Raw genomic sequence first — 57,494 nt, forward strand, 5'->3', positions numbered from 1 at the left:
CTCTTCCCGGGGCTGTTCACCAGCGTCTCGCCGACGGCCGCCGACCTGCCCCGCAGCAACGAGGGCCCGTCGGCCGGGCACCTGCTCGGTTTCACCTTCCAGGGAACCGACGTGTTCGCCCGCATCGTCTGGGGCACCCGTGCCTCGTTGACCGTCGGACTGCTGGCGACGATCATCGTCACGATCGTCGGCATCGTCATCGGGTCGCTCGCCGGGTTCTACGGCGGATGGCTCGACGCGATCGTCTCGCGCCTGGGCGACATCTTCTTCGCGATCCCCACCGTCCTCGGTGCCATCGTGTTGATGTCCATCCTGCCGACCAGGACGCCCCTCACCGTGGCCCTCGTGCTGTCGGTGTTCGCCTGGCCCCAGATCGCGCGCGTCATGCGTGGTTCGGTCCTCAGCGCCCGGGCCGCCGACTACGTCACGGCCTCCGCGGCGCTCGGCGTGTCCCGCTTCCGCATCCTGGTCCGACACGTCGTGCCGAACGCCATCACCCCGGTCATCGTCGTGGCGACCGTCTCACTCGGCACGTTCATCGTGGCCGAGGCGACGCTGTCGTTCCTCGGCATCGGGCTGCCGCCGAGCACCATGTCCTGGGGCAACGACATCAACGCCGCACGCAACTCGCTCCGCGTCGCGCCGATGCCCCTCTTCTGGCCCGCAGCGGCGTTGTCCGTGACGGTGCTGTCGTTCCTCCTCATGGGCGACGTCGTGCGCGACGCCCTCGACCCGAAGGCGAGGGCACGTCGATGACCGACACCTCAACCCGACCCGAGACGGCGGGCACCGCGTCGTCCTCGACGCCCCTGCTCGAGATCAAGGGCCTGAAGATCGGCTTCAAGACGCAGGCCGGGTACGTCGACGCCGTGCGCGGGGTCGACCTGACGATCCGCCAGGGCGAGAGCCTCGCGATCGTGGGCGAGTCCGGCTCGGGCAAGTCGACGACCGCCACGTCGATCATCGACCTGCTGCCCGGCACGGGAGAGGTCACCGGCGGCCAGATCCTCTTCGAGGGCAAGGACCTCACGAAGGTCAGCGCGTCCGAGATGCAGGCCATCCGTGGTCGCGACATCGGCTACGTGCCGCAGGACCCCATGTCGAACCTCAACCCCGTCTGGAGCATCGGCTTCCAGGTCGAGGAGGCCATCCGGGCGAACGGCGTCGCGACCGGCAAGCAGGCCGTGCGCCAGCGAGCCATCGACGTCCTGAAGGAGGCCGGGCTCAACGACGCGGGCGAGCGCCTCAAGCAGTTCCCCCACCAGTTCTCGGGCGGCATGCGCCAGCGTGTGCTGATCGGCATCGGCCTGTCGTCGCGGCCCAAGCTCCTGATCGCCGACGAGCCCACCTCGGCCCTCGACGTGACCGTCCAGCGCCGCATCCTCGACCACCTCGAGACCCTGACCCGCGACTACGGCACCTCGGTGCTCTTCATCACGCACGACCTCGGCCTCGCCGCCGAACGGGCCGAGAAGCTCGTCGTCATGTACAAGGGTCGCGTCGTCGAGTCGGGGCCGTCCAAAGAGATCCTCGCCAATCCTCAGCACCCCTACACGCAGCGACTCGTCGCCGCCGCTCCTTCGCTGGCCAGCCAGCGCATCCAGTCGAGCATCGCTCCCACGCACTCCCACGGGCTCGCGATCTCCGACGAAGGCGCCGACGACGCCGAGCTCATCGCTCGCGCCCGTCAGCGCGAGGAGGCCGGCAAGAAGGACTCCGAGTACATCTCGGTGACGAACCTGTCCAAGGTCTACAAGATCCGCCAGGGCGGCTTCAAGACGACCGAACTCCGGGCCGTCGACGACGTGTCCTTCTCGATCCCGCGGGGCACGACGATGGCACTCGTGGGCGAGTCCGGTTCGGGCAAGTCGACCGTGGCCAAGCTCGTGCTCCAGCTCGAGTCGATCACCTCGGGCACCGTCGCGGTCGGCGGCCAGAGCGTCGGGGCGCTGAAGGGCCGCGAGCTCTTCGACTTCCGTCGTCGCGTCCAGCCGGTCTTCCAGGACCCCTACGGTTCGCTCGACCCGATGTACAGCGTGGGCAACACCATCGCCGAACCGCTCGTCACGCACGGCATCGGCGACCGGGCCAGCCGTCAAGCCCGCGTCCGCGAGTTGCTCGACCAGGTGTCCCTGCCCGCGTCGACGGTCAACCGGTACCCGAACGAGCTCTCCGGTGGTCAGCGCCAGCGCATCGCCGTCGCTCGGGCGCTCGCCCTCAAGCCCGACGTCATCGTCCTCGACGAGGCGGTCTCGGCACTGGACGTCCTCGTCCAGGGGCAGATCCTCGACCTGCTCACCGACCTGCAGACCGAACTCGGGCTGACCTACCTCTTCATCACGCACGACCTCGCCGTCGTCCGCCTCATCGCGGACAACGTCAGCGTCATGCAGAAGGGTCGCGTCGTCGAGGCCGGCACCACGGACGACATCTTCGCGAACCCGGCGCAGCAGTACACCCGCGAACTGCTCGAGGCGATCCCCGGCGCGAACTTCGAGTTCGGCCGGTAGTCGACCCGCGCCTCCTGGTGTCGAAGGGGCCCCTCCGCCGTGCCGAGAGCACGGCGGAGGGGCCCCTTTACCACGTGCCGTAGACTGTTCCCGCCGGGCTCCGACCCGACCACTTCCCCCTCTCTCTTCTCGTAAGGAATACATCCATGGCGACTGCCATCCGCAGCGACCTGCGCAACGTGGCGATCGTGGCCCACGTCGACCACGGCAAGACGACCCTCGTCGACGCCATGCTCAAGCAGACCAACTCGTTCGACGCGCACTTCGACACCGAAGACCGCATGATGGACGGCAACGAGCTCGAGCGCGAGAAGGGCATCACGATCCTCGCGAAGAACACCTCGGTGCTCTACAACGGTGCCCACGCGACCGACGGCCCCATCACCATCAACGTCATCGACACCCCCGGCCACGCCGACTTCGGCGGCGAGGTCGAGCGCGGCCTGTCGATGGTCGACGGCGTCGTGCTGCTCGTCGACGCGTCCGAGGGCCCTCTGCCCCAGACGCGCTTCGTGCTGCGCAAGGCCCTCGCGGCCAAGCTGCCCGTCATCCTGCTGGTCAACAAGACCGACCGCCCCGACGCGCGCATCGACGAGGTCGTCGCCGAGAGCCAGGACCTCCTCCTCGGTCTCGCCAGCGACCTGAGCGAAGAGGTCGACGACCTCGACCTCGACGCCATCCTCAACGTCCCCGTGGTCTACGCCTCGGGTCGCAACGGCGCCGCGTCGACGAACAAGCCCGACGACGGCTCGCTGCCCGACAACCCCGACCTCGAGCCCCTCTTCGAGGCGATCCTCACGCACGTGCCGGCACCGCGCTACGACGACGAGCACCCCCTGCAGGCGCACGTCACCAACCTCGACGCCTCGCCGTTCCTCGGTCGTCTCGCGCTCCTCCGCGTCTTCCACGGCACCCTGCAGAAGGGCCAGACGGTCGCCTGGGTCAAGTCCGACGGCTCCGTCCAGAACGCACGGATCACCGAGCTGCTGATCACGAAGGCCCTCAGCCGCTACCCCGCCGAGAGCGCGGGCCCCGGCGACATCGTCGCCGTCGCCGGCTTCGACACCATCACCATCGGCGAGACGCTGTCCGACCCGGACGACGTGCGCCCGCTGCCGACCATCACGGTCGACGACCCGGCCATCTCGATGACCATCGGCACGAACACCTCGCCGATCATCGGCAAGGTCAAGGGCCACAAGCTGACCGCCCGCATGGTCAAGGACCGCCTCGACCGCGAACTGGTCGGCAACGTCTCGCTCAAGGTCCTCGACGTCGGACGTCCCGACGCGTGGGAGGTCCAAGGTCGCGGCGAGCTCGCGCTGGCCATCCTCGTCGAGCAGATGCGCCGTGAGGGCTTCGAGCTCACCGTCGGCAAGCCGCAGGTCGTCACGCGTCGTGACGAGAACGGCAAGCTCCAGGAGCCGTTCGAGCACATGACCATCGACGTGCCCGACGAGTACCTCGGCGCCGTCACGCAGCTCATGGCCGCCCGCAAGGGCCGCATGGAGAACATGGCGAACCACGGCTCGGGCTGGGTCCGCATGGAGTTCATCGTCCCCTCGCGCGGCCTGATCGGCTTCCGCACGCAGTTCCTCACCGACACGCGCGGCACCGGCATCGCCAACGGCATCAGCCACGGCTACGGCCCCTGGGCCGGCGAGATCTCGACCCGCACCAACGGCTCGATCATCGCCGACCGCTCCGGCGTGGTCACCCCCTTCGCGATCATCAACCTGCAAGAGCGCATGTCGTTCTTCGTGCAGCCGACCGAAGAGGTCTACGAGGGCATGGTCGTGGGCGAGAACTCGCGCGCCGACGACATGGACGTCAACATCACCAAAGAGAAGAAGCTGACCAACATGCGTCAGTCGACGGCCGACAACTTCGAGTCGATGACGCCCTCCAAGGTGCTCTCTCTCGAAGAGGCCCTCGAGTTCGCCGGTGACGACGAGTGCGTCGAGGTCACCCCCGACGCGATCCGCATCCGCAAGGTCGAGCTCGACGCCAGCGCCCGCCAGCGCAGCACCGCTCGCCTGAAGAAGCAGAACGCCTAAGCAGCACCGCTCCACCGCACCACCCATCGAGGAGGCGGTCCGCACCACTGCGGGCCGCCTCCTTCGTGCATCGTCGGCACGTTCCACGCCCGCCCTCAGCGACCGCGGTTAGCCTCGCGGGGTGCTGATGCAGAAGACGACCCTCGCCCGCTCCGCCGCCACGCTCGCGCTGGCGGCCGGCCTCGTGACCGGCCTCACCGCCTGCGGCGCGGGCTCGCCCGTCGACAACATCGTGGGTGGCGCGGTCGACAGCGGCATCGAGAGCCTCAAGGGCACGGCGCAGAAGGCCGTCGAGGACGCCGCCGGGGAGGCGCTGAACGGTGCCGGCATCACGACCGACGGCACCCTGCCCGCGAGTTTCCCGACCGAGGTCCCGCTCGTCCCCGGGACGACCCGCGGTGGGGGAGCCGGTCCCGACGGCACCGGCTGGGTGGCCCAGATCGCGGTCTCGGGTGCCGACCAGTTCACCGTCGCCCAACAGCAGCTCGAGGCCGCCGGGTTCACGGCCTCCGGGGTCGACACCGACGCCGAGAGCGGCTTCGGCACGTTCACGGGTTCCGCTTACCGCGTCGTGCTCACCGTCTCGACCGACAGCGAGGGCCAGGCGATCGCCACCTACGTCGTCACGTCCGTCTGAGCGACCGCGGCGCATCCCGACGGACTGTGCGAGTCCCGCGGGTCTCGGCGAGTCCCGGGGCCCGACGGTCGCGTCAGGCGAAGAGGGTCTCGCCCACCCAGCCGTCCTGGGACGCCCCCGGTGGAACGGCGAAGATGCCCGATCCGACGTGCTTCACGTACTCGTTCATCCGGTCGTTCCGCGACAGCGCCTGCTGGATGGGCACGTACTGCCGCCGCGGGTCCCGGTTGAAGGCGATGAAGAACAGCCCGGCGTTGAGGCGGCCGAGTTCGTCGTTGCCGTCGACAAAGTTGTAGCCGCGGCGCAGCAGCGTGGCCCCGTCGTTGTTCTGGGGGTGCGCCAGGGCGACGTGCGAGTCGGGTGCGATGGCCGGCCCGCCACCGGTCGGGGCGGACGCGGCGAAGTCGGGGGCCGTGAACTCGGTGCCGCCCGAGAGCGGAGCCCCCTCGCCCTTGTCCCGACCCACGACCGTCTGCTGCTCGGCCAGCGAGGCGTGGTCCCACGTCTCGATCGTCATGCGGATCTTGCGCGCGACGAGGTACGAGCCGCCGCTCATCCACCCGGCGCCGTCGGACGCGGTCGCCCAGACGCCGTCCTCCACCGCGGTGACGTCCTCGGCCTTGACGTTGGCCGTGCCGTCCTTGAAGCCGAAGAGGTTGCGGGGCGTCGTCTGGCCACGGGTCGTCGACGAGGTCCGACCGAATCCCAGCTGCGACCACCGCAAGGAGGCGCGGCCGAAGGCGATCCGCGAGAGGTTGCGGATCGCGTGCACCGCGACCTGCGGGTCGTCGCTGCAGGCCTGTACGCACAGGTCGCCGCCGCTCGCGGCCGCCACGAGCTGGTCGCCCGAGAAGTGGGGCAGGTCGACGAGGGCTGGAGGCCGCTTCGAGGCGAGCCCGAAACGGTCGGTGCCGTCGCTCGTGGTGAACAGCGTCGGACCGAACCCGATCGTCACGGTCAGCCCGGCCGCGGGCAGACCCGTGGCCTCGCCCGTGTCGTCCGGCGGCGCCAGGGGGCTGCCGCCCGTGGCGCCCGTCGGGCTGACGTCGAGACCGGCCGTCAGCCTCGACGCGGCGTAGCTCCAGTCCTTCAGCAGCTCGACGAGTTCGGCGCGGGAGACCCCGTCCGCGACGTCGAACGAGGCGAAGTGCAGGCGGTCCTGCGCGGCGGTGACGATGCCCGACTGGTGCCGACCAAAGAACGGGTACGACGGCGAGGCCCCGGAGGACCCGTCGGCGTGGGTCTGCACGGCTCGGTCCGTGCCGATTCCGACCCCGAGGCCGAGGACGCCGGCTCCGACGCCCGTCCCGACGAGCCCCAGCAGACCGCGGCGCGAGAGGCCGCCTCCCTCCGTCACCGTCAGGCGACCAGCGCGGAGGTCAGCTCGCTGAGCGGCTCGCTGAGGGCGTTGACGGCATCCGACAGCTTCTTCTTGTCGGCGTCGGTCAGGTCGGTGTACGACGGGTACCCCGTGTCGAGGCTGCCGTATCCCGCGAGCAGGGTCTCGACCTTCGTCAGCCGGGCGTCGATGGAGGTCGCCAGCTCGGGGTCCTTCTGGTCGACGATGTCGCGCACGCCGTCGAACGCCACCCGGGCGCCCTCGAGGTTGCCCTGGAAGTCGTAGAGGTCGGTGTGCGACCAGATCTCTTCCTCGCCGGTGATCTTGCCGGTGGCCACCTCGTCCATCAGGCCGACCGCGCCGTTGGCGATCGCGTCGATCCCGACCGTGAAGTCGTCCGCGGTGACCTCGTCGTAGAGGTCCTTCGTGTCGCTCGTCAGCAGGCCGGCGTAGCGGGCACGTTCGTCGGCCGTCAGGGGGACGTACGCCGCGCCTCCGTTCTCGGACGCCGCGGGCTGCCAGAGGTCCTTCTCGATGCGGTGCCATCCGGTCCACTCGGTGCCGGCTTCGACGTCGGCCTCGCGGAAGTCGATCTTCGGGTCGAGGTCGCCGAACGACTCGGCCACCGGCTCGATGCGCTCGTAGTGCGCCCGCGCCGACGGGTAGAGCGACCGGGCCTTCTCGTCGTCGCCGGCGGTGTACGCGGCGAGGAACTCGTCGGTCGCCGTGACGAGCTGCCCGGTCTGGTCCTTCACGTAGCCCACGTACGCCGTCGCCGCGGCGTCGATCTGCTGCTTCTCGCTGCCCGTCGCCTCGACGGCCGCGCCCGAGTCGGTCACCGTGAAGGAGGCGCGGACGCCTTCTCCGACGAGTCCCGGGACGCAGGCGGTGTAGTAGTCGCCGGCCGGCACCGAGACCGTCATCGAGCCCGTCGTGCCGGGGCCGATGTTCTCCTTCTCGCTGATGATGCGGAGACCGTCGTCGGCGAGCAGTTCGAACTCGCTGTTGTCGCTGCCGGTGTTCGTCATGGTGAACGTGACGGGGCCGCTCGGGACCGAGGTGGTCGAGAGCGAACACGTGTCGTCGGAGCCGTCGACGGTCACGGCGGTGGCCGCGGAGGAGCCGGCGGGAGCGTTCGCGACGCAGCCGGTCAGGGCCAGCGCGAGGGCGGCGACGCCCGAGGCGACGGCGAGGGGGCGGAGGGGGCTGGCGATCATCGTGATGCTCCTGCGGTGCGGGGTGACGGGGTGGTCGAGGGGACGGACGTGCCGAGGGTCGCGGACGAGCCGGACGGGGTCGTGGTACCGGGTCGACGTCGGCGGGTCGCCCGCACGAAGAGGGGGACGACGACGGCGAGGTAGGCGAGCCAGACGACGACCTGCAGCCAGCTCGGCGTCGGGGTGAAGTTCACGAGCCCCTGGAGCAGGGTGCCGTACCAGCTGGTCGGCGGAACGGCAGCGCTCACGTCGAAGGCCAGGGAGGCGCGGCCCGGCAGCACGGACGCCTCCTGCAGGTCGCCCACCCCGTAGGCGAGGACGCCCGCCGCGACGACGACGAGGAAGTAGCCGGTCACCCGGAAGAACCGGGCGACGTCGAGGCGGACCACGCCACGGTAGATCGCCACCTGGACGGCGACCGCCGTGACGATGCCGAGGAGCGCACCCACCAGCGGCGTCGCGCCGCCGCCGGTCGACTGCACGGTGGCCCAGACGAAGAGAGCGGTCTCGATGCCCTCGCGACCGACCGAGAGGAAGGCCAGCGCGACGACCGCCCAGGCGCCGCCGCCGAGGGCTCGCTCGAGGCCCGACTCGAGTTCGCCGCGCAGGCCGCGCGCGGTGCGGGCCATCCAGAAGACCATCCAGGTCACGAAGCCCACGGCCACGATCGAGAGACCGCCGCCGATGATCTCCTGGGCCTGGAAGGTCAGCCCGTAGGTGCCGAAGGTGAGCACGGCGCCGAGGCCGAGCGAGAGGACGACCGCGGCGCCCACGCCCAGCCAGAGGCGGGGGAGGACGTCGCGTCGGCCGACCTTGACCACGTAGGCGATGAGGATGCCGACCACGAGAGCGGCCTCGAGGCCCTCTCGGAGTCCGATGAGGTAGTTGGCGAGCACGGGGACGGCTTTCTCGGGGGAGTGGAGCTCGTCGTCGAGCAGGATGGGGATCAGGGACGCGGTCGACCGGTCGGACCGCAGAGGGACCGAACGGGCTGGTATGGTTAGGCTAACCTCACTAAGGGCACCCTGAGCCAGACCGACAGTAGTGCGGCGCGGCATATCCTGTCCAGTGATGAACTCCTCCGCCTCGCCGACGCCCGCGTCGCCCTCGACCGCCGGCGACCCTCGGCTCGAGCGCGTGCTCTTCGTCCACGCCCACCCCGACGACGAGACCATCACCACGGGTGGCACCATCGCCGCGATGGTCGAGGCCGGTGCCGCGGTCACCGTCGTGACCTGCACCCGGGGCGAACTGGGCGAGGTGATCCCCGACGACCTCGCCGCCCTCCGGGCCGACCAGGCCGCCCTCGCCGTCCACCGCGAGGGCGAGATCGCCGCCGCCATGCGAGACCTCGGCGTCGACGACCACCGGTTCCTCGGTTCGGCCGGTGCCCGCACGCCGGGGCTCCCCGAGCGGGTCTATCGCGACAGCGGCATGGTCTGGCGGTCGGACGGCGTGGCCGGGCCGACGCCCGACCTGCACCCCGCGGCGTTCTGCGCCGCCGAGTTCGGCGAGGTCGTGAGCGACCTGTCGGCCGTCGTCCAGTCCGTGCGCCCGACCGCGATCGTCAGCTACGACGAGGACGGGGGGTACCACCACCCCGACCACGTCCGGGCCAACCGGGTCGCCGTGCGTGCCGCCCGCCTCGTCGGCGTGCCGTTCTTCGCGATCGTGGCCGGTGCCGAGTCGGCCGTGGGGGCGGAGGCCGAGGCCCTCGCCACCGACGACACCGTGCTGACGACCGACACGCGTCACGTGGCTCCTCGCAAGCTCGCCGCACTCCGCGACCACCGCAGTCAGGTCGAGGTCGTCGACCTCCCGGGTGGCCAGGCCGGCATCCGGTTCCCGCACGGCGCCGTCGAGTCCGTGACGGTCCGCGAGTCGTTCCGCTTCGTGCCCGAGCCGACGGTGGACGAGGGCGATTCCGAGATGGCCCGGATGACGACGGGCGGACGCGTCGTCGCGCTCGTCCTGGCGCTCGCCGCCGGGGCCGTGTTCGGCACCATCGGCACCGTCATGCACCAGTCGACGATCACCGTCGCCGGCTCGCCGTTCTGGTCCGGGCTCGTGCTCGCGTTGCTCATGAGCCTCACGCTCCTCGCCGGTCTCCGCTCGGTCTTCGGCTCGCGGGCGATGGCCGGGGCCGCCGCCGTCGGTCTCATCGGGGCGCTCGTCGTCCTGTGGCAGGCGAGTCCCGGGGGGTCGATCCTCGTGCCCGACAACACGCCCGCCCTGGTCTGGCTCGGCGGAGTGTTCCTGATCTGCCTCGTGGTGCTCGGGTGGCCGCGGTTGCGGGGCCCGGCCGCCGGGGGAGCGACGGCGCCCCGCGACGCGGCCCGCACCTCCGCGGTCGAGGCACAGCCGGCAGACGATAAGCTGGACGCCCTGCCCGACGCGAAGGGAACCCCCCAGACGTGACGTACGTGATCGCACTTCCCTGTGTCGATGTCAAAGACCGTGCCTGCATCGACGAGTGCCCCGTCGACTGCATCTACGAGGGCGAACGCTCGCTCTACATCCACCCCGACGAATGCGTCGACTGCGGTGCGTGCGAGCCCGTCTGCCCGGTCGAGGCCATCTACTACGAAGACGACCTGCCCGACAAGTGGGCCGAGTACTACAAGGCCAACGTCGAGTTCTTCGACGAGATCGGCTCGCCCGGTGGCGCGGCCAAGGTCGGCGTCATCGCCAAGGACCACCCCGTGATCTCGGCGCTGCCCCCTCAGGGCGCCGGCGCCTAGGACGGCCCCCGTGGCGCTCGACCTGCCCGAGTTCCCCTGGGACGCCCTGGTGCCGTACGCGGCCACCGCCCGGCGCCACCCCGGAGGCATCGTCGACCTCAGCGTCGGTTCGCCCGTCGATCCGACGCCCGAGGTCGTCCGTGAGGCCCTCGCCGTCGCGACCGACGCGCACTCCTACCCGCAGGTCGCCGGCACCCCGGCCCTGCGGTCGGCCATCTCGGAGTGGTACGCGCGCCGCCGAGGGGCGACCGGACTCGGCGACGCGAACGTCCTGCCGACCATCGGCTCGAAAGAACTCATCGCCGGCATGGCGCTCTGGCTGGGCATCGGCCCCGGCGACACGGTGGTCTACCCGACGAACGCCTACCCGACCTACGCGCTCGGCGCCGCCCTCGTCGGAGCGACGGCCCTCGCCTCCGACGACCCCGCCGAGTGGCCCGTCTCGACGAAGCTGGTCTGGTTGAACAGCCCGGGCAACCCCGACGGGGCCGTGCTGGGCTTCGAGGCTCTCCGCGCCGCCGTCGCCCGTGCGCGTGAACTCGGTGCCGTGATCGCCGGCGACGAGTGCTACGCCGAACTCGGGTGGACGGGCGAGTGGGCCGACCGCCCCACGCCCTGCATCCTCGACCCACGCGTGGTCGGCGACGACCTCCGCGGCGTCGTCTCGGTCTACTCGCTCAGCAAGCAGTCGAACCTCGCCGGGTACCGCGCGGGCTTCGTCGCGGGCTGCGACCACGTGCTCGGGCAGCTCCTCGCCGTGCGCAAGCACGCGGGCCTCATGCCGCCGGCCCCGGTGCAGCAGGCCATGGTCGTCGCCTTGGCCGACGAGGCCCACGTGGTCGAGCAGAAGGCGCGGTACGCGGCCCGCCGAGCGCGCCTCCTGCCCGCTCTCGAGGCAGCGGGGTTCCGCATCGACCGCAGCGAGGCCGGCCTGTACCTCTGGGCCACGCGGGACGAGGACGCCTGGGCCTCGGTGTCCTGGCTCGCCGAGCGCGGCGTGCTCGTCGCGCCCGGGTCGTTCTACGGGCCTGCCGGTGATCGCCACGTCCGAGTGGCGCTCACGACGACCGACGAGCGCATCGACGCCGCCGTGGGGCGACTCGGCGGCTGACCGCTAGGCTGACCGGGTGACTGACACTGCCAACGACGCCCAGAAGGCCACGCTGCAGTTCCCGGGGGGAACAGCCGAGTTCCCGATCGTCGCGAGCACCGAGGGTGCCTCGGCGATCGACATCTCGACGTTCACCAAGCAGACCGGTTACACGACCCTCGACACGGGTTTCGTGAACACCTCCAACGCCCGAAGCACGATCACCTACATCGACGGTGATCAGGGCATCCTGCGCTACCGGGGCTATCCGATCGAACAAGTCGCCGAGAACTCGACCTACCTCGAGACGGCCTGGCTGTTGATCTACGGCGAACTGCCCACCCCCGACCAGCTCGCCGACTTCGACGCGCGCATCCGGCGGCACACGCTGCTGCACGAAGACCTGCGCCGCTTCTTCGACGCCCTGCCGCACAACGCCCACCCGATGTCGGTGCTGTCGAGCGCGGTCGGCGCACTGTCGACGTTCTACGAAGACAGCATGAGCGTGCACGATCCCGAGCAGGTCGAGCTCCAGACCGTCCGACTGCTGGCGAAGCTGCCGGTCATCGCGGCGTACGCACACAAGAAGAGCCTCGGCCAGGCGTTCCTCTACCCCGACAACTCGCTCAGCTTCGTCGACAACTTCCTCAAGCTGAACTTCGGCACGATGGCCGAGCCGTACGAGGTGAACCCCGTCCTGTCGAAGGCGCTCGAACGCCTGCTCATCCTCCACGAGGACCACGAACAGAACGCGTCGACCTCGACCGTGCGTCTCGTCGGATCGACGCAGGCCAACATGTTCTCGTCGATCTCGGCGGGCATCAGCGCCCTCTACGGGCCGCTGCACGGCGGGGCCAACGAGGCCGTCCTCAAGATGCTCGCCGAGATCCGCGACAGCGGCCAGGGTGTCGAGCGCTTCGTCGAGCGGGTCAAGAACAAAGAGGCCGGCGTCAAGTTGATGGGCTTCGGCCACCGGGTCTACAAGAACTACGACCCTCGCGCCAAGCTCGTCAAGGAGAGCGCCACCGAGGTGCTCGAGTCGCTCGGCGTGAAGGACGACCTGCTCGACATCGCGATGGAGCTCGAGGGCATCGCCCTGGCCGACGATTACTTCGTCGAGCGCAAGCTCTACCCGAACGTCGACTTCTACACGGGCGTCATCTACAAGGCGATGGGGTTCCCGCCCCGCATGTTCACGGTGCTCTTCGCCATCGGTCGCCTTCCCGGCTGGATCGCCCACTGGCGCGAGATGAACACCGACCCGACGACCAAGATCGGCCGCCCCCAGCAGTTGTACCTGGGCGCGACCGAACGCGATTGGCCGCAGCGCTAGTCCGCCGGAACGATCGGCACGACGCGAAGGGGTGGGCACGACGCCGGGTTCAGACCTGGAGTCGTGCCCACCCCTTTCGGTCGTGGTGCTCGTCGAAGACCTATGCGTGCAGCTGCGAGTTCAGCGTGATGCCGTGGCCCTTGCGGGGCAGCACCTCGACGGCGCCGGTCAGCGAGTTGCGGCGGAAGAGCAGTCCGGGCTGGCCCGAGAGCTCGACGGCCTTGACGGTCTGCGGCGAACCGTCGTTGGTCGGGGTGCCGCCCACGACGACGACCTTGGTGCCCGCCGTCACGTAGAGCCCGGCCTCGACGACGGTGTCGTCGCCGATCGCGATGCCGATGCCGGCGTTGGCGCCGAGCAGGGCGCGGGCGCCGATCGTCACCCGCTGGGTGCCGCCGCCCGACAGCGTGCCCATGATCGAGGCTCCACCGCCGATGTCGGACCCGTCACCCACGACGACGCCCTGGGAGATGCGGCCCTCGACCATGGACGACCCGAGCGTGCCCGCGTTGAAGTTCACGAACCCCTCGTGCATGACCGTGGTGCCGGGGGCCAGGTGGGCACCGAGCCTCACCCGCGACGCGTCGGCGATGCGGACGCGGTCGGGCGAGACGTAGTCGAGCATGCGGGGGAACTTGTCGATGCCGGTCGCGACGATGCCGGCACGCTGCAGCGTCGGACGGAGCCGTGCGAAGTCGTCGGGGTGGACCGGCCCCGCGTTCGTCCAGGTGACGATGGGCAGGTGCGCGAACACGCCGTCGAGGTTGACCGTGTTGGGCTCGACGAGCAGGTGGCTCAGCAGGTGCAGTCGCAGGTACGCGTCGGGCGTGGACGCAGGAGGCGCGCTCAGGTCGATCTCGACGGTCACCGGGACGAGGTCGACCGCGCGGCGCTCGTCGGGTCCGGCCGCGTCGGCCAGCTCGGCCGGGACGATCTCGGGGTCGCGGTCGGCCGGGAGGGTGCCGAGCCGGGGGGAGGGGAACCAGGTGTCGAGCGTGGTGCCGTCGTGCGAGACGGTCGCGAGGCCGTACCCGTAGGCGTGGGTCGGGGCGGTGGCGGTGGCGTCGGAAGTCATGGACCCGAGCGTATCTGCAGCCGCCGACGGACCGCTTCGGAGGTGACCCGTGCCCTGGCCCCGTAAACTCGCCCGCATGGCACCGATCGACCTCTCCGTCTCGCCCGTCGACGTCACCCGGCAGCTCTGCGACATCCGGTCGGAGTCGGGTGACGAACGGCTCGTCACCGACGAGATCTGGGCCACGCTCGACGGTTGCGACCACCTCGAGTTGTTCCGCGACGGCGACGCGATCGTCGCCCGGACCCGGCTCGGCCGGGCCTCGCGGGTCGTCATCGCCGGTCACATCGACACGGTGCCGATCAACGACAACGTGCCCACGCGCTACGAGACCGAGGACGGGGTCGACTACCTCTGGGGTCGCGGCACCGTCGACATGAAGGCCGGCTGTGCCGTCCACCTGAGGCTCGCGGTCGAGTTGACCGAGCCCGGCGTCGACATCACCTGGGTCTGGTACGACCACGAAGAGGTCTCCGACGCCCTGAACGGCCTGGGCCGCCTCGCGCGCGTCCGACCCGACCTGTTGGCCGGCGACTTCGCCGTCCTGGGCGAACCGAGCAACAGCGGGGTCGAGGGGGGCTGCAACGGCAACCTGCGCGCCGAGATCCGCACCTTCGGCGCCCGCTCGCACAGCGCCCGGTCGTGGGTCGGCGACAACGCCATCCACAAGGCCGCGCCGATCCTCGACGTGCTGGCGGCCTACGAGGCGCGAGAGGTCGAGGTCGACGGGCTCGTCTACCGCGAGGGCCTCAACGCCGTGGGCATCACGGGCGGCGTGGCCGGCAACGTCATCCCCGACGAGTGCATGGTGCACGTCAACTACCGGTTCGCCCCGAGCCGCAGCGGCGACGAGGCCGTCGCCCACGTCCGCGAGCTCTTCGAGGGCTTCGACGTCACGATCGTCGACCTCGCCCCCGGGGCCCGGCCCGGTCTGGACGCCCCGCTGGCCCAGCAGTTCCTGCGTGCCGTGGGCGGCGAGGCCAAGCCCAAGTACGGGTGGACGGACGTCGCGCGGTTCTCCGCGCTCGGCGTCCCCGCGGTCAACTACGGTCCCGGTGACCCGATGCTGGCCCACCACGACGACGAGCGGGTGCCCGTGCAGCAGATCCTCGACAACGAGCGCGGACTGCGGGCGTGGCTGACGGCCTGACCGTCGACGACGCGAGTCGCGCCTCCTCGTCCCCGTCGACGCGGCACGATCCCCGACGACCGACCTCGGCGTCGAGGCGCCTCCTGCTGCGCTACCGGCTCACGCCGTGGTGGGCCCGGGTGCTCGTGGTGTTCGTCCTGTCGCGCGTCGTCAGCACGATCGCGCTGCTCACCTTCGCCGGTGCCCAGCAGGCCAACGCGTGGACCCTCGCGAGCCCGGACTACGGCAGCTTCGCCACGATCTGGGACGGTCACTGGTACAACATCATCGCCGTGGTGGGCTACCCGCGCGATCTCCCCATCTCCGGCGACGGCCACGTCGGAGAGAACGCCTGGGCGTTCATGCCCGCCTACCCGTTCGTCGTCCGTGGGCTGATGGGCCTGACGGGCCTGTCGTTCGCGGCGCTGGCCGTCGTCGTGTCGGTCGCCTGCGCCGCGGGGACGGCCCTGTTGTTCTACCGCCTCATGCGGCACTCGCTGCCCGAGTCGACCTCGTTGTTCGCGGTCGTCCTGTTCTGCGTGGCGCCCCTGTCGCCGCTGCTGCAGGTGGCCTACGCCGAGTCGATGTTCCTGCTGCTGCTCTGCGCGAGCCTGCTCATGCTGGTGCGGCGGCAGTACCTGGCGATGCTGCCGGTCGTGCTGATCATGTCCTTCACGCGGCCCGGAGCCCTTCCGCTCGCCCTGGCGATCGGTCTCCACGGGGTGCTGCGCTGGTGGCGCCGGCACGACGATCCCTTCCCGGTGCGCGAGCGCGTCCGGGTGGCGGTGTCGGCGGCGGCCACGGGCGTGTTCGGCGTCGCCTGGCTCGTCGTCGCCGGCGCGGTCACGGGGGTGCCGGGGGCGTACACCGAGACCGAACTCGCCTGGCGGGCGCCCTACATCGGCTACGGACCGCTCGTGCCGTTCACCCCGTGGGTCGACGGGGCGAACTGGTGGTTTCCGGGTGGTTCGGGCATCGCCCTCCTCGTGGTCACGCTCGTGGCGTTCGGAGCCCTGCTGCTCTCGCCATGGGCACGCCGGACGAGCACCGACCTGAGGCTGTGGGGCGTCGCCTACGGGCTCTACCTGCTGGCGGTGTTCTTCCCGCAGTCCAGCACCTTCCGGCTCCTGATGCCGCTCTTCCCCCTGCTGGGCGTCCTCGCGGTGCCGCGCTCGAAGGTCTACCGGGCGCTGCTCGTCGCCGTGTTCGTGGCGGCGCAGTGGGTGTGGCTCTACTACTGCTGGTGGGTGAACGGGTACGACTGGACGCCGCCGTGATCGGTCGGGGAACGGCGTCGTTTAGGTCGGGGGCCCGAAATCACGGATAATGGGACCAGCAACTTGCGAAAGGGGACTATCTGATGGCAGCCATGAAGCCGAGGACCGGCGACGGGCCTATGGAAGCCGTTAAGGAGGGCCGTCTCATCATCGTGCGTGTTCCGCTCGAGGGTGGGGGACGCCTCGTGGTGTCGGTCAACGACGACGAAGCCAAAGAGTTGCACGACGCCCTCGCCGGCGTCGTCAGCGCCTAGTCGGCCGCCTCCTTAATAACCCCGGACGCCCCGCCCGCCGCACCTGCGGCGCGCGGGGCGTCCGTGCGCGTGCCCGCCTCCGTGGCGCCGGCTACCGCGTCGGTTGCCGGTTGCACGGGCAGGGAGCCCGGCGGGGGTGCGTCACCGCTTGATGAGCGAGAGCAGTCCGTCGCCCGCCGTCGAGAGCGAGCTGATCACGGCCGGTGAGGTGGACACCTCGGTCAGCAAGGTGCGGAAGCCCGTGGTCGTGCTGTCGCGGACGGCGGGATTGGCCACCCGTCCGTGCCAGAGTGCGTGCGCGACGAGGACGAGTCCGCCCGGGCGGGCGAGGCGCAGGCCGTGCTCGACGTACTCGATGACCGAGCCGGGGTCGGCGTCGACGAAGACGATGTCGTACGAGTTCTCGTTCATCCGGGGCAACACGTCGGCGGCACGGCCGGCGATCACGCGGAAGCGGCTGGCAGGGATGCCCGCCTGCAGGTAGGCGTCCCGGGCGGCCTGCTGGTGCTCGATCTCGCGGTCGATGGTCGTCAGGACGGCCGCGGGGGCGCCCGAGAGCAACCAGAGCCCGCTGACGCCCAGGCCCGTACCGACCTCGATGATCGACGACGCGTTCGAGGCGGCGGCGACGACCGCGAGCTGGGCGCCGACCGCCGGCGAGACGGCCTCGACCCCGACCTCCAGCGAATGCTGTCGAGCCTCGGCGATCGCGTCGCTCTCGGTGACGAGTTCTTCCGCGAACTTCCAACTTGACTCTATCTGCGACACACCCACTCCTCGAAAGGCCAACTCTAGGGGGTTCTCCGAGTCGTCACCGGTTAGTCTGCTTGCGTGTCCATGTTCGGTCTGACGTTCGACAAGCTGCTCATCATCGGTGTGCTCGCGGTCTTCCTGCTCGGTCCCGAACGACTGCCCGGCTACGCGGCGAAGCTCGCCCAGCTCGTCCGGACGGTGCGCGACATGGCCAACGGTGCGAAGACGCGCATGCGCGACGAGATGGGCCCCGAGTTCGACGACGTCGAGTGGCAGAAGCTCGACCCCCGTCAGTACGACCCGCGGCGCATCATCCGCGACGCCTTGCTCGACGGCACGGATGGCGCCCCCAAGCCCTCGGCGCCGAGCATGGCGACGGCCGGTGCCGCCGCCGCGGCTGTGTCCGCAGGATTGCCGGGGGGTCGTTCCCCCGCACAGGTGGTGCCGCTCGCGACGGGCGAGGTGCCGCCGTACGACTCCGAGGCGACCTGATCCGCCTGCGGCACCGCGCCTCCTGACCTCGTCGCCCGCCTCGTGGTCTGCCGCCTCGTGGCCTCTCGCCTCGAGCCCCTCACTCGGTCTTCACGCCGGCCGTGGGCGGCGTGGCGCTCAGACGCCTCCGTGCAGTGCCGCCACGCGTGAGGCCTCGGCCCTGAGCGCGTCGACGACCCGTCGCACCGAGGGGCGCTCGGCCCGGTCGCGCCGCATCACGGCGGACACCCAGCGCACGGCCCGGATGCTCTCGAGCGGCACGAGCACCATGTCGTCCCGGGCGTCCTTGGCGGTGAAGCGCGGCAGCACGGCGATGCCGAGGCCTGCCCCGACGAGCGACTCGGTCACCTTGGTGTCGCTGAAGCGCTGGGCGACGCGGACGGGGCTGCCGGTCACGCGCTCGATCTCGCGGTAGACCCACTCGAACGGGAAGTCGTGCGGGACGCCGATCCAGTTCTCGCCCTCGAGGTCGCCGGGTGCGAGCGAGGCGCGACCGGCGAGACGGTGGTCGGCGGGCAGGGCGATGTCGAGGGGCTCGGTCAACAGGGGGACGGTGACGAGTCCGCGTCCGGGCCACGGCTTGTCGTCGGACGAGTGCGCGACGACGACGTCGTGGTCGGCGGCCAGCTCGGGGAACTCGCGGATCGACGGGTCGTGGTCGCTCGCGACGACCACCAGGCCGGGGGTCTCGGCCACCGTGCGCAGCAGCCCCGGCAGCAGCATCTGCCCGCCCGTGGGGAAGGTGGCCAGCGTGACCTCGCCCTGGGGGGTGGCGACGAAGTCGTCCCAGACCGCCTGGGCTCGTTCCAGTGCCACGGCGACGTCGGTGGCCGTCTGGGCCAGCACGCGCCCGGAGCCGGTGAGCACGATGCCGCGTCCCACCCGCTCGGTCAACGCCACGCCGGCCTCGCGCTCGAGCACCTTGAGCTGCTGCGAGACGGCACTCGGGGTGCGATGGGTGGCCCGGGCGACGGCGGCCACGCTGCCTCGTTCGGCGAGTTCGCGGAGCAGTTCGAGACGCTTGACATCCATGTAGCAAATCTACGCTGTTTCGGTAGAAACGTGAGATTGATCTACCGCTTCTCGGGGCGCATCATTGAGGAGTCCCCGGAGCGCGTCGTAGCGCTCCCGAGCTCCGGTCGACCTGGTCCCGGGCTCGGTGGCGAATCCATCCCACCACGCAGAATCGCGCGTCGAACCGCGCCAGAAAAGAGTCCCCCATGCTCACCGGAATCATCGTCCTCGCCATCGCCGCAGTCGTCGGAATCGCCGGCTCGCTCGTCTCGGTCGCCCGAGACGGTTTCCGCGCCATCCCGACCAAGACCTACAACCGCTGGTCCTAGTCCACTTCGCGGTGGTCGGCGCGTCTCCCTCCTGAGCGTGCCGCCACCGCGTGTGCCGCCTCCGTGCTGGGGTGCGGCACGAGCACGTCGCCGCCCCCCCCCCCCCCCCCCCCCCCCCCCCCCGCCCCCCCCCCCCCCCCCCCCCCCCCCCCCGGGCGAGACGCTGTGACGAAAGGGCACCTCGCCACGCGAGGTGCCCTTTCTGCACGTCCGGGGTGCTCGACCCCGGTCAGGTGACGCTGAGTCCGAGCTTCCGGCCGGCCAACCCCCGGGCCCGCACCGCCAGTCGGCCCGCCAACTCGTCGATGGCCGTGGCCGCAGGATCGTCGGGAGCGGCGAGCACGACCGGTACGCCGTCGTCGCCCCCCTGGCGCAGGCCCAGACTGAGCGGCACGCTGGCGAGCAACGGCACCTCGGCTTCTTGACCGGACGACAGTCGGCGGGCCGTCTCGACGCCACCACCGGAGCCGAAGAGCTCGAGGACGCTGCCGTCGGCCTGGGGCAGACCCGCCATGTTCTCGACGACCCCGAGCAACCGCTGACCCGTCTGGCGTGCCACGAGCCCGCTGCGCTCGGCGACGTCGGCGGCGGCCGGTTGAGGGGTCGTGACGACCAGCACCTCGGCGTGCGGCAGCAACTGCCCCACCGAGATGGCGACGTCGCCCGTCCCGGGCGGCAGGTCGAGCAACAACACGTCGAGGTCGCCGAAGTACACGTCGGTCAGGAACTGCTGGATCGTCCGGTGCAGCATCGGCCCGCGCCAGGCGACGGCGGTCGAGGCGTCGTCGACGAACATGCCGATCGAGATGACCTTCACGCCGTGGGCGACGGGCGGCAGGATCATGTCGTCGACGCGGGTGGGCTTCACCGAGGCGCCGTCGGGGCCGACGAGGCCGAGGAGTCCGGGGATGCTGAAGCCGTACACGTCGGCGTCGACGATGCCGACGGCCAGACCACGGGCCGCGAGGGCGACCGCGAGGTTGGCGGTCACGGTGGACTTCCCCACCCCGCCCTTGCCGCTCGTGACGGCGTACACGCGCGTCAGCGTGTCGGGGCCGAACTGCATGCCGCGCGCCGCCCGGCCCGCCCGCAGCTTCTCGGTGAGGGCGTGTCGTTCGTCCTTGGTCATGACGGTCACGTCGACGGTGACGTCGGTGACGCCGGTCACCGAGGCCGTGGCCTCGCGGACGTCGCGTTCGATCGTGTCGGCTGCCGGGCACCCCACGATCGTGAGCTTGACGGCCACCGTCGCCGCGCCTCCTGCGTCGACGACGACGTCACCGATCATGTCGAGTTCGGTGACGGGCTTGCGGATCTCGGGGTCGAGCACCCGCGCGAGCGCGCGACGGACGTCGTCCGGCGTCGCGGGGCGCGTGGCGGCGACCGGCTCAGCCACGGTGGTGGCCGTCGCGCCGGGCGTCGCGTCGTGACGACGAGGAGGTGCGGGTCGGCTCGACCGCGGGGCTCTCGTCGTCGTCGCGCCGGTCGAGCTCGTCGAGCAGCGAGCGGAGCTCGGCCCGGATGAAGTCCTTGCTGGCCATGTCGCGGATCGCGATCCGGAGCGCGACGACCTCACGGGCCAGGTACTCGGTGTCGGCCAGGTTGCGTTCGGCGCGCTGACGGTCCTGTTCGAACTGCACGCGGTCGCGGTCGTCCTGCCGGTTCTGCGCGAGCAGGATGAGGGGAGCGGCGTACGACGCCTGCAGCGACAGGATCAGCGTCAGGGCCGTGAAGCCGATGGCGGCGCTGTCGAAGCGGATGTCGATCGGGGCGACCGTGTTGTAGATCATCCAGACGACGCAGAACAGGGTGAGGGCGATCAGGAAGTAGGGCGTGCCCATGCCCCGGGCGATGGACTCGGTCGCCCGACCGAAGCGGTCGCTGCTGACCCGCTTGCGCCCGGGCAGCACGCGGGGGCGCAGACCCTTGGGGGCGTCGAGGCGGACGTCGTTGCGGTTATCGCGGGCCATCGTCGCTCCTCGTGCTCTGGCCGATCGCGGGGCGACGGGCGCGGCCACGCGGCCGGCTCGGGGTCAGCGGTTGGTCGGGGTCCTGACTGCGCCAGTCGTCGGGCAGGACGTGGTCGAGGACGTCGTCGATGGTGACGACGCCGACGAGGCGGTGCGCCGAGTCGACGACGGGGACCGAGACGAGGTTGTAGGTCGCCATGACCCGCGTGACCTCGAGGGCCGTGGCGTCGACGCGGACCGGTTCGGTGGTCTGGTCGAGGATCGTCCCCAGGCGCTCGTTCGGCGGGTAACGGAGCATCCGCTGGAAGTGCACCATGCCGAGGAACCGGCCGGTGGGCGGTTCGTAGGGTGGCAGGACGACGCAGACCGCCGCGCCGAGCGCCGGGGCCAGTTCGTGACGACGGATGAGGGCGAGGCCCTCGGCGACCGTGGCGTCGGCCGAGACGATGACGGGCTCGGTCGTCATCAGTCCGCCGGCGGTGTCGGAGTCGTAGCTGAGCAGCATGCGCACGTCGTCGGCCTCGTCGGGCTCCATCAGCGTGAGCAGCTGCTCGGTGCGTTCGTCGGGCAGCTGGGCGATGAGGTCGGCCGCGTCGTCGGGCTGCATCTGGTCGAGGACGCTCGCCGCACGGTGGTCGTCGAGGCCCGTGAAGATCTCGACCTGCTCGGCCTCGGGCAGCTCTTCGAGCACGTCCGCGAGGCGGTCGTCGGACAGTTCGCCGGCGACCTCGAGCCGCCGCTCGGGCGTGAGGTCGAGCAGGGTGTTCGCGAGGTCCGCGGGCACGAGGTCGGAGTACGCGGCGATCAGGTGCTCGGCGCTCTGCGCCTCGCCCGGTCCGGCCTCCTCGACGACGTCGTCCCACGCCGCGAACGCCGTCGGCGCCTTGACGAACGGCGACGGCGACGTCTTGGGCTTGCGCAGGAAAAGCTGGCCGACCTCCCAGTCGCCCTCGCTCACCTCGTCGATCGCCACGTCCTCGATGGTGGCGTGGCCGCCACCGTGCCGGAACGACACGCGACGACCGAGCAGGTCGGCGATGACCCGGGTCTCGCCGCCACGCTGCTCGAAGCGGCGGAGCGTGATGACGCCGTTCGTGATGATCTGGCCCGAGCCGATGCTCGTGACGCGTCCGATCCCCACGAAGACCCGGCGCTTGCCGGGGACCTCGACGACGAGGCCCACCACGCGCGGCGCCCCGGTGCGGCGGTAGACCACCAGCACGTCGCGCACCTTGCCGACCTTGTCGCCCGCGGGGTCGAAGACGGAGCAACCGGCCAGCCGGGCGACGAAGACTCTGGTTGCACTCACGCGTCCAATTTAGTCGCTCGCGGGGTCGCCGCCGACGGGTGCCCGGCAGGGGCACCGTGTTTAATGCAGGGATGACGAACCCGGGCCCCGTGGGCCGCCGCCCGCCGATGGTTCCCACCCTGCCGCGGGGCGACGTCCTCGGCACCTACGACACGTATCCCGAGGCGCAGCGCGTGGTCGACCGGCTGTCACAGGCCGAGTTCCCGATCAAGCGGCTGGCGATCATCGGCAACGACCTCAAGACCGTCGAACGCGTCACCGGTCGCCTGAGCTACGGGCGCGCCGCGCTGGCCGGGGCCGTGACCGGACTCTGGCTCGGCGTCTTCTTCGGGCTCGTCATGCTCGTCTTCGCGACCGAGACCGCCACCGCGGCCACCGTCGGGGCGGCCGCCCTGCTCGGAGCCGGCTTCGGCATGCTCTACGGAATCGTCAGCTTCGCGATCACCCGTCGCCGCCGTGACTTCACCTCGACCCACCAGGTGCTCGCGTCGAACTACCAGATCGTGGTCGACCCCGAGGTCTCCGGGCGGGCGCACGAGATCCTCGCGCGTCCCGAGACCCCGCGCCGCTGACGTACCCTGGTGTCGACATGGCACCCCGCGACCCCTCCACGACGGCCACCCGGGCCGAGCGCTTCGCGCGTGGTTGGCTGACCGCCGGTGCCTCGACCCTGGTCGCGGCCTTCTCCCACGTGGCCGGCGGTGGCATGGAGCCCGGCCTGCTCGGCGTCGTCCTCGCCCTGGCCGTGGCCGTGCCCGTCTCGATCGCCCTGGCGGGCGTGCACCTCTCGACCGTGAGGCTCGCCGTCGCGGTCGCGCTCAGCCAGGTCGCGTTCCACCTGTTGTTCTCCCTCGGAGCCTCGGGCGGCGGGGGTGCCTCGGCGACGGGCGGGCACCACTCCGCACTCGTGATCTCGACGATCGCCGACGGCGCCGCGTCCGGTGGCGGCGTCGGCCAGGCCATGGTCATGGGGGGCCCCGCCATGTGGCTGGCCCACGCGCTCGCGGCCGTGGTCACGATCGTCGCCCTCCGGCGTGGCGAGGGCGCCGCGTGGGCCCTCGTCCGACTGGCCGTCCGCGGTCTGGCCGTCGCGCGCCTCCTGACCGCCGGGCACCGGCCCGAGGCGCCCGTCGTCCGGCGCCCGCCGGCTCCGGTCGGCGTCCTTCCGTGCCCGCCCGGCCGACGACACCTCACGGCCCGACCCCGTCGCGGTCCGCCCTGCCCTGCCTGACCCCGCACACCGCCGGCCTCCGTCGCCGGTGACCCCGTCGGACGCGCCCGTCGCGCCGTCGGGCCCCATCGTCATGCACCGCAGACCGATCGCGCTCGCGATCGAGAGGACCAGATCCATGAACCGCAGCACCAACCCCATTTCCGTCGCGTCCCGCCGTCCCCGGTCGTCCGCCGTCGTCGCCCGTTCGGCAGCGGCCCTCGGCGCCGCCGCCCTGCTCGCTTTGGCCGCGCCCCTCGCGGCCTCGGCCCACGTCCACGTCGAGCCCGGTCAGGCCGAGGCCGGTTCGTACGAGACGTTGACCTTCAAGGTGCCGAACGAGTCGGCGACCGCGGGCACCGTCGGGCTCGTCGTCGACCTGCCCACCGACACCCCGTTCACCTCGGTGTCGTACGAGCCCCTCCCGGGGTGGACCACCGAGGTCACCACCAGCACGTTGCCCGAGCCGGTCGAGCTCGACGGCACGACGATCACCGAGGCGCCGACGCAGGTGACCTGGACGGCCGAGGGCGACACGCAGATCGCACCCGGACAGTTCCAGCAGTTCGTCATCTCGGCCGGTGCGGTGCCCGACACCGGGTCGATCGCGCTGCCGGCCCACCAGCGCTACTCGGACGGCACGGTCGTCGACTGGGCCGACGCGACTCCCGCCTCGGGAGAAGAGCCCGAGCACCCCGCACCGACCCTCTACGTCAACGACGCGCCGCCGGCCGACGAACACGCCGGCCACGCGACGGACGACGACGCGACGACCGCGGGTGTCGGCACCTCCGGCGACTCGGCGTCGGGCTCCGGCGACGGCGCGGTCGGACCGCTCTCGATCGGCCTCGGCATCGGCGGCCTCGCCCTGGGTGCGCTGGCGCTCGTCGTCTCGGTCGTCGCGCTGACCCGTCGGCCCCGGGCGACCGCGTCCCGCACCTCGACGAACGGCGGGGTGGACGCGTGACGGCCGCGCGCTCGCGGACACCGCGCCTCCTCGGCGTCCTCGTGACGGCCGGGCTGGGTGCCGCGGTCGGCGCCCTCGCCCTCGTACCGGCGGGATCGGCCGCGGCGCACGACTACGTCGTGAGCAGCGCGCCGGCCGCGGGCTCGACCGTCGACTCGTCCCCGGCGACCGTGTCGATCACCTTCAACGACGTGATCCTCGACCTCTCGGGCACCGGCAGCTCGAACGTGCTCGAGGTGACCGACGCCGCCGGCCTGCACTACGAGGACGGCTGCTCGACGACCTCGGGACCGACGCTGACGACCGGTGTCGCGCTCGGGTCGCCCGGCGCCTACACGATGACCTACCAGGCCGTCTCGGCCGACGGCCACACCGTCTCGGACGCCGTCCCGTTCACCTACGCCCCCGCCGCGGGCACCGCGGAGGGGGCGGGTTCGCCGACCCGTCCGAGCTGCGGCAGCGCAGGAGGCGCGGCTGGCGGTGCCGGCGCCCCCACCGGTGACGAGACCGGGGCGGCCTCGCCCTCGGCCTCGTCCGAGCCCGAGATGACGACCATGGCGACCCCGGGTGACGACACCGTGGCGACGCCGTCGGCTGCGCCCGAGTCGGGCTCGGTGAACGCCGGACTCGTCATCGGCATCGCGGTCGCGATCGTCGTGTTGGCCGCCGCCGGTGTGGTCGTGGCCATCGTCACCGGCCGGCGACGTGACGGGACACCGTCCGAGACCGACGACACGTCGGCCCCGGACGGCGACTCGTCGTCCGACGGTCGATGATCCTGCCTCGCTGATCGGGGTGTGAACGGGCGAAGGGCCCCGGGTGCGACGCACCTGGGGCCCTTCGTGTCGGACCTCAGCCGCGGGAGATCCACGCCTCGACGTCGGCGACCGTGCGGGGGATGCCCACCGAGAGGTTCTCGGCCCCGTCGGCGGTCACGAGGATGTCGTCCTCGATGCGCACGCCGATGCCGCGGAACTCCTCGGGCACGGTGAGGTCGTCGGGCTGGAAGTACAGGCCGGGTTCGATCGTGAACACCATGCCGGGCTCGAGCACGCCGTCGAGGTAGAGGTCGCGACGGGCGGCGGCGCAGTCGTGCACGTCGATGCCGAGGTGGTGGCTCGTGCCGTGCACCATGTAGCGGCGGTGGTACTGGTGGTCGGGCTGCAGCGACTCCTCGGCGGACACCGGCAGGAAGCCCCATTCGGCGGTGCGTTCGGCGATGACCTTCATGGCCGTCGCGTGGATCTCGCGGAACGCGATGCCCGGACGCACGATCGCGAACGCCGCGTCGGCCGCCTCGAGAACGGCTTCGTACACGAGACGTTGCACGTCGGTGAACCGGCCCGAGACGGGCAGCGTGCGGGTGATGTCGGCCGTGTAGAGGCTGTCGAGTTCGATGCCCGCATCGATGAGGATGAGGTCGCCGTCGCGGACGACGCCGTCGTTGCGGGTCCAGTGCAGGACGCAGGCGTGGTCGCCCGACGCGGCGATCGTGTCGTAGCCGACCGTGTTGCCGTCGGCTCGGGCCCGACGGTTGAAGGTGCCCTCGACGAGCCGCTCGCCGCGCGGGTGCGCGACGATGTCGTCGAAGTCGGCGATCACGTCGGTGAACCCCTTGCCCGTCACCGTCACGGCCTGACGCATCTGCGCGACCTCGTACGCGTCCTTGACGAGACGCAGCTCGCTCAGGTCACGGGCCAGGTCGGCGGAGGTCGCCCGCTCGCGGGGGCGGTCGTCGTCGGAGATCACGACGGCCGTCGTCCCCGCCGAGACGGGGGACTGCTCGGCGGCGGCCTCGACGACGGCGTCGAGACGGCGGGTCAGGTCGGGGTCGGCTTCGCGGACGACGAGGGTGCCGGCGTCGATGGTGCCGACCACGGCCTCGAAGTCGGCCAGGTCACGCGTGGCGAGACCCAGGTCGGCGGCGACCTGCGTCAACGACGGGCGCGGGCCGATCCAGAACTCGCCGATCTCGGGGTTGGCGTAGAACTCGTCCGAGTCACGCCCGGCGCTCGCCCTCAGGTACAGGGTGGCGTCGTGGCCCTCGGCCGTGGGCTCGAGCACGAGCACCGAACCGGGCACGGTGTCGGAACCCCAGCCCGTCAGGTGCGAGAACGCCGAGTGCGCACGGAAGGGGTAGTCGCAGTCGTTGGACCGGACCTTGGCGGAGCCGGCCGGCACGACCAGGCGGGTGCCCGGGTGCAGCGCGGACAGCCGCGCGCGACGGTCGGCGGCGAACGGCGCCTGCTCACGCGGCTCGGGGAGGACGTCGGGGCGGTCGGCCCACTGCGACGAGATGTAGTCCTTGAACGTGTCCGACCCGGGGGTGGTGGAGCGGTTGGTGGTCGCGCGCGGCGCCTTCTGATCTGCCATGCCCACCATTGTCCCGCCAAACGGGCCGGACGCCCAGTCGGTGGGCTCAGGCTCCCGTGCGACTGAGCTGGGCGACGACCGCCCGGTGGTCGCTGCCGGCGTCGTCGAGCTCGGTCACGACCCGGAAGCCGGTCGGCAGCCACTGCTCGGTGGCCATGACGTGGTCGATCGGCGCACCGAGGAGGGGAGGGACGTCGGTCGGCCAGGTCCCGACGCCGGCGTTCGCGGTCGCCTCGGCGGCATCGCGGCAGGCGCCGAGCGCTCCACCGTCGGTGCCGAGCCCGGCCATGTGGTCGAGGGTGGCGTTGAAGTCACCCGCCATGATCACGTCCCCCGACCGGCAGACGTCGGCGAGGTACCCCAGGCCGGCACGCCACTGCCCCATGTGCTCGGGCGTCGGCGACACGGGATGGGCGGCGACGATCGTGGGGCCCTCGCCCGACACGGGTGTCGCGACGACCGTCGGGAGGACGGGCGTCGTCCGTGCGTCGGTGGTGCCGTCGTCACCGATCGCGACCTGGTAGTCGCCCAGCGCGGCACTGATCAGGAGGGTCGTCGAGCGGCCGCTCGCGATCTGGTCGTAGGCCACCGTGTGCACCCACATGGGCTTGCCGGCGGCGGCCATGGCCTCGGCGACGGCGACGCCGACCTCCTGGCGGGTCTCGGGCAGGGCGATCACGTCGGCACCGACCTCGGTCGCGAGGGCGACGACGGCGTCGGCCCCGGTCGCCGCGCCGAGGGTGTTCCACGACAGGACGGTGACGTCGGTGGGCGTCTTCTCGACGAAGTCGGTGCGGCCCAGGCCGCGAGCCGTCACGACGCCCGCCGAGAGGACGCCGAACACGAGCAGCAGCACGGCCGCGCTCGCCGTGAGCGACCGGATCGGCCGCGCGACCAGGCCCAGCACGAGCAGCAGCACCATCAGGACGATCGCGACGGCCCCGGCGACGAGGCGGAACGACACCACCTGACCGACCGGGAAGACGCGCTGCAGCCCGACGGCCTGGGGCCAGAGGGCGGCCAGGAGCACGGCGGCGACGGCGAGGACGAAGACGAGGGCGACGAGACGACGGATCATGGCCCCTGGAGCCTAGGGGAACCCCCGACCGCACGTCGGGCGCCGCACGGACGGCTCGGATGCGCGCCGCCTACGATGGGGGGATGCCCACGCGCCTGGTCGACCTGCACACTCACTCGAGCGTGTCGGACGGCACCGAGGCGCCCGCCGCGCTGGTCGCGTCGGCCGTGCGCGCGGGGCTCGACACCGTCGCCCTGACCGACCACGACAGCACGGCCGGGTGGTCCGAGGCCACGGCCGCCGTCGCCGGCACCGGTCTCACCCTCCTCCCCGGCATGGAGCTCAGCACCCGGCTCGGACTGAACAGCGTCCACATGCTCGGCTACCTCTTCGACCCCGCCCACCCGGGCCTCGTCGCCGAGACGGCCCGCCTGCGCGACAGCCGTCTGCACCGGGCCGAGCGCATCGTCGAACGCATCGCCGCCGACTACGACCTCACCTGGGGCGACGTCCTCGCCCAGGCCAGCTCGGGGGCGACCCTGGGACGGCCGCACATCGCCGACGCCCTCGTCGCCAAGGGCTACGCGCCCGACCGCAGCGCCGCCTTCGCGGGCATCCTGCACTGGCGGTCCGGGTACTACGAGCCGCACGAGGCACCCAGCCCCCTGATCGGCGTCCGCCTGATCCGGGAGGCCGGGGGCGTCCCCGTCATCGCCCACCCGGCGACGCGGGGTCGCGAGCCGAACGTCTCCAGCGAGGGCTTCGAGGCCCTCGTCGACGCCGGCCTGCTCGGCGTCGAGATCGACCACCGCGAAAACACCTCGGCCGGTAAGGTGCGGTTGCTCGAGCTCGCCCGACGGTACGACCTCATCGTGACCGGGTCGAGCGACTACCACGGCGACGGCAAGCCCAACCGGTTGGGCGAGAACACCACGGCTCCCGGACAACTCGACCGGATCGTCGACGCGGCGACCGGGTGGGTGCCCGTCCGGGGCTGACCCGGCCCGCGCCTCCTCGTCCGGACGGCTCCCTGCCGGGCGATGACGTGCCGGACGGCGGCGTTCCGGACGGTGACGTGCCGGGCGGCGACGTGCCGGACGCACGAGACCCCCTCGCCGCGGACGGTCGAGGGGGTCTCGTGCTGGATCGGTCGTCAGCCCTGCGGCTGTGACGACGAGTCGCCGGCGGGACGACGGCGACGGTTGCGGCTGCGCTTGCGCGGGGCTTCACCCGTGCCCTCGCCGGCCGGAGCCGCCGCGTCGGGCGCCTGTGCGGCGCCGCGGCCCGTGGTCGAGGGCTCACCGGAGGCCCGCACGGGAGCGTCGCCACGACCGCGACCGCGACCCCTGTCACGATCGCCCTGGGGGCCGCCGGTGCGCTCGCGCGAGCCGACCGAACCCGCCTTGACCGCCGACAATGAGCTCGCGCGCAGGCGTCCCTTCGTCCCGGCGGGGATGTCGAGGTCGGCGAAGAGGTGCGGGCTCGACGAGTAGGTCTCGACCGGCTCGGGCTGGCCCATGTCGAGGGCCCGGTTGATCAGGGCCCACTTGTGCAGGTCGTCCCAGTCGACGAACGTCACGGCGATGCCGGTCTTGCCGGCGCGGCCGGTACGGCCGGCGCGGTGCAGGTAGGTGTCGTGGTCGTCGGGCACGGTGTGGTTGATCACGTGCGTGACGTCGTTCACGTCGATGCCTCGGGCCGCGACGTCGGTCGCGATCAGGATGTCCTTCTTGCCCGCCTTGAACGCGGCCATCGCGCGCTCGCGCTGCTCCTGGTTGAGGTCACCGTGGACGGCCGCCGCGTTGAAGCCGCGGTCGTTCAGCTCTTCGACGAGCTTGGCGGCCGCGCGCTTGGTCCGGGTGAAGACGACGGTCTTGCCACGCCCCTCGGCCTGGAGGATGCGCGCGATCACCTCGTCCTTGTCGAGCGAGTGGGCCCGGTAGACGACGTGCTTGATGTTCGCCTGCGTGAGGCCCTCGTCGGGGTCGGTCGCGCGGATGTGGATCGGCTTCGACATGAACCGGCGTGCCAAGGCCACGATCGGGCCGGGCATGGTCGCCGAGAACAGCATGGTGTGACGGGTGGCCGGCACCTGCTGGAAGATCTTCTCGATGTCGCTGAGGAAGCCCAGGTCGAGCATCTTGTCGGCCTCGTCCAGCACGACCTCTTGCACCTCTTTGAGGTTCAGGAGGCGCTGGCCGGCCAGGTCGAGGAGGCGCCCGGGGGTGCCCACGACGATCTGCGCGCCGGCCTTGAGTTGCTCGACCTGGCCCTCGTAGGCCTTGCCGCCGTAGATGCTGACGATCTTGGTCGCCCGGTTCGAGGTGGCGAGCTCGAGGTCGTCGGCCACCTGGACGCAGAGTTCGCGGGTCGGGACGACGACGAGCACCTTGACGCCGGGGGCCGGGTCGAGGCCGATGCGCTGGATGATCGGGAGGCCGAAGCCGAAGGTCTTGCCGGTGCCCGTCTTGGCCTGGCCGATGATGTCCTGCCCGGCGAGGGCGAGGGGGATGGTCTGCGTCTGGATGGGGAAAGGTTCGAGGATCCCCTTCGACGCCAGAGCGTCGACCATGTCGGGGTCGATCGCGAGGTCAGTGAATGTCAAAGTGTTGCCCTGTCTCATATAGGGGGATGCGTCGAGTTTAGCCCGTCGCGACGGGCGGCCCCTCGGACCCCGTAAGATGTGGGCGTGGTGTCCTGGCCCGGTCGAGGTGCGAAACGCGGCGTCCCGTCCCTGCAGTGGCCGCGGCCCGCGGCGAAGCCGACCCCCGCGGCCCGGGTCGAGCTCGACCAGTTCACCCCCGACCTGTTGGTCTTCCTGGGGCACGCGGCCTACCTCGAACTCGCGCTCTTCGAGACGCTGGGCCGCTCGTCGGCCTTCGCCCCCGACGTCCGTGCGAAAGAGACCACCGGCCGCATCGCCGAGACGACCTTGGCCCGACACCGCGGCCTGGTGGCCGAGATCGAACGGTCCGGCCACGACGCCACCGAGTCGATGGAGCCCCACATCGCCGCCATCGACGAGTTCCGGGCCCGGACCGGAGGCACGGACTGGTACGAGGCGATCGTCGCGGACTACGTCGCGGCCGGCCTGCTCAACGACGTCTTCGTGCGGTTGGCGGCCGGACTGCCGGCGGACCACCACAAGCGGATCGTGGCGGTGCTCGAGGCCCACGACGACGCACCGCTCGTGGTGCGAGAACTCTCCGCGGCCATCGAGGCCGACCCGCGGCTCGCGTCACGGCTGGCCCTCTGGGGGCGCAGGTTGGTGGGAGACACCCTGTTGGTCGCTCGCGCCGCGGTGTCCGCGTCGCACGTGTCCGCCGACGACGAGCGTCTCGAACCCGTCTTCACAGAACTCATCGCCGCCCACACGCGCCGCATGGACGCCCTCGGACTCACCGCCTGAGCGCTGACCGCTGGTAGTCCTCCGGCTGGCGGGACTGTTCTCGGCGACCTGGCGTGGCCGCCCTGGGCGACCGGCCGTGCATCGAGGGCATGGCGGAGGCGCGGCGTCAGGAGGCGGAGCGCACCAGGCGGGCGAAGTGCTCGCTGTCGTGAGCCCGACGGCGAGCCGCCGCGACACGGCAGACCACGAATGCGACGACGGCGGGAAGGACGAGTGCTGCCACCCAGATCCATCCGCCGTCGGCGGGCCATCCGGCCCAGGTCAGGACCTCCCACACGATCGCCGCCACGACGGCGCCGGACGCGGGCGCGAGCAGGACGCCGCGGGTGTCGCCGTCGGGCAGCGCGTAGTGGAGGACGAACCCGAGGATGGCGCCACCCAGGACGACGAAGAGGAGTTCCACGACTAGCTGACGAACCCAACCTTGCGGCTCTCTTCGCTGCCGACCTCGACGTAGGCGAGCGATGCGGTGGGGACCAGGTAGGTCTTGCCCTTGGAGTCGGCGAGGGTGACGTACGACTTGCCGCCGTCGAGCGCGTCGCCGACGACCTTCTCGACCTCGTCGGCGGTCTGGGCCGTCTCGAAGCTGATCTCACGGGGGCTGTTGGTGATGCCGATGCGAATGTCCACGAGGTCACGATATCCGACCTCGCCGTCCCGACTCTGCACGTTCTCTGTCGGCGCACACGGGGTGGCCCGTCGGGCCGTCGAGGGTCCACGCGACCGACCTCGATGTCGGTGCCAGCCGGTAGCGTCGGGACATGGCCTCGACCGTCTCACCGCCCCTCTCGAGTCCGGCCCGAGCCTCGGTGTCGCCGGTGCTCGACGACTCGCAGCGGGCCGTGCTCGACCTGGCCGACGGGCGATCGGCCGCGGTCCTGGGTGCCCCGGGCTCGGGCAAGACCCGGACGCTCGTCGAGTTCGTGGTGGACCGCGTCGAAGGGCGCGGTTGGGGTCCGGCCGCCGTCATGGTGCTCGCACCGACGCGCTCGACGGCGACGACGCTCCGTGACGTCATCGCGTCGAGGCTCACCGTGCCGACCCCGGGGCCCCTGGCCCGCACCGTCTCGTCCCTGGCGTTCGACGTGGTCGGCCATGCGGCGCGGCTCGTCGGCCTGCCCGCGCCGACCCTGCTGACGGGCGGTGACCAGGACAGCATCGTCCGTTCCCTCCTCGAGGGGCACGAGGTCGACGGCACGGGTCCGTCCTGGCCCGAGGGGCTCGGCCCGACCGTTCGTCGACTCCGCGGCTTCCGCACCGAACTGCGCGAAGTCCTCATGCGGTCGACCGAGCATCGCATCGGGTCCGAGGGGCTCCGACGAGCCGCCGAACGGGCCGACCGGCCCGAATGGGCGGCGGTGGCCGACTTCCGCGACGAGTACCTGAGCGTCCTCGACGCGGCGCGGGGGCAGCACCTCGACTCGGCGGACCTGGTCGACTACGCCGTCGCCGCCCTCGACCGCGGCGAGACCTCCCCGGTCGTCGAGGGGCTGCGGGTCGTCCTCGTCGACGACGCGCAAGAAGCGACCGAGTCGACCCTGGCGCTGCTCCGCGCCCTGACGCGGCGGGGTGTCGCCGTGGTCGCGTTCGGCGACCCCGACCTGTCCACCAGCGCGTTCCGCGGGGGCACGCCCGACGTGCTCGGTCGTCTCGGCCCTCGGCTCGGCCTGTCCGACGTCGAGACCCTGTACCTCTCCACGGCCCACCGGCACCAGCCTCCGTTGCGCGATCTCGTGCAGCGGGTCACCTCGCGCATCGGGACGGCCGGCGCCGGTCGCCAGCACGCCGCGGTGGCGGCTCCGGCGATCGAGCCCTCCGAGGCCGGGGGAGCGGCGGACCCGGTGGCGGTCCCGATCGTGACCGTCCGGGCCGACAGCCCGAGCCACGAAGTGGCGTCGGTGGCCCGCCTGCTGCGCGAGCACCACCTGGTCCGCAGGGTGCCGTGGTCGCGCATGATGGTGGTCGTCCGCAGCGGTGGGCAGGTGGCCGGAGTCGCCCGGGGGCTGCAGCTCGCCGAGGTCCCGACCCGCACCTCCGTCGCCGGACGCGCCGTGCGCGACGAACACGCGGCCCGCCACCTGTTGCTCGCCGCCGCCGTCGCCGTCGGTCGCGACGAGCTCACCGTCGAGCTCGCGACCGAGCTGCTGCTGGGGCCGCTCGCCGGCTTCGACGCGTTGTCGCTCCGACGCCTGAGGCTCGCCCTGCGAGCCGACGAGCTCGGCACGGGCGGCGTCCGCTCGGCCGACGACCTGCTCGTCGAGGCGCTCGAGGGAGCCGGTCGCTTCGTCACGATCGACTCGAGGTTCGCGGCCCGAGCCGGGCGTTTCTCGACCAGTCTCGACGCGGCCCGCCGTGCAGCCGCGACCGGCGCGAGCATCGAAGAGGTGCTCTGGGGCCTCTGGGAGCGCAGCGGACTCGCGGCCGAGTGGTCGGCCCAGAGCGACGGTCGCGGCATCGTTGCCGCCGAGGCCGACCGTCACCTCGACGGTGTCGTCGCCCTGTTCACGGCCGCCAAGCGCTTCGTCGAACGCACCCCCGAGGCACCCGCCGGTGCCTTCCTCGACTCGCTGCTCGGGGCCGAGGTGCCCGAGGACACCCTCTCGCCGCAGGCGACGGCCGAGACCGTGCTGGTGTGCTCGCCGTCGAACGCCGTGGGCATCGAGGTCGACGTGGTCGTCGCCGCTCGGCTGCAGGACGGCGTGTGGCCGAACCTCCGGGTCCGGGGCGGCCTGCTCGCCCCCGACGAGCTGGTCGACCTCGCCGAGCGCGGCCTGCTCCGCGGTGGTCCGGTCGACGACCACGACGACGAGCCGGCAGCCCCCTCCGACGCGCGGGCCACGGTTCTGTCCGACGAACTACGCATGTTCGCCCTCACCGTGTCGCGGGCCACCCGACAGGTCGTGCTCTCCTGCACCTCGAACGACGACGAGGGGCCCTCGCCGTTCTTCCGGCTGCTGCCCGACGGCTGCCCCGAGGCACCCGCCGGGCACCCCCTGTCGCTTCGAGGACTCGTGGGGCACCTCCGTCACGTGCTCGTCTCGTCGCCTCACGGACCACGGGCCGACGACGCGGTCGAGGCGTTGGCCCGACTCGCCGGCGAAGGCGTGGCGGGGGCGTCGCCGGACGACTGGTACGGGTTGCTCGACCCGAGCACCGTCGAGCCGCTCATCGACCTGGAGGCTCCCGAGGCCCACGTGCCGGTCTCGCCGTCGCAACTCGGGTCGTTCGAGGAGTGCCCCCTGCACTGGTTCGTCGACCGGTTCGGCGGGTCCCCTCCCAACGCGGCGATGGGTCTCGGCACGGTGCTGCACGACGTGATGGAGCACGCCGAGGGCACCGACGTCGACTCGCTCTGGCAGTCGGTCGAGGGGCGCTGGCCCGAGCTCGAGTTCGAGTCGGCCTGGATCGCAGAGGCCGAGAAACGCCGGGCGCGCGACATGACCGAGAGCCTCTCCTCCTACCTGCGGGACTTCGAGGCGTCGGGCGGGAGCCTGCTCGGCGCCGAGTCCACCTTCAGCCTCGACATCGGGCCGGCGCGTCTGCGCGGGTCCATCGACAGGGTGGAGCGCACCCGCGAGGGCACCGCCGTGATCGTCGACCTCAAGACGGGCCGGTCGGCCCCGACGTCGCCCCAGGCCGTCGCCGAACACCCCCAGCTGGGCAGCTACCAGGTCGCCCTCGCCGACGGTGCCGTCGAGGCCGTGCCCGAGGGCACACCTCCCGGCGGGGCGAAGCTCGTGATCGTGTCGTCGGGCGTCCGGGGCAAGCTCTACCGGGAGCCCGCCCAGGGGGCGTTCGACGACGACCGACTCGCGGCCTTCCGTGCCCGGGTCGTCGACGCGGCCGAGCACATGGCGGGGCGGGTGTTCGTGGCCCGTCTCGACGACCACTGCGAAGGGCGGCACGGCGGATCGTGCCGCATCCACGTGGTGGGCGAGGTGAGCGGCTCGTGACGACCGGGGGTCGCGCCGCCGACGGGGGTGGCGCGGCGGGCACGCGTGACGGGGTCGACGGTCGTGGCGTCGACGGCACGACGCGCGCCTCCTCGTCCCGGCTCGGAGCAGCCGAGATCTCCGAGGCGCTCGGGCTTCCCACGCCGACCCCCGAGCAGCAAGCCGTCATCGAGGCCCCTCTCGAACCCGCCCTGGTCGTCGCGGGCGCCGGCAGCGGCAAGACCGAGACCATGGCCAACCGCGTGGTGTGGCTGCTGGCCAACCGTCTCGTCGGCGTCTCGCAGGTGCTCGGCCTGACCTTCACCCGCAAGGCCGCCGGCGAACTCGGTGAGCGGATCGAGCGGCGCATCGGCCAGCTCGCCGCCGTCGGACTGCTCGGCGACGAGGCCGATCCCTTCGACGTGCCCACCGTCTCGACCTACAACGCCTTCGCCAACGCGATCTTCCGCGACAACGCCCTGCGGGTCGGTCGAGAGAGCGAGTCGCAGGTGCTCGGCGATGCGTCCGCCTGGCAACTGGCACGCTCACTCGTCGTGGGCAGCCACGACGAGCGCCTCGCGGGGCTCGGTCGAAGCGTCGACGGCATCACCGAGGCCGTCCTCCGCCTGAGCCACGCCCTCAGCGAGAACGTCACCGGGCCCGAGCCCGTGGCACACCTGGCCGACCGGTTCCTCGACCTCGCGAGTCTTCCGTCGACCAAGGGCAGCGCCTACAAGTCGGTCGTCGACGCCGTCGGCGCGGTGTCGGCGCTCCCGCCGCTGCTCGACCTAGCCGTGGCCTTCGCCGACGAGAAGGCCCGTCGGGGCCTCGTCGAGTACTCCGACCAGGTGGCCCTGGCCCTCGAGGTGTGCGACACGGCGCCGAACGTCGTGGCCGAGTTGCGCGACCGCTACCGCGTCGTGTTGCTCGACGAGTACCAGGACACCAGCGTCGTGCAGACCACCTTGTTGTCCCGCCTCTTCGAGGGCACCGGGGTGATGGCGGTCGGGGACCCCCACCAGTCCATCTACGGGTTCCGGGGTGCCAGCGCCGCGAACCTCGGACGGTTCCCGGTGGACTTCGGAGCCCGGCCCGATGCGGTGTTCAGCCTCTCGACCAGCTGGCGCAACGCGTCACGAGTGCTCGACGCCGCGAACACCGTCGTGGCCGAACTCGCGCGGTCCTCCGGGGCGGTCGTGGGCGAGCTGCGAGCCCGGCCGGGTGCGCCCGAGGGGCGCGTCGAACTGCTCTTCGACCAGACGCTGCCGGGCGAGGCCGACCAGGTCGCGGCCTGGCTGCAGAGCGAGCTGGCCGTGCCCACGATCGTCGACGGCGAGCCCGCCCGCCGAACGGCGGCGTTGCTCTTCCGCTCGAAGAAGACCATGCCCGTCTTCGTCGAGGCCCTCGCCGCTCGAGGCGTCAGGTACCACGTGCTCGGCGTCGGCGGTCTCCTGCAGCGGCCCGAGGTCGTCGACCTCGTGTCCTGCCTCCGGGTGCTGCACGACCCGTCGGCCGGTTCCGAGGCGATCCGTCTGATGGCCGGTGCCCGATGGCGGATCGGCGTTCGAGACATCGCCCGGCTGCGCGACGTCGCCTCGTGGCTCTTCTCGCACGACCACGCCCAACAGCGCCTCGACGACGAGGTCGCCGCCGGGTTCCGGGCGTCGGTCGCCGCGGGTGAGCACGGGTCGATCGTCGACGCCCTCGACTTCGTGGCCACGGCGCCCGTCACGCATCGGCAGCTCTCCGAGTTCAGTGACGAGGGGCTCGTCCGCCTGAGGCGGCTGGGCTCGCAGCTCGCCTTCCTCCGCGCCCGCACCGGTCTCGATCTCGTCGACCTGGTCACGCTGGTCGAGCACGAGATGCTGCTCGACGTCGAGGTGGCGGCGGCCACCGGCGCGCCGTCGGGGGGCGCGTGGCTGCAAGCCTTCGAAGACGAACTGGCGGGGTACGTCGCGACCGACGAGAACGCCGGCCTCGGGGGCTTCCTGTCGTGGCTGGCAGCAGCCGAGCGGCGGGACGACATGGGTCCGCGGTCCGAGCAGGCCGAGCGGGGCACCGTCCAGCTCCTGACCATCCACGGCTCCAAGGGGCTCGAGTGGGACGTCGTCGCGGTGCCACGACTCGTCGAGGGGGAGTTGCCCGGCACCTCCCGCGAAGGCGTGGGGTGGCTCGGTTTCGGCGAACTGCCGTACGAGTTCCGCGGCGATGCCGCCGAGCTGCCCGTGCTCGGCTGGCGGGGCGTGGCCGACCAGAAGGAGTTCGACCAAGCGCTGAAGGCGTTCAAGGACGAGTTGATCGTCCGGCACCAGGCCGAGGAGCGGCGTCTGGCCTACGTCGCACTCACCCGGGCCCGTGACGCCCTGCTCGTGAGCGGCTCCTTCTGGACGAGTGCCGTCCGCCCCCGCCCTGCCAGCCGGTTCGTCGTCGAATTGGCCGAGCGTGGGCTCGTACCGACCGGTGACCTCCCCGAACGACCCGACGACGACGAGAACCCCCTGGCCGCCGCGTCCCGAGAGCTCAGCTGGCCGCTCGACCCCTTGGGGCAACGCCGCGCGGTGGTCGAGGACGCCGCTGCACGGGTCACCACGGCCGTCGACCGGCGCTCACGAGACGAGCCCGCCGACACGCAGCAGCCAGGCACCGCGTCGAGATGGTCGTCCGACATCGACCTGCTGCTGCTCGAGCGCGACGCCGCGCGAGCGGGCGCCGGGGCGGTCCCCCTTCCCCAGCGCATCCCGGCCTCGAGGTTCAAGGACTACGTCGACGACCCCGCCGCGGTCGCCGCCGCGCTCCGTCGTCCCCTGCCCGAACGGCCCTACCGGGCGACCCGCCTCGGCACGCTGTTCCACGAGTGGGTCGAAGAGCGCTTCCGGCCGACGGGTCGTGCCGAGACCCTCGACGCCTGGGGTGACGAGAGCGATCTCGACGACGAGCGGGTCGGCTCACCCGGGTCGGGGCCGATCGATCCCGACGACGCGAGGCGGTTCGAGCAGCTGGTGACGACCTTCGAGCGCTCGGCCTGGGCATCTCTCGAACCGACGGACGTCGAGCTCGAGATCCACCTCCCCCTCGGCAGTCGCACCGTCATCTGCAAGATCGATGCCGTCTTCGAACGCGACGGCCGGTTCGAGGTCGTCGACTGGAAGACGGGCAAGGCACCCACCGACGACGCCGACCTCGAGCTCAAGCAGCTCCAGCTGGCGCTCTACCGCGAGGCCTACGCGCGATTCAGGGGTGTCCCGGCGGACACGATCGACGCGGTCTTCTACTTCGTCGCCGACGACGTGGTGCTGCGGCCCCGGCACGTGGCCGACCGCGACGAGCTCGTCGAACTCTGGCAGCGGGTCGAGGCGTCGACTCAGACGTGACGGCGCTCGGTGGCCTCGAGCAGGTCCTCGACGCCGTCCACGTCCAAGGCCGCGGTCGAGCCCGAGCCGATGCCGGCCCGTCGGTCACCGGGCAAGGAGTCGACCAGCTTCGTCATCATCTCGACGGCGTCGTCGACCACCGACGTGTTCTTGGTGCCGGTGCCGTGCAGCAGCCACTTCGCCAGGTCGAGTTCGCGGTAGAGGGTCGCCCGGTGCCGCAGCTGGTGGTCGCTCGTGCCGCGAGCGGTGTTGTAGGCGTCGAACGCCGTGTCGACCGCCGTCGGGCTCGGGGCACCCAGCAACCAGGCGAGGTCACGGGCGGGGTCACCGACCTGGAGGTCGTGCCAGCCGAGCACACCGCTGACCGTGTCGCCGAGGACGAGCACCGAACCGGCGTCGAGGGAGCCGTTGACGACCGTGGGCTGGAACTGCCACAGCACCGAGTCCTGGATCGCGGCTTCCCATCGCTCGAGCAGCGCGGCCGGCAGGAGGCGGGTCGAGGCCGCACGATCGACCAAGGCCGCCGACGAGCGCATGGCCTCGAACGGGGTGTGACTGATCAGGCCGGCGTCGGTCACGAAGCTCGTCGGCAGCGAGTGGATCGCCGCCACGGCACGGCCGAGTGCCGTCGGGAGGTCGCTGGTGGCGGTCAGTCGCGAGATCGACAGGTGCTCGCCGGGGACGACGTCGTAGACGATGCCGCGTGTGCGGCCGATCGGGGCCTGACCCCGGTAGGCCGGCACGTCGAACGAGAGCCGCCCTCGGACCCCTGCGCTCAGGGCACGGAGGGCGACGAGGTCGGCCGACTGCTCGGCCTCGGCGCGTTGCGAGCGAGGGACGCGGACGATGCAGTGCTCTCCGCCACGGCCGTCGACGAGTGCGGAGTCGAAGTCGCCACCCGTCTCGCTGCCGTGGCGTGACGCACGCGTGACGTCCAGGTCCGCGACGGCGGCCGTGGCCAGCGCGGCTAGAGTGAGATGAGATCTGGCCATGCCCTCAGGGTAGGCCGCCGCACGCGATGCCCTGCCGTGCGCCACGCTGTCAACTCGCGATGATTGGTCGTCCGATGTCCTCGCCTCTCACGTCCCGGCTCCCGCTGTCCCGACACCAGGTCGACCGGGACTACCTCACCCGTGAGCGTGACGGAGTCGTCGACGAACTGCTCGCGTCGGAGGTGACCCGTGTGCTCCCGGTCTGGCGGGGGCGGACGTTGATGGCCTCCCCGGATTCCCTCGCGCTCCTGCCGGCTGCCGTGGTGCCGGCCGCCGACGACTACGTCTACCTCGGTGTCTCGAAGGACCCCTCCGCCGTCGAGCCGGTGGGCACACCCCTCCTCGCGGCGCTGCTCGACGACGAGCGCGCGCGGTCGCTCTCGTCCGACGACTCCGCCTGGGGCAGTCCTCGCGTCTCGGGAACGGCGTTGAGTGACCGGGACGCGGGCCTCGCCGTCGAGGCCGTCGCCGTGGCGAACTGGCACGACTCGCACCGGTTCTCGCCGCGCACCGGCCGCCGCCTGGTCACCGACAAGGCGGGCTGGGTCCGTCGCGACCCGGACGACGGCCACGAGGTCTTCCCCCGGACCGATCCTGCGATCATCGTCGGCGTCACCGACGCGGACGACCGACTCCTGCTCGGCTCGAACGCCCTGTGGGAGCAGAACCGGTACTCGTTGCTCGCCGGCTTCGTCGAGCCCGGCGAGTCCCTCGAGCACGCGGTGCAGCGCGAGATCTTCGAGGAGTCCGGCATCAACGTCGTGTCGCCTCGATACGTGGGCTCGCAACCGTGGCCGTTCCCGGCGAGCCTCATGCTCGGCTTCCGGGCCGAGGTCGACGCCGGCGACCCGGGGACGCTCACGCCTGACGGGGCCGAGATCCTCGACCTGCGCTGGTTCAGTCGTGACGACCTGGTCGCCGGCCTGGGCGAGATCGTCCTGCCCGGACGGACGTCCATCGCCCGGGCGATCATCGAGGACTGGTTCGGCGGCGAGATCGACCAGTGACCGAGGCCGCCGACCTGATCGCGGGGCTCGACGAACAGCAGCGCCGTGCGGCGTCGAAACTGCTCGGCCCCGTGTGCCTCCTCGCGGGTGCCGGTACGGGCAAGACCCGTGCCATCACCCATCGCATCGCCTACGGGGTCGCCACCGGCGTGTACGCCCCCAACCGCGTCATGGCGCTCACCTTCACCTCACGCGCGGCCGCCGAACTGCGCGGCCGTCTGCGTCACCTGGGCGCCGGGGGAGTCTCTGCACGGACCTTCCACGCCTCGGCCCTGTCCCAGCTGTCCTACTTCTGGCCGCAGACCATGGGTGGTCAGATGCCGCGGCTCCTCGACAGCAAGGCCAAGGCGCTCGCCCACGCCGCCGAGTCCCTGAGGCTCAAGATCGACACGGCGGCGTTGCGCGACCTCGCGGCCGAGATCGAGTGGCGGAAGGTCTCTCGGCTCACCCTCGAGGACTACGCCGAGGCGTTGTCGAGCAGGTCGTTGCCGCCGGCCATCAGCGTCGAGAAAGCCGTCGACCTGCACCGTGCCTACGAAGCCGTCAAGGACGAACGGCGACAGCTCGACTTCGAGGACGTCCTGCTCGCGACGGTCGGCATGCTCGAGCTGGAGCCGCGGGTGGCCCAGCAGGTGCACGAGCAGTACCGCTTCTTCGTCGTCGACGAGTACCAGGACGTCTCGCCCCTCCAGCAGGACCTGCTCGACCTGTGGCTGGGCGGCCGGAACGACCTCTGCGTGGTCGGCGACGCCAGTCAGACCATCTACTCGTTCGCGGGTGCGTCCTCGGACTACCTGCTCGGGTTCGGTTCACGGTACGACGACGCCACGGTCGTCCGTCTCGAGCAGAACTACCGCTCGTCGCGGCAGATCGTCGACACGGCGAACCAACTCATGCGGGGCCGGCCGGGTGCCCTGCACCTCCACCCGGCCGTCGAGACGACGGGCCCGGTGCCGCCCGTGACCGAGTACGCCAGCGATTCGGCCGAGGCCAGGGGCATCGCCGAGACCATCGCCGACGAGATCCGGTCGGGAGTCGCGCCGGAGGAGATCGCGGTGCTGTACCGGGTCAACGTCCAGGCGGCGGCGATCGAGCGCGCACTCGCCGACGTCGGCGTGTCGACCCGCATCCACGGCGCGACGCGCTTCTTCGAGCTCCGTGAGGTGAAAGAGGCCCTGATGATGATGAAGGGCGCGGCGGTGAGCATCGTGGGCGAGCCGCTCTTCAAGACCGTCAGCGACGTCCTCCGGTCGCTCGGCTGGACCCAGGACGCACCCGACCAGAGAGGCGCGATCCGCGACCGCTGGGAGTCCTTGAACACGATCATGGGCCTGGCCGAGGCATCACCCCCCGGGACGACCCTCCGCCAGTTCGTCGACGAGCTCTTCGCCCGCCAGGCCGGTCAGCACGAGCCGACCATGGCCGCGGTCACCCTGGCGACGTTGCACTCCGCGAAGGGCCTCGAATGGCGCAGCGTCTACCTGATCGGCCTCAGCGAGGGCCTCGTCCCGATCAGCTACGCGAAGGACGACGCGGCGATCGACGAGGAGCGCCGCCTCTTGTACGTCGGCGTCACGAGGGCGCGTGAGCGGCTCCGGTTGTCGTGGAGTCGCTCGGGGCAGGGGCGCGGCGGCGAACGGCGGGTGAGCCGGTTCGTGGAAGAGCTGCGCACCCGCACTCCGGGTGCGGCGGCACGTCCGCGCGAGTGACCAGCCCGTCGGCGATCGAGATCGACTCGACCTCGGAGTCCTCGGGGGCGCCGTCCGCGCCGGTCAGACGGGACCACAGCCGGCGGGCGGCTCTCGTGGCGACCTCGTGGACGGACAGCAGCGGAGGCGCGGTGAGGGGACGGGCGCTCAGCTGACCGGCGATCGCGGGCCAGGCACGGTCGGCCTCGCCGGCGTGGAGGTCGAGACATCGGGCGCAGGCCGTCGAACCGGGCACCGTCACGGGGCCGATCCGCGCGTGACGATCGCCCACGCGTACGACGAGGTGCGTCAGATCGGACCTCACCCACTCTCGGACGACCCGGGGGTCGAGCACGTGCCCGCCGACCAGGACGCCCGTGGCGTGCCGCGGCGGAGCCAGGTCGGCGTCGGCCCGTCGGACGTCGGCACCGCAGGAGCCGAGGAGGCGCGCGACGGCATCGGCGACGGGGCCCGGCCCGCCGACGACGACGGTCGGCGGGACGACCGACCGGGTGTCGCCGCCCAGCGCGGGTCGCAGGCGCTCGACGGAGGCTTCGACCGCGGCGCGATCCAGGCCGAGGTGGGCGACGAGGGTGGGCAGGCCCCCCGCGCCGTGCCCCGCGGCGAGGGCCGCGAACACCCGCTCGTCGAGCCTGCTGACCGGACTCAGGACGAGCGTGGGGCGGTCGACGCCGACCTGGAGGGTCGACGGATCGCGCCAGACGACGGGGATGCGGGGATCGAGGACGAGGGGCATCGTCCGATCATGTCGTGGGGCCGGGGCGGATGAGGAGTTGTCCACAGGTCCGCCCGGGCCCCGGTGACGGTGTTCGTCAGGACCGGGGGGCGTCCTGGTCGGGCCCGGACTCGCCGGGCTCGGTCGCCGAGCCGTCGTCCCCCTCGCGAGGGCGGTCGTCGGTCGTGTCGTCGAGCAGGTCCTGGATCGCCTGGTCGACGTCGTCGAAGGTGGGCTCGTCCGACGTCAGGCGGGCCACGAGGGACTGCGGGTCGTCGACGTCGGCGCTGGTGGGCACGATGTCCGGGTGCGACCAGAGGTCGTCTCGGCGCTCGGCACCGACGGCGTCGGTCACGGTCTGCCAGAGGACGGCCGCCTCGCGGAGGCGCCGCGGCCGCAGTTCGAGGCCGACCAGGGTGGAGAAGGCCGACTCGGCAGGCCCGCCGGCGGCCCGGCGGCGGCGGACCGTCTCGGCGATCGCCGCGGACTTCGGGAGGCGCGCCGTGGCCTGGGCGGTCACCACGTCGACCCAGCCCTCGATCAGGGCCAGGGTGGTCTCGAGCCGGGCGAGGGCGGCGAGCTGCTCGTCGGTCTTCGGGGGGATGAGGGCCCCGCTCTTCATGGCTTCCTGGAGTTCGCCGGGGTTCGAGGGATCGAAGTCCACCGCGAGTTCTTCGAGCCGGGAGGTGTCGATGCGGATGCCCTGGGCGAACTCGCGGATGGACGAGATGAGGTGCAGGCGCAGCCATCGGGCGTGCCGGAACAGGCGGGCGTGCGCGAGTTCGCGGACCGCCAGGTAGAGCTGGACCTGGTCGGCCTCGATGTCGAGGCCCTCGCCGAAGGCGGCGACGTTCTGGGGGAGCAGCGCCGCCTGCTGCTCGTCGAGGAGCGGGATGCCGACGTCGCCGCCGGACACGACCTCGGTCGAGAGCTGGCCGACGACCTGTCCGAGCTGCATGGCGAAGAGCGTGCCGCCGACGCTGCGCATGACCTGGCTGGCCCCGGCGAGCATCGAGCGCATCTCTTCGGGAGCCTGCTCGCTGAGCACGCCGGTCAGGGAGTCCGCGATCGACGTGGCCACGGGCTCGGCGAGCTGGCTCCACACGGGCATGGTGAGCCGTGCCCACTCGGCGCGGGTCACGAGGCGCGGCGTGGCGGTGAGCTCGGCCACGAACGTGACGTCGTCGAGCCACAGCGCGGCGACGTGGAACGCCTGCTCGAGGGCGGCGGTCTCGGCCGCGGTCGGCACGACGGCGCTCTGGGCGCCCACGGCGGTCGCCTGTTCGGTGGCGATCGACCAGTCGATGCCGTCACCGCTGCTGTTGACGGCGTTCTGCAGCTGACTCATGAGTCGCGCCACGAAGGCCGGGTCGTCGGGTAGCCCGGCGGCCCCGGCGAGCTGCGACGGATCGATCTCGGAACCGCCGGACAGGAACTGCCGCAGCATGTCACGGAACTCGTCCTCAGGCCCGCGCGGCGAATCATCGGTCATGCTGACTACGCTAGCTGCTGGCCGCACGAAGATCCTGGGATTCGGCCACCGCTCCGGGGGCGTCGCTCCGCTCGTGGCGAACGCGACCCGCGCCTCCCCGGCCGATCCCGAAAGGACCCTCCGTGGCCTTCTTCACGCCCCCGCGCACCGCCCCCTCGTCAGCACGCCGAGCGAGCAGGTTCGGCTGGCCCCTCCTGGGTGTCGCCGTCGTCTCGGCCGTGGTCCTGAGCCTCCTCCCGGGGCCCTACCTGATCGAACAGCCCGGCCCCGTGTTCGACACCCTGGGCAGTGCCGAGTACGAGGGTTCGTCCCAACCCCTGATCACCGTGTCGGGCCACGAGACCTACCCCACCGCGGGCACCCTCGACCTGCTGACCGTGAGCGTGCAGGGCAACCAGGACGTCCGGCCGGGCTGGGTCGACGTCGTCCGCGCGTGGGCAGACCGTAGCCGTTCGGTCATCCCGGTCGAGGCCGTGTACCCGTCGGGGGTGTCGAACGACCAGGTCGACGAACAGAACGCCGTCGACATGCAGAACTCCCAGAAGTCCGCGATCGCCGCGGCGCTGATCCACGAGGGGTACGCCGTCCCCAGCGCCGTGACGGTCAGCCAGGTCTCCGAGGGGAGCCCTGCCGAGGGCGTCCTGCGCGAGGGAGACGTCCTGGTCAGCGTCAACGGCACCAGTCTCGCCACCGATGCGGACGTGGACGTCCTCCGCGGCCTGGTGGCGGCGAACGGGGCGTCGACGCCGGCGGAGGTGGTCCTCGAACGCGCGGGGACGAGCATGACCGAGCAGGTCACCCCGCAAGAAGTCGACGGCACGCCGCTCCTCGGCGTCGGGGTCAGCGTGGACTACACGTATCCCTTCGACGTCACGCTCAAGCTCGACCAGGTCGGTGGACCGAGTGCCGGCATGATGTTCGCGCTCGGCATCATCGACAAGACGACACCCGGCGAGCTCACCGGCGGCGCGAAGGTCGCGGGCACGGGCACGATCACGGCCTCGGGCGAGGTGGGTGCCATCGGCGGCATCCGACAGAAGCTCTACGGTGCTCGCGACGCCGGGGCGACCGTCTTCCTGGCGCCGTCCACGAACTGCTCCGAGGTCGTCGGGAACGTGCCCTCCGGGCTGGACGTCTACTCGGTCGCCACGTTGGACGATGCGGTCACTGCGCTCGAGACGGTCGCGGACGGCGGCGACACGTCGTCCCTGGCCACCTGCACGGCCGGTCGATAGCGTTCGTGCAGCCCGCGCAAAGCTGAGAAGGGGACGCTGGGTCGGCCAGGCTCGACACGTAGGATGGCCGTCCACGTCCCCGTCAGCCAGGAGTCCACCCTTGACGTCACCCGCATCGTCGCGAACCGCACGACGCTCGCCCCGATTGCCCGTCCTGGTCACGGTGGCCGTCCTCGCCGCCCTGGTCATCGCCTTCTTCATCTTCTCGTCGCTGCTGACCGACTACCTCTGGTACCAGCAGCTCGGGTTCACGGGAGTGCTCACGACACAGTGGATCTCCCGCCTCGTGATGTTCGCGGTCGGCTTCGTGGCCATGGCGGTGCCGGTGTACGTCAGCATCGAGGTGGCCTTCCGGTTCCGGCCGGTGTACGCCAAGTTGAACTCCCAGCTCGACCGCTACCAGCAGGTCATCGAGCCCCTGCGTCGGGCCGTCGTCATCGGCGTCCCCGCCGTCCTCGGCCTCTTCGCCGGCATCGCCACGTCGACGCAGTGGCAGACCGTCCTCGAGTGGATCAACCGCACCCCCTTCGGTCAGACCGACGCGCAGTTCGGGCTCGACATCGGGTTCTACGTCTTCGAGCTGCCGCTCTACCAGGCCGTGGTCGGCTTCGCCTCGGCCGTCGTGCTCATCGCCGGCATCGCCGCCGTCGCGACCAGCTACCTCTACGGTGCCCTGCGCTTCACCGGTCGCGAGGTGCGCATCTCGAAGGTCGCGCGCATCCAGTTGGCCGTCACGGCCGCCGTCTACCTGCTCCTCCAGGGCGTGAGCCTCTGGCTCGACCAGTACGCGACCCTGTCCGACGGAACGAACAAGCTCCTCACGGGTGCCACGTACACCGACGTCAACGCGGGCATCCCCGGCAAGCAGATCCTGGCCGGCATCGCGGTGGTCGTGGCCGTCCTGTTCATCGTGACCGCGATCGTCGGCCGCTGGCGCCTCCCGGTCATCGGTACGGCCGCGCTCATCATCATCAGCATCATCGTCGGGGGCATCTACCCCTGGATCGTCCAGCGCTTCACGGTCGAGCCCAGCGAGCGGACGGTCGAGTCGCCGTACATCGAGCGCAACATCCAGGCGACGCGTGAGGCGTACGGCGTGGCCGACGTCGAAGAGCAGACCTACGATGCGAAGTCCGACGCCGAGGCCGGCGCCCTGGCCGGTGACGCCGTCACCACCGCGAACATCCGCATCATCGACCCCGCACTCGTGACCGACGCCTTCGCCCAGCTGCAGCAGTACCGCCAGTACTACAGCTTCCCCGAGCAGCTCGCGGTCGACCGGTACACGATCGACGGCAACGTGCAAGACACCGTCATCGCCGTGCGCGAGCTGAACACCTCGCAGCTCGGCAACTCGGCGACCCCCTACAACACGACCTTCGTCTACACGCACGGCTACGGCGTGGTGGCGGCCTACGGCAACCAGCGGTCGGCGGACGGCCAGCCGGTCTTCCTCGAGTCCGGCATCCCGGTGACGGGTGCCCTCGGCGACGCCGGCGACTACGAACCGCGAATCTACTTCGGCCAGGAGTCGCCCACCTACTCGATCGTGGGTGGCGACGGCGGCAACGACATCGAGCTCGACTACCCGTCGGGCAGCAACGACAACGGCACCAACGAGACGACGACCTTCGAGGGAGACGGTGGGCCCAAGCTCGACAACGTCTTCAAGAAGCTCATCTACGCCATCAAGTTCCAGTCCGAGCAGATCTTCCTGTCCGACGCGGTGAACGACCAGTCGCAGATCCTCTACGACCGTGACCCCACCGAGCGCGTCCAGAAGGTCGCTCCCTACCTCACCATCGACAGCGCGCCGTACCCCTCCGTCGTCGACGGCAAGGTCGTCTGGATCGTCGACGGCTACACCACGACCAACGAGTACCCGTACTCGAAGCCGCAGGCGTTGTCCGACGCGATCGCCGACACGTACAACGACCGCCCGGTGTACGCCTCGAACAACATCAACTACATCCGCAACTCGGTCAAGGCCACGGTCGACGCGTACGACGGTTCGGTCAAGCTCTACGCGTGGGACACCAGCGACCCGATCCTGCAGACCTACGACAAGATCTTCCCCTCCACGCTGTCGCCGCTGAGCGACATGTCGGCCGAACTGCTCCAGCACGTCCGCTATCCGCAGGACATGTTCAAGGTGCAGCGGGCGATCCTCGGCACGTACCACGTGACGGACGCCGACTCGTTCTACTCGAGCGACGACGCGTGGGTCACGCCCAACGAGCCGACGAGCAACGCCCAGAACCCGCCGTTGCAGCCTCCGTACTACCTGACGCTGCAGCTGCCCGATCAAGACCCTGCGTTCTCGATCTACTCGACGTACATCCCGCAACAGTCGGGTGAGAACGCCCGGAACGTGCTGACGGGCTATCTCGCGGCGAATGCCGATGCCGGGTCGACGCCGGGCGAGATCTCGTCGGACTACGGCAAGCTGACGCTGCTGGCCCTGCCGCGCACCGACACGCTGCCCGGTCCCGGACAGGTGCAGAACAACTTCAACACCGACACGGCCGTGGCCAACCAGCTCGCTCTCCTCACCCGGGGTGACACGAGCGTCGTCCGAGGCAACCTGCTGACCCTGCCGGTCGGCGGTGGTCTGCTCTACGTCCAGCCGATCTACGTGAAGTCGAACTCCGAGACGTCGTACCCGGTCCTGCAGCGCATCCTGGTCTCGTTCGGAGACAAGATCGCCTTCGAGGACACCCTCGACGGCGCCCTCGACTCGCTGTTCGGCGGCAACTCGGGTGCGACCGCCGGAGACAACGGCGTGCCGACCACGGGTGACGGGACCGACGGCACGGGCACCGGCACCGGCGACGGAGCGACCGACGGTGGCACGGCGACCCCCGACACCGGCGGCACCGGATCGGGTACCGACAACGCGGCGCTCGACCAGGCCCTGGCCGACGCTCAGCAGGCCCTGACCGACCGTGCCGCGGCCTACGCCGACAACGACCTGGTCGCGGCGGCGGAAGCCGACACGCGCCTCCAGACCGCGCTCGAGGACGCGGTCGCCGCCAGCGGTCAGTAGGCCCGAGCGGTGATCGTCGACCCCCCTTCCGGCATGCCGGGAGGGGGGTTCGTCGTCGATCCAGCGTGGTGGGTGCCTCTTCCGGTGGCTCGATTGGACGGGGGCCGAACGGCGTGCTAGAGTCATTTCTTGTGCCGCGGGGTGGAGCAGTTCGGTAGCTCGCTGGGCTCATAACCCAGAGGTCGTAGGTTCAAATCCTGCCCCCGCAACAAGAACGATGAAGGCCCCGGTCGAATGACCGGGGCCTTCTTCGTGTCTTCGTGCGCGTGATCGGGTCTGTGCCCCGGCCGCCGATCATGCCAAGGTTGAGGCATGTCGAGACTCCGGGTGGTCATCGCGCCCGATTCGTTCAAGGGATCCCTCGGCGCACCAGAGGTGGCGGCGGCCCTCGCTGCCGGCTGGTCACGATCACGGCCGGACGACGTCGTCGTCACCCTGCCCTTGGCGGACGGCGGCGAGGGCACCCTCGACGCGTTCGAGCGGGCGTGCCCCGGGAGCGTCCGCCACGAGAGCGTCGTGGAGGGCCCTGACGGCCGCCCGGTCGACGCCCCCTGGCTCACGCTGCCCGACGGTACGGCCGTCGTCGAGCTCGCCTCGTCCTGCGGGCTCGGCCTGCTGAGCTCACCTGCGCCGCACGACGCGAACACCCGCGGCCTGGGTGACGTCATCCGTGCGGCCGTCGACGCCGGAGCCACCCGACTCGTCGTCGGCCTCGGAGGCAGCGCGTCGACGGACGGGGGAGCGGGCGCTCTGACGGTCCTCGGTGCCCGCATCGTGGATTCCCTGGGGGAGCCCGTCGCCTCGGGCAACCACGGCCTCACGACAGCCGCCCGGGTCGATCTGTCGGGTCTCATCGCCCTCCCGCCCGACGGCGTCACGCTGTTGGTCGACGTCGACAGCCCCCTGCTCGGTCCCGACGGTGCCGCGGCCGTGTTCGGGCCGCAGAAGGGTGCCTCCGTCGACGACGTCCTCGCACTCGAGCAGGGTCTCGAGCGTTTCGCGAGCCTCGTCGACGTCGATCCCACGACGCCCGGGGCCGGGGCCGCAGGAGGAACGGGTTTCGGTCTGCTCGCCTGGGGTGCCCGTCTGCAACCCGGAGCGGTCGCCGTCGCCGAGACGGTCCGTCTCGCCGAGGCCCTGGCCCACGGTGACGTCGTCGTCACCGGAGAAGGATCGTTCGACGGTCAGACCGCCGCCGGGAAGACCGTGTCGCTCGTGCGTCGGATGGCCGACGCCGTCGGAGTACCGGTCGTCCTCGTCGCCGGTGCGGTCGACGCGCCTGCGGACGGCTTCGCGGACGCCGTCTCGACCACGCAGGTGGCCGGGGGCGTCGCCGAGTCCACGACCCGCGCCTCCTACTGGGTGGGCGAGGCCGCCGCCCAGGTGGCGGGGCGGTGGGCGCGATGAGCGCCGGCAGGACACCCGAGGTCGTCGTCGCGGTCGTGCAGACCGCACCCGGCGACGACCCGGCGAGCAACCGGCGGACCATCACGGACCTCACCGAGGAGGCGGTCCGCCGCGGAGCACAGGTGGCGGTCTTCCCTGAGTACTCGTCGTATTTTTCCCCCGACCTGGGCCCGGCGTACCTCGAGGCCGCGGAATCGACGGACGGGCCCTTCGTGCGCCATCTGACCGCGCTGGCCGACCGGCTCGGCGTCGTGGTCGTCGCCGGCCTCGTCGCCGTCTCGCCCGACCCGGCCCGGTTCGAGAACCTGCTCGTGGCCGTGGCGCCCGGTCGGGGCGTCGTCGCCCGCTACTCGAAGCAGCACCTCTACGACGCGTTCGGTGGGCAGGAGTCCCGGTGGATCGTGCCGGGCCCGTTGGCCGTCGCCGCGACCTTCGAGGTCGGCGGGCTCGTCTTCGGTCTGCAGACCTGCTACGACCTGCGGTTCCCCGAGGTCACGCGGACGCTCGTCGACGCCGGGGCCGACGTCGTCCTGATGCCGGCCGAATGGGTGCGCGGGCCGCTCAAGCAGCACCACTGGACGACCCTCCTGACCGCTCGTGCGCTCGAGAACACCGTGTACGTCGCCGCCGCGGACCACGCACCGCCGATCGGCGTGGGCTGCAGCACGATCGTCGACCCGACGGGCGTGGCCGTCGCCTCGGTCGGGGACGAGGTCGACGTCATGGCAGTGGCCGGGGTCTCGGCCGACCGGATCGCCGCCGTGCGGCGCCTGAACCCGTCCCTGGCCCTGCGTCGGTACGACGTGGTCCCGCGCCGCGTGGGGGCCGGCGAGACCTCCACGGAGCGCTCAGACCGAGAGTGACGCGAGTCGGGCCGCGGCCTGCTCGAGCACCTCGACGCGCTTGCAGAAGGCGAAGCGGACGAGGGACGACTGCTCGGCGGCGAGCGCCGGGTGGCAGAAGGCGCTGATCGGCAACCCGACGACTCCGACCGATTCCGGGAGGCGCCGGCAGAGCTCGGCCGCGTCGTCGAACCCCAGCGGAGCGGCGTCGGCGACCACGAAGTACGAGCCGCGGCTCGCGCGCACCGCGAAGCCGGCCCGACGCAGCCCGTCCGACAGCACGTCTCGCTTGTGGGCCAGCGTGCGAGCGATCCCGTCGAAGTAGGCGTCGGGAAGTCCGAGTCCGACGGCGATCGCGGGCTGGAAGACCGAGCCGTTCACGAAGGTCAGGTACTGCTTGACGGCGACGATGCGGTCGACGAGTTCGGCCGGACCGGTCAGCCAGCCGATCTTCCACCCCGTCGTGTTGAAGGTCTTGCCTCCCGACGAGATGCTGATCGTCCGGGCCGCCGCTCCGGGCAGAGTGGCGAACGGCACGTGTGCCGCTCCGTCGAAGAGCAGGTGCTCGTAGACCTCGTCGGTGACGACGAGCGCGTCGTGCTCGACGGCGAGTTCGAGCAGGAGGCGCCTGGTCGCGTCGTCGAGGACGCTGCCCGTGGGGTTGTGCGGGTCGTTCAGCACGACGAGGCGGGTGCGCGGTCCGAAGGCCCGTCGGAGTTCGTCCGGGTCGACGACCGAGTCCGGACCCCGGAGCGGGACGGTGACGTGGACGCCGCCCGCGAGCCCGATGACGGCTCCGTACGCATCGTAGAAGGGCTCGAGCGTCACCACCTCGTCACCGCGGTCGACGAAGGCCAGGATCGTGGCCGCCAGCGCCTCGGTCGCCCCCGCGGTCACGAGCACCTCGCGTCGCGGATCGAGGTCGATGCCGTAGAACCGCCTCTGGTGGGCGGCGACGGCGTCGAGGAGGACGGGCATGCCCCGGCCCGGCGGGTACTGGTTGAGGCCCGAGCGCAGTGCCTCGTGCGCCGCCTCGAGGACCTCGACCGGGCCGTCCTCGTCGGGGTATCCCTGCCCGAGGTTGATGCTGTCCGTCGCCGTGGCGAGCGCCGACATCTCGGCGAAGATGGTCGGGGCGAGTCGACCGGCGGCGTCGAGGAGCATGGCGCCGCTCGCCGCGCGTTGCCAGGGTGCTTGAGGAGTCATGATCCCGTCACCGTAGCCGCGGTGGAGGGGCTCTGGGGAGGTCCCGTCCAGCCGCCGCATAAGCTGGGCGCAGTCCGCTCACAGGCTCGCCGTATGATCCGCCCAGCTTGGGCGACCAGGCTGTCAGGGCTTGGAAGGAGCACCATGACCGACACCCCCCGCCACGACGACGCCGACGACGGAGCACCGCGCACGCCCGAGGGCACCGCCGACGGTTCGCAGGGCGTCCCGGGCACCGACCGGGCCACGAACGACGGTGCCCAGCCCACGACGCCGTACCCGGCGGACCAGGGCGTCACCTACGGTGCTCCGCCTCTCCCCGGCAGCACGCCGCGAGCGGGCGAGTTCGAGTCCGGCCCCGACGGGCGCCGGAACGACGACTCGCAGCCTCGACCCGGCTCGTTCCCGCATCCGTCGTCTCACCAGCAGGCGGGTCCCTACCAGCAGCCCGGTTCGTACCAGCAGACGGGTTCGTACCAGCAGTCCGGGGACCCTCAGCAACCCGGTTCCTACCAGCAGCCCGGTTCGTACCAGCAGCCGTCCTCCTACCAGCAGGCCGGGACCGACCCCTATCGGCAGCCGGACTCCGACCCGTCGGCGTTCGCGTACGACACGACGAACTCGTACGCGGCGGCTGGTTGGCAGGCGCCTGCGGAGAAACCGAAGAAGAGCCGGCGTGGTGCGGGGTCCGTCGCGGCGGCCCTCCTGGTCGGCGTCCTCGTCGGAGGCGCGGCGGGCGGCGGCGTCGCCGCGGTGCTGTCCCGCGACTCCGGGGCCGGCGTCTCGGCCACGGGTCAGTCGCGAGACCTGACGGTCAACGACTACGACGACGCGACGGTCGTCACGGCGGTGGCGGCGAAGGCCACGAAGTCGGTCGTCACGATCAACGTGACGGCGGGCGAGTCCGGCGGCACCGGCTCGGGCGTCATCCTGAGCGACGACGGCTACATCGTCACGAACACGCACGTCGTCACCCTCGACGGGGCGAGTGCGTCGGGTTCCGTCACCGTCACGCTCAGCGACGGCAGCATCCTGCCGGCCGAGGTCGTTGGCCTCGACCCCACCGTCGACCTCGCCGTGCTGAAGGTCGACGCGACCGGGCTCACCCCCATCGACTTCGCCGACTCGTCGGAGCTGAACGTCGGCGACACCGCCGTGGCCATCGGCGCACCGCTCGGTCTGTCGAACACGGTGACCGACGGCATCGTCTCGACCCTCAACCGCAGCATCACCGTGCAGTCCTCGGCCGCCCCGACGGACGGCAGCGACCAGGGCCAGCAGAACGACAACAACGGCCAGGGGCCCTTCTCCTTCAACAACGGCGACGGCGGCACGCAGAACCAGGCCAGCTCGGTCATCTCGCTGCCGGTCATCCAGACCGACGCGTCCATCAACCCGGGCAACTCGGGCGGTGCGCTGCTCGACTCGCAAGGAGAGCTGATCGGCCTCAACGTCGCCATCGCCAGTTCCGGAGAATCGTCCGGCAGCATCGGCGTCGGGTTCTCGGTGCCGTCGAACCTCGTGCAGCGCGTCGCCAAAGAGATCATGGCGAACGGGAAGGCCAGCCACGGCCTCCTCGGCGCCAGCGTGAACGACGCCACGAGCGACGCGGCCGCCACCCGGGTCGGGGCGCTCATCGTCCAGCTCAGCCCCGGTGGTGCGGCGCAGAACGCCGGCCTGCGGCAGGGCGACGTCGTGACCGAGTTCAACGGCGTGCCGATCAGCGACCGGACGGACCTCACGGCGCAGGTCCGGTTCCTCGCCGGTGGCGCGACGGCCGACCTCACCTACGTCCGGGACGGGAAGACCGACACCACGAAGGTGACCCTCGACACCCTGACCTCCTGAGGCTCTGCCCGGTCGGTGCGGCGGGGTGGGGACGCGACGGCGTCCCAACGGGGGTCGGGACGCGACGGCGTCCCGGCCCCCGTTGGCGTGTTGCTAAGCTCGCCACGATCCCTGCGGCCGTCCGCAGTCCCGACCCGCGCCTCCCCGGCGCTCACGAGCCCGAGGAACGCGATCCATGCAAGCAGGCGACGCCACCCGACCCGGTGTCTCGTACGTCATGCCCGTCCTCAACGAAGAGCACGAGATCCGGGCGGCGGTCGAGAGCCTGCTCGACCAGGACTACGAAGGCCCGTTCGAGGTGATCCTGGCCCTGGGTCCGAGCGTCGACCGCACGAACGAGGTCGTGGCCGAGATGTCGACTGCCGACCCGCGTGTCCGCAGCATCCCCAACCCCGTCGGTTCGACGCCTGCCGGGCTCAACGTGGCCATCCGGGCCTCGGTCCACCCCGTCACGGTCCGCGTCGACGCCCACTCGGTGCTGCCTCGCGACTACACGCGCATCGCGGTCGAGACCCTCGAACGAAGCGGGGCCGACAACGTGGGCGGCATCATGGCCGCCGTCGGGCGCACCCCCTTCGAGAAGGCCGTCGCCCGCGCCTACGGCAGTCGGGTCGGCCTCGGTGGGACGCCGCACCACGTCGGTGGGGCCGAGGGGCCGACCGACACGGCCTACCTGGGGGTGTTCCTGCGGCACCGTCTGATCGAGGTCGGCCTCTTCGACGAGGGCGTCAAGCGCGGTCAGGACTGGGAGCTCAACCGCCGGCTCCGGGCCACGGGCGGCATTGTCTGGTTCACCCCGCGGCTCGTGGTGACCTACCGTCCGCGACCGAGCCTGCGCAAGCTGGCGCGCCAGTTCGTCGCCACCGGGCTCTGGCGGGGCGAACTGGCCCGACGCTTCCCCAAGGCGAACACCGTGCGGTACCTGGTCCCTCCCGCCATGGTGCTCGGCGTGGCGCTCGGTCTGGTGGTCGGCCTGACCGGCCTGGTCGGCCTCGCCCTCGGCACCGCCCTCGGGTGGGCCACGCTCGCCCTCGTCGTACCCGGTGTCTACGTCGTCTTCGTGCTCGCGGCCGCTCTGCTCGCCGCCCGCGGCGACGACCTCCGCACCCGGCTCTGGTTTCTCGTAGTCTTGCCTTCCATCCACTTCGGGTGGGGCGTCGGCTTCGTGCTCGGCTTCCTCGACCTCACGAAGAACATCACCGCCCAGACCGGAAGGTAGCCGCCGATGACCGCGCTGCCCACCAGACCGAGCTCGATCGCCGAGCTGCGACGCGTCGCCCAGCCGCCCGAGGTGCGCAGCCGCGCGAACGCCGAGCACTGGACGGCCTCGCTGTACCTGCGCGACGTCTCGCCCTACCTGACCTGGTGGCTGCTCAAGACCAGCGTCTCGGCGAACGGCGTGACCGGGTTGATGATCCTCGTCGGCTGGTGCACCGCCCTGTCGCTGCTCGTGCCGGGCATCACCGGTGCCCTGCTCGCCCTCGTGCTGGGCCAGCTGCAGATGCTCGTCGACTGCTGTGACGGCGAGGTGGCCCGCTGGCGCGGAACGAGTTCGCCGGCCGGGGTCTTCCTCGACAAGGTCGGCCACTACTCGACCGAGGCGCTCATCCCGATCGTGCTGGGCGTCCGTGCCGCCGGGTTCCCCTTCGAGACCCCGGACGACTTCCTCTGGACGACCGCCGGCTTCGCCCTGGCCCTCGTGATCGTGCTCAACAAGGCCCTCAACGACATGGTCCACGTCGCCCGGGCGAATGCGGGCCTCGCCCGGCTCGAAGACAAACGAGGAGGCGCGACCCAACCGAGCGGGCGCCTCCTGTCCCGACTGCGCAGCGCCGCGCGCTTCGTGCCGTTCCATCGGCTGTACCACTCGGTCGAGCTGACGATGCTCGTCTTCCTGGCCGCGATCGTCGGCCTCGTCGTGGGCGGTGTCACCGCCGACCGCGTCCTGCTCGTCGCCCTGCTCCCGCTGTCGGTGCTGGCGTTGGTCGGCCACTTCGTCGCCATCATGGCGTCGAAGCGGGTGCGCTCCTGAGTGAGGTCCGGCCCCGGGTCGGAGTCGTGAGCCTGACCCAGGGGCGACGTCCGCGCGACCTGGCTCGGGGATTGGCCACGATGCTGGCCCAGCGCGACGTCGAGCTGGACGTCGTCTGCGTGGTGAACGGACGAGACGCCGCGACCGCCGAGGTCGAGGTCCCGACCGGGGTCCGTCTGCTCGAACTCGCCGAGAACGTGGGCATCCCCGCCGGCCGCAACCGAGGAGCCGAAGCGGTCTCGGGCGAGTGGATCTTCTTCCTCGACGACGACGCGAGCCTGCCCTCCGAGCGGTTCCTCGCCGACGCCGTCGCGTTGATGCGGGCCCGACCCGAGATCGGGCTCCTGCAGCCGCGGGTCGTGGACCCCGACGGCGCCGCGAACCCCCGCCGCTGGACGCCTCGACTGCGCAAGGGCGACCCTCGCCGCTCGAGCGACGTGTTCTCCGTCTGGGAGGGGGCCACCCTGCTGCCCCGCGACGTCTTCGACGCCTGCACCGGCTGGGGGGAGCCGTACTTCTACGCGCACGAGGGCATCGAGCTGGCGTGGCGGGTCTGGGCCCAGGGCAGGCGCACCTGGTACGAGGGCTCGCTCGTGGCGAACCACCCGGCCATCGACCCGGCGCGCCACGCGGACTACTACCGTCTGAACGCCCGGAACCGGGTCTGGCTCGCCAAGCGCAACCTGCCCTGGCCGTTGGTCCCCGTCTACGTCGCGTCCTGGACCGGGGTCCAGCTGCTGCGCTGGGCACGCACCCCGCAGCGCCTGCGGCCCTGGTTCGCGGGCTGGGTGGAGGGGTGGCGAGAGGCGCCGGGCGGTCGACGCTCCATCGGTTGGGTAACGGTCCTCCGCATGTCCAGGGCCGGTCGACCTCCGGTCCTCTAGGCTTTCCGGGGTCCGGCGCCGATCGGGTGACGGACCGACCCGAGGAGGGCATGTGCCGCTGACCCGAGACCTGGGGCTCGCCTGGAGCCTCGCCCGCCGGGCCGTCCGTTCCCGCAGCAGTCGACGTCGGCTGGAGCGCGACCCGCGGGTCGCGGTGACGCCGGCTCCGGGCACCGTGCGCGTCGCCGTGTACTTCGCCGACACGGCCGTCAACATGTACCAGATCCGCCAGTGGTACGCGCCTCTCGCCCACCTGGCCGAGACCTTCCCCGT

Annotated in this window: 50 protein-coding genes and 1 tRNA gene (2 of these 51 cut by a window edge); 34 read left to right on the forward strand and 17 right to left on the reverse strand. The window is 71.5% G+C overall.

The features are described from left to right. From QRN23_RS04695 to QRN23_RS04710, 4 genes are all read left to right on the forward strand, one after another. A protein-coding gene (locus tag QRN23_RS04695; protein ID WP_056048708.1) for an ABC transporter permease crosses the window boundary here: on the forward strand, positions 1 to 756 show its 3' portion. Its footprint begins 198 nt before the window's first position; the window shows 756 of its 954 coding nt (coding positions 199-954); the start codon falls outside the window, past its left edge; the stop codon is at positions 754 to 756. Continuing rightward, entirely contained in the window at positions 753 to 2,510 is a 1,758-nt protein-coding gene (locus QRN23_RS04700) for a dipeptide ABC transporter ATP-binding protein (RefSeq protein ID WP_192122745.1), read from the forward strand. The genes QRN23_RS04695 and QRN23_RS04700 overlap by 4 nt, the downstream gene beginning before the upstream one ends. Positions 2,511 to 2,656: 146 nt before the next feature. Beyond that, a complete protein-coding gene (gene typA / locus QRN23_RS04705) occupies positions 2,657 to 4,567 on the forward strand; it encodes a translational GTPase TypA (protein ID WP_043595466.1) in 1,911 nt (636 codons plus the stop codon). Between the two features lie 121 nt (positions 4,568 to 4,688). Then, positions 4,689 to 5,204, forward strand: a complete 516-nt coding sequence (locus QRN23_RS04710) for a hypothetical protein (protein ID WP_123571557.1) — start codon at positions 4,689 to 4,691, stop codon at positions 5,202 to 5,204. A gap of 73 nt (positions 5,205 to 5,277) precedes the next feature. Here the strand turns inward: QRN23_RS04710 and efeB are convergent, their stop codons facing one another. From efeB to efeU, 3 genes are read right to left on the reverse strand one after another with little or no spacing between them, the layout of a single operon-like run. Next, positions 5,278 to 6,567: an iron uptake transporter deferrochelatase/peroxidase subunit gene (efeB, locus tag QRN23_RS04715; protein ID WP_502874809.1), complete on the reverse strand. Its 1,290-nt coding sequence runs from the start codon at positions 6,565 to 6,567 to the stop codon at positions 5,278 to 5,280. Further along, positions 6,564 to 7,760: an iron uptake system protein EfeO gene (gene efeO / locus QRN23_RS04720; RefSeq protein WP_285062734.1), complete on the reverse strand. Its 1,197-nt coding sequence runs from the start codon at positions 7,758 to 7,760 to the stop codon at positions 6,564 to 6,566. Before efeO ends, efeB begins: the two co-directional genes overlap by 4 nt. Further along, on the reverse strand, positions 7,757 to 8,656 hold the full coding sequence (gene efeU / locus QRN23_RS04725; protein ID WP_056048699.1) for an iron uptake transporter permease EfeU: 900 nt from the start codon (positions 8,654 to 8,656) through the stop codon (positions 7,757 to 7,759). The genes efeO and efeU overlap by 4 nt, the downstream gene beginning before the upstream one ends. Positions 8,657 to 8,831: 175 nt before the next feature. Here efeU and QRN23_RS04730 point away from each other — a divergent pair, with 175 nt between their 5' ends. The 4 genes from QRN23_RS04730 to QRN23_RS04745 are packed head-to-tail and all read left to right on the forward strand — an operon-like array spanning position 8,832 to position 12,924. Then, positions 8,832 to 10,178 carry a PIG-L family deacetylase gene (locus tag QRN23_RS04730; protein WP_285062735.1) on the forward strand — a complete coding sequence of 449 codons (1,347 nt, stop codon included), beginning with the start codon at positions 8,832 to 8,834 and terminating at the stop codon, positions 10,176 to 10,178. Continuing rightward, entirely contained in the window at positions 10,175 to 10,501 is a 327-nt protein-coding gene (fdxA, locus tag QRN23_RS04735) for a ferredoxin (protein ID WP_043595461.1), read from the forward strand. The genes QRN23_RS04730 and fdxA overlap by 4 nt, the downstream gene beginning before the upstream one ends. A 10-nt stretch (positions 10,502 to 10,511) precedes the next feature. Beyond that, positions 10,512 to 11,612: a succinyldiaminopimelate transaminase gene (gene dapC, locus QRN23_RS04740; protein ID WP_285062736.1), complete on the forward strand. Its 1,101-nt coding sequence runs from the start codon at positions 10,512 to 10,514 to the stop codon at positions 11,610 to 11,612. A gap of 16 nt (positions 11,613 to 11,628) precedes the next feature. Next, positions 11,629 to 12,924, forward strand: a complete 1,296-nt coding sequence (locus QRN23_RS04745) for a citrate synthase (protein ID WP_082460573.1) — start codon at positions 11,629 to 11,631, stop codon at positions 12,922 to 12,924. 100 nt (positions 12,925 to 13,024) lie between these two features. On the opposite strand, the gene dapD is transcribed toward QRN23_RS04745, so the two are convergent. Continuing rightward, positions 13,025 to 13,999 carry a 2,3,4,5-tetrahydropyridine-2,6-dicarboxylate N-succinyltransferase gene (gene dapD, locus QRN23_RS04750; RefSeq protein WP_159827114.1) on the reverse strand — a complete coding sequence of 325 codons (975 nt, stop codon included), beginning with the start codon at positions 13,997 to 13,999 and terminating at the stop codon, positions 13,025 to 13,027. Between the two features lie 76 nt (positions 14,000 to 14,075). On the opposite strand from dapD, the gene dapE reads away from it, so the two are divergent. The 3 genes from dapE to QRN23_RS04765 all read left to right on the forward strand — a co-directional run bounded on the left by dapE (position 14,076) and on the right by QRN23_RS04765 (position 16,659). Further along, positions 14,076 to 15,149, forward strand: coding sequence for a succinyl-diaminopimelate desuccinylase (gene dapE / locus QRN23_RS04755; RefSeq protein WP_285062737.1), 1,074 nt, complete (start codon positions 14,076 to 14,078; stop codon positions 15,147 to 15,149). Next, entirely contained in the window at positions 15,134 to 16,405 is a 1,272-nt protein-coding gene (locus tag QRN23_RS04760) for a hypothetical protein (RefSeq protein WP_285062738.1), read from the forward strand. Before dapE ends, QRN23_RS04760 begins: the two co-directional genes overlap by 16 nt. 83 nt (positions 16,406 to 16,488) lie before the next feature. Then, positions 16,489 to 16,659 (forward strand): DUF3117 domain-containing protein, encoded by a 171-nt coding sequence (locus tag QRN23_RS04765; protein WP_071256769.1) that lies wholly within the window; start codon positions 16,489 to 16,491, stop codon positions 16,657 to 16,659. A 141-nt stretch (positions 16,660 to 16,800) separates the two neighbouring features. Here QRN23_RS04765 and QRN23_RS04770 read toward each other — a convergent pair whose 3' ends face one another. Then, the gene (locus tag QRN23_RS04770) at positions 16,801 to 17,427 is read right to left on the reverse strand and encodes an O-methyltransferase (RefSeq protein WP_285062739.1); all 627 of its coding nucleotides are present in this window, start codon (positions 17,425 to 17,427) and stop codon (positions 16,801 to 16,803) included. A gap of 69 nt (positions 17,428 to 17,496) precedes the next feature. Here QRN23_RS04770 and QRN23_RS04775 point away from each other — a divergent pair, with 69 nt between their 5' ends. Beyond that, positions 17,497 to 17,904 (forward strand): twin-arginine translocase TatA/TatE family subunit, encoded by a 408-nt coding sequence (locus QRN23_RS04775; protein ID WP_056048676.1) that lies wholly within the window; start codon positions 17,497 to 17,499, stop codon positions 17,902 to 17,904. A 117-nt stretch (positions 17,905 to 18,021) separates the two neighbouring features. Here QRN23_RS04775 and QRN23_RS04780 read toward each other — a convergent pair whose 3' ends face one another. Further along, positions 18,022 to 18,936, reverse strand: coding sequence for a LysR family transcriptional regulator (locus QRN23_RS04780; protein ID WP_056048675.1), 915 nt, complete (start codon positions 18,934 to 18,936; stop codon positions 18,022 to 18,024). A 188-nt stretch (positions 18,937 to 19,124) separates the two neighbouring features. Here QRN23_RS04780 and QRN23_RS04785 point away from each other — a divergent pair, with 188 nt between their 5' ends. Beyond that, positions 19,125 to 19,247, forward strand: coding sequence for a hypothetical protein (locus QRN23_RS04785; RefSeq protein WP_255350805.1), 123 nt, complete (start codon positions 19,125 to 19,127; stop codon positions 19,245 to 19,247). 229 nt (positions 19,248 to 19,476) lie between these two features. Here the strand turns inward: QRN23_RS04785 and QRN23_RS04790 are convergent, their stop codons facing one another. Genes QRN23_RS04790 through QRN23_RS04800 form a run of 3 tightly spaced genes read right to left on the reverse strand, consistent with a single transcriptional unit; the run spans position 19,477 to position 22,526 of the window. Then, positions 19,477 to 20,643 (reverse strand): Mrp/NBP35 family ATP-binding protein, encoded by a 1,167-nt coding sequence (locus tag QRN23_RS04790; RefSeq protein ID WP_285062740.1) that lies wholly within the window; start codon positions 20,641 to 20,643, stop codon positions 19,477 to 19,479. After that, positions 20,636 to 21,217: a DUF1003 domain-containing protein gene (locus QRN23_RS04795; protein ID WP_056048668.1), complete on the reverse strand. Its 582-nt coding sequence runs from the start codon at positions 21,215 to 21,217 to the stop codon at positions 20,636 to 20,638. The genes QRN23_RS04790 and QRN23_RS04795 overlap by 8 nt, the downstream gene beginning before the upstream one ends. Beyond that, entirely contained in the window at positions 21,204 to 22,526 is a 1,323-nt protein-coding gene (locus QRN23_RS04800; protein WP_056048665.1) for a magnesium transporter MgtE N-terminal domain-containing protein, read from the reverse strand. Before QRN23_RS04800 ends, QRN23_RS04795 begins: the two co-directional genes overlap by 14 nt. Before the next feature lie 71 nt (positions 22,527 to 22,597). Here QRN23_RS04800 and QRN23_RS04805 point away from each other — a divergent pair, with 71 nt between their 5' ends. From QRN23_RS04805 to QRN23_RS04820, 4 genes are all read left to right on the forward strand, one after another. After that, positions 22,598 to 23,098: a YflT domain-containing protein gene (locus QRN23_RS04805; protein WP_056048662.1), complete on the forward strand. Its 501-nt coding sequence runs from the start codon at positions 22,598 to 22,600 to the stop codon at positions 23,096 to 23,098. A 17-nt stretch (positions 23,099 to 23,115) separates the two neighbouring features. Next, positions 23,116 to 23,757 (forward strand): hypothetical protein, encoded by a 642-nt coding sequence (locus QRN23_RS04810; RefSeq protein WP_285062741.1) that lies wholly within the window; start codon positions 23,116 to 23,118, stop codon positions 23,755 to 23,757. A gap of 118 nt (positions 23,758 to 23,875) precedes the next feature. Then, on the forward strand, positions 23,876 to 24,703 hold the full coding sequence (locus tag QRN23_RS04815; RefSeq protein WP_082460572.1) for a YcnI family copper-binding membrane protein: 828 nt from the start codon (positions 23,876 to 23,878) through the stop codon (positions 24,701 to 24,703). Beyond that, positions 24,700 to 25,479 carry a copper resistance CopC family protein gene (locus QRN23_RS04820; RefSeq protein WP_285062742.1) on the forward strand — a complete coding sequence of 260 codons (780 nt, stop codon included), beginning with the start codon at positions 24,700 to 24,702 and terminating at the stop codon, positions 25,477 to 25,479. Before QRN23_RS04815 ends, QRN23_RS04820 begins: the two co-directional genes overlap by 4 nt. Before the next feature lie 76 nt (positions 25,480 to 25,555). On the opposite strand, the gene QRN23_RS04825 is transcribed toward QRN23_RS04820, so the two are convergent. Together QRN23_RS04825 and QRN23_RS04830 are read right to left on the reverse strand one after the other, a co-directional pair. After that, positions 25,556 to 27,076: an aminopeptidase P family protein gene (locus tag QRN23_RS04825; RefSeq protein ID WP_285062743.1), complete on the reverse strand. Its 1,521-nt coding sequence runs from the start codon at positions 27,074 to 27,076 to the stop codon at positions 25,556 to 25,558. A 46-nt stretch (positions 27,077 to 27,122) separates the two neighbouring features. Then, positions 27,123 to 28,154: an endonuclease/exonuclease/phosphatase family protein gene (locus QRN23_RS04830; protein ID WP_159827099.1), complete on the reverse strand. Its 1,032-nt coding sequence runs from the start codon at positions 28,152 to 28,154 to the stop codon at positions 27,123 to 27,125. An 83-nt stretch (positions 28,155 to 28,237) separates the two neighbouring features. On the opposite strand from QRN23_RS04830, the gene QRN23_RS04835 reads away from it, so the two are divergent. Then, positions 28,238 to 29,092: a PHP domain-containing protein gene (locus QRN23_RS04835; protein ID WP_056048649.1), complete on the forward strand. Its 855-nt coding sequence runs from the start codon at positions 28,238 to 28,240 to the stop codon at positions 29,090 to 29,092. Positions 29,093 to 29,247: 155 nt separating this feature from the next. Here QRN23_RS04835 and QRN23_RS04840 read toward each other — a convergent pair whose 3' ends face one another. Continuing rightward, on the reverse strand, positions 29,248 to 30,699 hold the full coding sequence (locus tag QRN23_RS04840; RefSeq protein WP_123571548.1) for a DEAD/DEAH box helicase: 1,452 nt from the start codon (positions 30,697 to 30,699) through the stop codon (positions 29,248 to 29,250). Between the two features lie 84 nt (positions 30,700 to 30,783). Between QRN23_RS04840 and QRN23_RS04845 the strand changes: the two genes are divergently transcribed. Further along, complete coding sequence (locus QRN23_RS04845; RefSeq protein WP_082460613.1) at positions 30,784 to 31,503, forward strand: ferritin-like fold-containing protein; 720 nt, start codon at positions 30,784 to 30,786, stop codon at positions 31,501 to 31,503. 106 nt (positions 31,504 to 31,609) lie between these two features. Here QRN23_RS04845 and QRN23_RS04850 read toward each other — a convergent pair whose 3' ends face one another. Together QRN23_RS04850 and QRN23_RS04855 are read right to left on the reverse strand one after the other, a co-directional pair. Beyond that, positions 31,610 to 31,906, reverse strand: coding sequence for a hypothetical protein (locus tag QRN23_RS04850; protein ID WP_056048642.1), 297 nt, complete (start codon positions 31,904 to 31,906; stop codon positions 31,610 to 31,612). A 2-nt stretch (positions 31,907 to 31,908) separates the two neighbouring features. Beyond that, positions 31,909 to 32,133: a DUF3107 domain-containing protein gene (locus QRN23_RS04855; protein WP_043595511.1), complete on the reverse strand. Its 225-nt coding sequence runs from the start codon at positions 32,131 to 32,133 to the stop codon at positions 31,909 to 31,911. Between the two features lie 131 nt (positions 32,134 to 32,264). Between QRN23_RS04855 and QRN23_RS04860 the strand changes: the two genes are divergently transcribed. Together QRN23_RS04860 and QRN23_RS04865 are read left to right on the forward strand one after the other, a co-directional pair. Continuing rightward, positions 32,265 to 35,456: a UrvD/REP family ATP-dependent DNA helicase gene (locus tag QRN23_RS04860; RefSeq protein WP_285062744.1), complete on the forward strand. Its 3,192-nt coding sequence runs from the start codon at positions 32,265 to 32,267 to the stop codon at positions 35,454 to 35,456. After that, positions 35,453 to 38,806 (forward strand): ATP-dependent helicase, encoded by a 3,354-nt coding sequence (locus QRN23_RS04865; protein WP_502874805.1) that lies wholly within the window; start codon positions 35,453 to 35,455, stop codon positions 38,804 to 38,806. Before QRN23_RS04860 ends, QRN23_RS04865 begins: the two co-directional genes overlap by 4 nt. On the opposite strand, the gene QRN23_RS04870 is transcribed toward QRN23_RS04865, so the two are convergent. After that, the gene (locus QRN23_RS04870) at positions 38,797 to 39,798 is read right to left on the reverse strand and encodes a phosphotransferase (protein WP_056048636.1); all 1,002 of its coding nucleotides are present in this window, start codon (positions 39,796 to 39,798) and stop codon (positions 38,797 to 38,799) included. The genes QRN23_RS04865 and QRN23_RS04870 overlap by 10 nt on opposite strands. Before the next feature lie 74 nt (positions 39,799 to 39,872). Between QRN23_RS04870 and nudC the strand changes: the two genes are divergently transcribed. The 3 genes from nudC (at position 39,873) to QRN23_RS04885 (ending at position 43,283) form a co-directional block, all read left to right on the forward strand. Further along, entirely contained in the window at positions 39,873 to 40,805 is a 933-nt protein-coding gene (gene nudC, locus QRN23_RS04875) for an NAD(+) diphosphatase (protein ID WP_277959681.1), read from the forward strand. Then, positions 40,802 to 42,514, forward strand: coding sequence for an ATP-dependent helicase (locus QRN23_RS04880; RefSeq protein ID WP_159827087.1), 1,713 nt, complete (start codon positions 40,802 to 40,804; stop codon positions 42,512 to 42,514). Before nudC ends, QRN23_RS04880 begins: the two co-directional genes overlap by 4 nt. Positions 42,515 to 42,770: 256 nt before the next feature. After that, complete coding sequence (locus QRN23_RS04885; RefSeq protein WP_285062745.1) at positions 42,771 to 43,283, forward strand: hypothetical protein; 513 nt, start codon at positions 42,771 to 42,773, stop codon at positions 43,281 to 43,283. A gap of 43 nt (positions 43,284 to 43,326) precedes the next feature. Here the strand turns inward: QRN23_RS04885 and QRN23_RS04890 are convergent, their stop codons facing one another. Beyond that, on the reverse strand, positions 43,327 to 44,721 hold the full coding sequence (locus QRN23_RS04890; RefSeq protein WP_159827081.1) for a zinc-dependent metalloprotease: 1,395 nt from the start codon (positions 44,719 to 44,721) through the stop codon (positions 43,327 to 43,329). 122 nt (positions 44,722 to 44,843) lie between these two features. Between QRN23_RS04890 and QRN23_RS04895 the strand changes: the two genes are divergently transcribed. The 5 genes from QRN23_RS04895 (at position 44,844) to QRN23_RS04915 (ending at position 51,272) form a co-directional block, all read left to right on the forward strand. Continuing rightward, positions 44,844 to 45,956 (forward strand): YlbL family protein, encoded by a 1,113-nt coding sequence (locus QRN23_RS04895; protein ID WP_123571541.1) that lies wholly within the window; start codon positions 44,844 to 44,846, stop codon positions 45,954 to 45,956. Positions 45,957 to 46,056: 100 nt separating this feature from the next. Then, on the forward strand, positions 46,057 to 49,002 hold the full coding sequence (locus QRN23_RS04900) for a UPF0182 family membrane protein (protein ID WP_082460570.1): 2,946 nt from the start codon (positions 46,057 to 46,059) through the stop codon (positions 49,000 to 49,002). Between the two features lie 135 nt (positions 49,003 to 49,137). Then, positions 49,138 to 49,211 (forward strand) — tRNA-Met (locus tag QRN23_RS04905). A 103-nt stretch (positions 49,212 to 49,314) separates the two neighbouring features. Further along, positions 49,315 to 50,409, forward strand: coding sequence for a glycerate kinase (locus QRN23_RS04910; RefSeq protein WP_267659432.1), 1,095 nt, complete (start codon positions 49,315 to 49,317; stop codon positions 50,407 to 50,409). Beyond that, positions 50,406 to 51,272, forward strand: coding sequence for a carbon-nitrogen hydrolase family protein (locus QRN23_RS04915; RefSeq protein WP_056049178.1), 867 nt, complete (start codon positions 50,406 to 50,408; stop codon positions 51,270 to 51,272). The genes QRN23_RS04910 and QRN23_RS04915 overlap by 4 nt, the downstream gene beginning before the upstream one ends. Here QRN23_RS04915 and QRN23_RS04920 read toward each other — a convergent pair. Next, complete coding sequence (locus QRN23_RS04920; RefSeq protein WP_123571723.1) at positions 51,258 to 52,457, reverse strand: aminotransferase class I/II-fold pyridoxal phosphate-dependent enzyme; 1,200 nt, start codon at positions 52,455 to 52,457, stop codon at positions 51,258 to 51,260. The two genes, QRN23_RS04915 and QRN23_RS04920, sit on opposite strands and share 15 nt — an antisense overlap. Positions 52,458 to 52,601: 144 nt before the next feature. Between QRN23_RS04920 and QRN23_RS04925 the strand changes: the two genes are divergently transcribed. The 5 genes from QRN23_RS04925 to QRN23_RS04945 form a co-directional block, all read left to right on the forward strand. Beyond that, positions 52,602 to 54,305, forward strand: a complete 1,704-nt coding sequence (locus QRN23_RS04925; RefSeq protein WP_285062746.1) for a S1C family serine protease — start codon at positions 52,602 to 52,604, stop codon at positions 54,303 to 54,305. Positions 54,306 to 54,480: 175 nt separating this feature from the next. Then, entirely contained in the window at positions 54,481 to 55,524 is a 1,044-nt protein-coding gene (locus tag QRN23_RS04930; protein WP_267659435.1) for a glycosyltransferase family 2 protein, read from the forward strand. 6 nt (positions 55,525 to 55,530) lie between these two features. Then, complete coding sequence (locus QRN23_RS04935) at positions 55,531 to 56,337, forward strand: CDP-alcohol phosphatidyltransferase family protein (RefSeq protein WP_056048611.1); 807 nt, start codon at positions 55,531 to 55,533, stop codon at positions 56,335 to 56,337. Continuing rightward, on the forward strand, positions 56,334 to 57,221 hold the full coding sequence (locus tag QRN23_RS04940) for a glycosyltransferase family 2 protein (protein ID WP_056048607.1): 888 nt from the start codon (positions 56,334 to 56,336) through the stop codon (positions 57,219 to 57,221). The genes QRN23_RS04935 and QRN23_RS04940 overlap by 4 nt, the downstream gene beginning before the upstream one ends. Before the next feature lie 52 nt (positions 57,222 to 57,273). Continuing rightward, positions 57,274 to 57,494: the 5' end (the start) of a CDP-glycerol glycerophosphotransferase family protein gene (locus QRN23_RS04945; RefSeq protein WP_285062747.1), read on the forward strand. It continues 1,084 nt past the right edge of the window; 221 of the gene's 1,305 nt are visible here — the first part of the coding sequence; it begins with the start codon at positions 57,274 to 57,276; its stop codon lies off the right edge, out of view.

This window comes from Frigoribacterium sp. ME-P-080, from assembly GCF_030209595.1.
Taxonomy (GTDB): Bacteria; Actinomycetota; Actinomycetes; order Actinomycetales; family Microbacteriaceae; genus Frigoribacterium.

Coding starts and splice junctions, on each gene's coding strand:
- QRN23_RS04730 (WP_285062735.1), top strand. CDS start 8,832: ATGAACTCCTCCGCCTCGCCGACGCCCGCGTCGCCCTCGACCGCCGGC.
- QRN23_RS04805 (WP_056048662.1), top strand. CDS start 22,598: ATGACGAACCCGGGCCCCGTGGGCCGCCGCCCGCCGATGGTTCCCACC.
- QRN23_RS04860 (WP_285062744.1), top strand. CDS start 32,265: ATGGCCTCGACCGTCTCACCGCCCCTCTCGAGTCCGGCCCGAGCCTCG.
- QRN23_RS04780 (WP_056048675.1), bottom strand. CDS start 18,936: ATGGATGTCAAGCGTCTCGAACTGCTCCGCGAACTCGCCGAACGAGGC.
- QRN23_RS04815 (WP_082460572.1), top strand. CDS start 23,876: ATGAACCGCAGCACCAACCCCATTTCCGTCGCGTCCCGCCGTCCCCGG.
- QRN23_RS04870 (WP_056048636.1), bottom strand. CDS start 39,798: ATGGCCAGATCTCATCTCACTCTAGCCGCGCTGGCCACGGCCGCCGTC.
- QRN23_RS04835 (WP_056048649.1), top strand. CDS start 28,238: ATGCCCACGCGCCTGGTCGACCTGCACACTCACTCGAGCGTGTCGGAC.
- QRN23_RS04830 (WP_159827099.1), bottom strand. CDS start 28,154: ATGATCCGTCGTCTCGTCGCCCTCGTCTTCGTCCTCGCCGTCGCCGCC.
- QRN23_RS04915 (WP_056049178.1), top strand. CDS start 50,406: ATGAGCGCCGGCAGGACACCCGAGGTCGTCGTCGCGGTCGTGCAGACC.
- QRN23_RS04890 (WP_159827081.1), bottom strand. CDS start 44,721: ATGACCGATGATTCGCCGCGCGGGCCTGAGGACGAGTTCCGTGACATG.
- dapE (WP_285062737.1), top strand. CDS start 14,076: ATGGCACCGATCGACCTCTCCGTCTCGCCCGTCGACGTCACCCGGCAG.
- nudC (WP_277959681.1), top strand. CDS start 39,873: ATGTCCTCGCCTCTCACGTCCCGGCTCCCGCTGTCCCGACACCAGGTC.
- QRN23_RS04795 (WP_056048668.1), bottom strand. CDS start 21,217: ATGGCCCGCGATAACCGCAACGACGTCCGCCTCGACGCCCCCAAGGGT.
- QRN23_RS04910 (WP_267659432.1), top strand. CDS start 49,315: ATGTCGAGACTCCGGGTGGTCATCGCGCCCGATTCGTTCAAGGGATCC.
- QRN23_RS04765 (WP_071256769.1), top strand. CDS start 16,489: ATGGCAGCCATGAAGCCGAGGACCGGCGACGGGCCTATGGAAGCCGTT.
- QRN23_RS04810 (WP_285062741.1), top strand. CDS start 23,116: ATGGCACCCCGCGACCCCTCCACGACGGCCACCCGGGCCGAGCGCTTC.
- QRN23_RS04935 (WP_056048611.1), top strand. CDS start 55,531: ATGACCGCGCTGCCCACCAGACCGAGCTCGATCGCCGAGCTGCGACGC.
- QRN23_RS04920 (WP_123571723.1), bottom strand. CDS start 52,457: ATGACTCCTCAAGCACCCTGGCAACGCGCGGCGAGCGGCGCCATGCTC.
- efeO (WP_285062734.1), bottom strand. CDS start 7,760: ATGATCGCCAGCCCCCTCCGCCCCCTCGCCGTCGCCTCGGGCGTCGCC.
- QRN23_RS04775 (WP_056048676.1), top strand. CDS start 17,497: ATGTTCGGTCTGACGTTCGACAAGCTGCTCATCATCGGTGTGCTCGCG.
- dapD (WP_159827114.1), bottom strand. CDS start 13,999: ATGACTTCCGACGCCACCGCCACCGCCCCGACCCACGCCTACGGGTAC.
- QRN23_RS04925 (WP_285062746.1), top strand. CDS start 52,602: ATGACCGACACCCCCCGCCACGACGACGCCGACGACGGAGCACCGCGC.
- QRN23_RS04785 (WP_255350805.1), top strand. CDS start 19,125: ATGCTCACCGGAATCATCGTCCTCGCCATCGCCGCAGTCGTCGGAATC.
- QRN23_RS04930 (WP_267659435.1), top strand. CDS start 54,481: ATGCAAGCAGGCGACGCCACCCGACCCGGTGTCTCGTACGTCATGCCC.
- QRN23_RS04700 (WP_192122745.1), top strand. CDS start 753: ATGACCGACACCTCAACCCGACCCGAGACGGCGGGCACCGCGTCGTCC.
- QRN23_RS04825 (WP_285062743.1), bottom strand. CDS start 27,076: ATGGCAGATCAGAAGGCGCCGCGCGCGACCACCAACCGCTCCACCACC.
- typA (WP_043595466.1), top strand. CDS start 2,657: ATGGCGACTGCCATCCGCAGCGACCTGCGCAACGTGGCGATCGTGGCC.